Annotated in this window: 37 protein-coding genes and 1 pseudogene (1 of these 38 running past the window's edge); 6 read left to right on the forward strand and 32 right to left on the reverse strand. The window is 69.9% G+C overall.

Annotation, left to right across the window (positions count from 1 at the left end; genetic code table 11):
* The 11 genes from G4D85_RS40550 to G4D85_RS40600 form a co-directional block, all read right to left on the reverse strand.
* Window positions 1-12,907: non-ribosomal peptide synthetase (locus tag G4D85_RS40550; RefSeq protein ID WP_164019628.1), on the reverse strand; the 12,907-nt coding region annotated here is incomplete at its 3' end.
* A gap of 156 nt (window positions 12,908-13,063) precedes the next feature.
* Window positions 13,064-13,993, reverse strand: a complete 930-nt coding sequence (locus tag G4D85_RS40555; protein WP_205525919.1) for an alpha/beta hydrolase — start codon at window positions 13,991-13,993, stop codon at window positions 13,064-13,066.
* On the reverse strand, window positions 13,983-14,303 hold the full coding sequence (locus G4D85_RS40560; RefSeq protein ID WP_164019629.1) for a phosphopantetheine-binding protein: 321 nt from the start codon (window positions 14,301-14,303) through the stop codon (window positions 13,983-13,985). The genes G4D85_RS40555 and G4D85_RS40560 overlap by 11 nt, the downstream gene beginning before the upstream one ends.
* The gene (locus G4D85_RS40565; RefSeq protein WP_164019630.1) at window positions 14,300-15,799 is read right to left on the reverse strand and encodes a class I adenylate-forming enzyme family protein; all 1,500 of its coding nucleotides are present in this window, start codon (window positions 15,797-15,799) and stop codon (window positions 14,300-14,302) included. The genes G4D85_RS40560 and G4D85_RS40565 overlap by 4 nt, the downstream gene beginning before the upstream one ends.
* Window positions 15,796-16,893 (reverse strand): SidA/IucD/PvdA family monooxygenase, encoded by a 1,098-nt coding sequence (locus G4D85_RS40570; RefSeq protein WP_164019631.1) that lies wholly within the window; start codon window positions 16,891-16,893, stop codon window positions 15,796-15,798. The genes G4D85_RS40565 and G4D85_RS40570 overlap by 4 nt, the downstream gene beginning before the upstream one ends.
* Window positions 16,894-17,168: 275 nt before the next feature.
* Window positions 17,169-17,609, reverse strand: coding sequence for a GNAT family N-acetyltransferase (locus G4D85_RS40575; RefSeq protein ID WP_164019632.1), 441 nt, complete (start codon window positions 17,607-17,609; stop codon window positions 17,169-17,171).
* Window positions 17,606-18,355 (reverse strand): class I SAM-dependent methyltransferase, encoded by a 750-nt coding sequence (locus G4D85_RS40580; protein ID WP_164019633.1) that lies wholly within the window; start codon window positions 18,353-18,355, stop codon window positions 17,606-17,608. Before G4D85_RS40580 ends, G4D85_RS40575 begins: the two co-directional genes overlap by 4 nt.
* Window positions 18,352-19,425, reverse strand: coding sequence for an NAD(P)/FAD-dependent oxidoreductase (locus G4D85_RS40585; RefSeq protein WP_164019634.1), 1,074 nt, complete (start codon window positions 19,423-19,425; stop codon window positions 18,352-18,354). The genes G4D85_RS40580 and G4D85_RS40585 overlap by 4 nt, the downstream gene beginning before the upstream one ends.
* A complete protein-coding gene (locus G4D85_RS40590) occupies window positions 19,415-19,720 on the reverse strand; it encodes a cupin domain-containing protein (protein WP_164019635.1) in 306 nt (101 codons plus the stop codon). The genes G4D85_RS40585 and G4D85_RS40590 overlap by 11 nt, the downstream gene beginning before the upstream one ends.
* 29 nt (window positions 19,721-19,749) lie before the next feature.
* The gene (locus tag G4D85_RS40595) at window positions 19,750-21,399 is read right to left on the reverse strand and encodes a class I tRNA ligase family protein (protein ID WP_164019636.1); all 1,650 of its coding nucleotides are present in this window, start codon (window positions 21,397-21,399) and stop codon (window positions 19,750-19,752) included.
* Window positions 21,400-21,603: 204 nt separating this feature from the next.
* A complete protein-coding gene (locus tag G4D85_RS40600) occupies window positions 21,604-23,355 on the reverse strand; it encodes an alpha/beta fold hydrolase (RefSeq protein ID WP_164019637.1) in 1,752 nt (583 codons plus the stop codon).
* 441 nt (window positions 23,356-23,796) lie between these two features.
* Between G4D85_RS40600 and G4D85_RS40605 the strand changes: the two genes are divergently transcribed.
* Window positions 23,797-24,588 (forward strand): VOC family protein, encoded by a 792-nt coding sequence (locus G4D85_RS40605; RefSeq protein ID WP_164019638.1) that lies wholly within the window; start codon window positions 23,797-23,799, stop codon window positions 24,586-24,588.
* Here G4D85_RS40605 and G4D85_RS40610 read toward each other — a convergent pair.
* The 9 genes and pseudogenes from G4D85_RS40610 to G4D85_RS40650 form a co-directional block, all read right to left on the reverse strand.
* Entirely contained in the window at window positions 24,565-25,416 is an 852-nt protein-coding gene (locus tag G4D85_RS40610; RefSeq protein ID WP_164019639.1) for a class I SAM-dependent methyltransferase, read from the reverse strand. The two genes, G4D85_RS40605 and G4D85_RS40610, sit on opposite strands and share 24 nt — an antisense overlap.
* Before the next feature lie 818 nt (window positions 25,417-26,234).
* Window positions 26,235-26,616: pseudogene (locus G4D85_RS50915) on the reverse strand (pirin family protein).
* 181 nt (window positions 26,617-26,797) lie between these two features.
* On the reverse strand, window positions 26,798-27,133 hold the full coding sequence (locus G4D85_RS49055; protein WP_205525920.1) for a hypothetical protein: 336 nt from the start codon (window positions 27,131-27,133) through the stop codon (window positions 26,798-26,800).
* Window positions 27,134-27,205: 72 nt separating this feature from the next.
* The gene (gene mnhG, locus G4D85_RS40625) at window positions 27,206-27,598 is read right to left on the reverse strand and encodes a monovalent cation/H(+) antiporter subunit G (protein ID WP_164019640.1); all 393 of its coding nucleotides are present in this window, start codon (window positions 27,596-27,598) and stop codon (window positions 27,206-27,208) included.
* Window positions 27,595-27,873, reverse strand: coding sequence for a K+/H+ antiporter subunit F (locus G4D85_RS40630; RefSeq protein ID WP_164019641.1), 279 nt, complete (start codon window positions 27,871-27,873; stop codon window positions 27,595-27,597). Before G4D85_RS40630 ends, mnhG begins: the two co-directional genes overlap by 4 nt.
* Window positions 27,870-28,358, reverse strand: coding sequence for a Na+/H+ antiporter subunit E (locus G4D85_RS40635; RefSeq protein ID WP_164019642.1), 489 nt, complete (start codon window positions 28,356-28,358; stop codon window positions 27,870-27,872). The genes G4D85_RS40630 and G4D85_RS40635 overlap by 4 nt, the downstream gene beginning before the upstream one ends.
* Entirely contained in the window at window positions 28,355-29,995 is a 1,641-nt protein-coding gene (locus G4D85_RS40640) for a monovalent cation/H+ antiporter subunit D (protein ID WP_164019643.1), read from the reverse strand. Before G4D85_RS40640 ends, G4D85_RS40635 begins: the two co-directional genes overlap by 4 nt.
* The gene (locus tag G4D85_RS40645; RefSeq protein WP_164019644.1) at window positions 29,992-30,330 is read right to left on the reverse strand and encodes a Na+/H+ antiporter subunit C; all 339 of its coding nucleotides are present in this window, start codon (window positions 30,328-30,330) and stop codon (window positions 29,992-29,994) included. The genes G4D85_RS40640 and G4D85_RS40645 overlap by 4 nt, the downstream gene beginning before the upstream one ends.
* Window positions 30,330-33,221, reverse strand: coding sequence for a monovalent cation/H+ antiporter subunit A (locus G4D85_RS40650; RefSeq protein WP_164019645.1), 2,892 nt, complete (start codon window positions 33,219-33,221; stop codon window positions 30,330-30,332). Before G4D85_RS40650 ends, G4D85_RS40645 begins: the two co-directional genes overlap by 1 nt.
* A gap of 375 nt (window positions 33,222-33,596) precedes the next feature.
* Between G4D85_RS40650 and ygiD the strand changes: the two genes are divergently transcribed.
* Window positions 33,597-34,391, forward strand: a complete 795-nt coding sequence (ygiD, locus tag G4D85_RS40655) for a 4,5-DOPA-extradiol-dioxygenase (RefSeq protein ID WP_164019646.1) — start codon at window positions 33,597-33,599, stop codon at window positions 34,389-34,391.
* 30 nt (window positions 34,392-34,421) lie between these two features.
* Here the strand turns inward: ygiD and G4D85_RS40660 are convergent, their stop codons facing one another.
* Genes G4D85_RS40660 through G4D85_RS40670 form a run of 3 tightly spaced genes read right to left on the reverse strand, consistent with a single transcriptional unit; the run spans window position 34,422 to window position 36,445 of the window.
* Window positions 34,422-35,315, reverse strand: coding sequence for a LysR family transcriptional regulator (locus G4D85_RS40660; protein ID WP_164019647.1), 894 nt, complete (start codon window positions 35,313-35,315; stop codon window positions 34,422-34,424).
* 10 nt (window positions 35,316-35,325) lie between these two features.
* The gene (locus G4D85_RS50630) at window positions 35,326-35,805 is read right to left on the reverse strand and encodes a putative PEP-binding protein (RefSeq protein ID WP_338052942.1); all 480 of its coding nucleotides are present in this window, start codon (window positions 35,803-35,805) and stop codon (window positions 35,326-35,328) included.
* Window positions 35,744-36,445, reverse strand: coding sequence for an MBL fold metallo-hydrolase (locus G4D85_RS40670; RefSeq protein WP_164019648.1), 702 nt, complete (start codon window positions 36,443-36,445; stop codon window positions 35,744-35,746). The genes G4D85_RS50630 and G4D85_RS40670 overlap by 62 nt, the downstream gene beginning before the upstream one ends.
* Window positions 36,446-36,605: 160 nt before the next feature.
* On the opposite strand from G4D85_RS40670, the gene G4D85_RS40675 reads away from it, so the two are divergent.
* The 4 genes from G4D85_RS40675 to G4D85_RS40690 all read left to right on the forward strand — a co-directional run bounded on the left by G4D85_RS40675 (window position 36,606) and on the right by G4D85_RS40690 (window position 40,388).
* A complete protein-coding gene (locus G4D85_RS40675) occupies window positions 36,606-37,031 on the forward strand; it encodes a YeeE/YedE family protein (RefSeq protein ID WP_164019649.1) in 426 nt (141 codons plus the stop codon).
* Window positions 37,032-37,042: 11 nt separating this feature from the next.
* Entirely contained in the window at window positions 37,043-37,462 is a 420-nt protein-coding gene (locus tag G4D85_RS40680) for a DUF6691 family protein (protein ID WP_164019650.1), read from the forward strand.
* A gap of 60 nt (window positions 37,463-37,522) precedes the next feature.
* The gene (locus tag G4D85_RS40685; protein ID WP_164019651.1) at window positions 37,523-39,118 is read left to right on the forward strand and encodes an acyl-CoA carboxylase subunit beta; all 1,596 of its coding nucleotides are present in this window, start codon (window positions 37,523-37,525) and stop codon (window positions 39,116-39,118) included.
* Window positions 39,119-39,200: 82 nt separating this feature from the next.
* The gene (locus G4D85_RS40690; protein WP_205525921.1) at window positions 39,201-40,388 is read left to right on the forward strand and encodes a hypothetical protein; all 1,188 of its coding nucleotides are present in this window, start codon (window positions 39,201-39,203) and stop codon (window positions 40,386-40,388) included.
* Between the two features lie 48 nt (window positions 40,389-40,436).
* Here the strand turns inward: G4D85_RS40690 and G4D85_RS40695 are convergent, their stop codons facing one another.
* The 9 genes from G4D85_RS40695 to G4D85_RS40735 all read right to left on the reverse strand — a co-directional run.
* Complete coding sequence (locus tag G4D85_RS40695) at window positions 40,437-41,354, reverse strand: transporter (protein ID WP_164019653.1); 918 nt, start codon at window positions 41,352-41,354, stop codon at window positions 40,437-40,439.
* Window positions 41,355-41,397: 43 nt separating this feature from the next.
* Window positions 41,398-42,486, reverse strand: a complete 1,089-nt coding sequence (locus G4D85_RS40700) for a branched-chain amino acid ABC transporter permease (RefSeq protein WP_164019654.1) — start codon at window positions 42,484-42,486, stop codon at window positions 41,398-41,400.
* A 19-nt stretch (window positions 42,487-42,505) separates the two neighbouring features.
* A complete protein-coding gene (locus tag G4D85_RS40705) occupies window positions 42,506-43,399 on the reverse strand; it encodes a branched-chain amino acid ABC transporter permease (RefSeq protein ID WP_164019655.1) in 894 nt (297 codons plus the stop codon).
* Complete coding sequence (locus G4D85_RS40710) at window positions 43,396-45,216, reverse strand: AMP-dependent synthetase/ligase (protein WP_164019656.1); 1,821 nt, start codon at window positions 45,214-45,216, stop codon at window positions 43,396-43,398. The genes G4D85_RS40705 and G4D85_RS40710 overlap by 4 nt, the downstream gene beginning before the upstream one ends.
* Complete coding sequence (locus G4D85_RS40715; RefSeq protein WP_164019657.1) at window positions 45,213-45,983, reverse strand: ABC transporter ATP-binding protein; 771 nt, start codon at window positions 45,981-45,983, stop codon at window positions 45,213-45,215. Before G4D85_RS40715 ends, G4D85_RS40710 begins: the two co-directional genes overlap by 4 nt.
* Window positions 45,984-45,993: 10 nt before the next feature.
* Window positions 45,994-46,800, reverse strand: a complete 807-nt coding sequence (locus tag G4D85_RS40720; protein ID WP_164019658.1) for an ABC transporter ATP-binding protein — start codon at window positions 46,798-46,800, stop codon at window positions 45,994-45,996.
* Window positions 46,787-48,085: an ABC transporter substrate-binding protein gene (locus G4D85_RS40725; protein WP_164019659.1), complete on the reverse strand. Its 1,299-nt coding sequence runs from the start codon at window positions 48,083-48,085 to the stop codon at window positions 46,787-46,789. Before G4D85_RS40725 ends, G4D85_RS40720 begins: the two co-directional genes overlap by 14 nt.
* 348 nt (window positions 48,086-48,433) lie before the next feature.
* Window positions 48,434-55,249 carry a type I polyketide synthase gene (locus G4D85_RS40730; protein WP_164019660.1) on the reverse strand — a complete coding sequence of 2,272 codons (6,816 nt, stop codon included), beginning with the start codon at window positions 55,247-55,249 and terminating at the stop codon, window positions 48,434-48,436.
* Window positions 55,246-57,671: the 3' portion of a non-ribosomal peptide synthetase gene (locus G4D85_RS40735; RefSeq protein WP_164019661.1), read on the reverse strand. 796 nt of this gene lie beyond the right edge of the window; 2,426 of the gene's 3,222 nt are visible here — the last part of the coding sequence; its start codon lies beyond the right edge, outside the window — the gene reads right to left on this strand; its stop codon occupies window positions 55,246-55,248. Before G4D85_RS40735 ends, G4D85_RS40730 begins: the two co-directional genes overlap by 4 nt.

Consider the following 57,671-nt stretch of genomic DNA (forward strand, 5'->3'; position numbering starts at 1 on the left):
GGAAGTGGCCCAGCAGCCGGGCCGGGGTGTGCGCTTCGAACAGCTCGGTGCTGTACTCCAGCGTGCCGCTCAGTCCCTGGGGCGTCTCGGTGAAGATGACGCTCAGGTCGAACTTGGCCGTCTGGCCTTCGAATTCAAGGGGGGAGAGCGTCAGGTGGGGAAGCCGCAGCGGGCCCATGGGGACGTTCTGCAGGGCCAGGAGGGATTGGAAGAGGGGGGTGTGGCTGAGGCTGCGCCCGAGCTGCAGCGTCTCCACCAGCTTCTCGAAGGGGACCGCCTGGTACTCATACGCCTGCAGCACGGTGTCGCGCACCTGCCGCAGCAAGGCCCGGAAGCCCTCGTCGGCGTGGACGTGGGAGCGCAAGACGAGGGTGTTGACGAAGAAGCCGATGAGCGGCTCGGTCTCCGAGTGGGTGCGGCCGGCAATGGGCGAGCCGACGCTGACGTCGTTCTGGCCGGAGTAGCGCGCGAGCAGCGCCTGCCAGCCGGCCAGCAGCACCATGAAGAGCGAAGCGCCTTCCTGGTGGGCCAGCGTCTTGAGGCCGTCGAGGAGCGGGCGCGGGAAGGTGAAGCCGAGAGAAGCGCCCGCGCCGCCGCGCACGGCGGGGCGGGGCTTGTCGGTGGGCAGCTCGAGGGTGGGGGCGCCGTGGAGCTGCTGGCGCCAGTAGTCCAGCTGGGCCTGGAGGACGGGGCCTTGCAGCCACTGGCGCTGCCAGAGGGCGTAGTCGGCGTACTGCACCGGCAGCTCGGGCAGGGGAGAGGGCCGGCCCTGGGTGAAGGCCTCGTAGAGGGCCGCCACCTCGCGCACCAGCACGCCCATGGACCAGCCGTCCGAGACGACGTGGTGCATGCACACCAGCAGCACATGCTCGCTGTCGCCCAGCTTCAGCAGCTGGGTGCGCAGCAGCGGGCCGGTGCTCAGCGAGAAGGGCCGTTCCTGCTCTTCGAGGACCCGGCGGCGGGTCTCAGCCTCGCGGGACTCCGCTGGCAGGGCGGTCAGATCCACCCGGGACAGTGGCACCACGGGCTCCTCGGCAATGACCTGGAGTGGTGTCCCCTCCACTTCGACGAAGGTGGTCCGCAAGGCTTCATGCCGGCGGACCAGCTCGCCGAAGCTGCGCTCCAACGCCGCCACGTCGAGGAGCCCCGAGAGCCGGATGGCCGCGGGGATGGCGTAGGTGGCATCGTCCGGGGTGAGCTGGTCGAGGAACCACAGCCGCTGCTGCGCGAAGGAGACGGGCAGCGGGCCCGTGCGGGCGGTGCGTTGGATGGAGGGAACGAAAAGCCTGCTGTGAGCCTCACGCAGGGCATCGATTCGCCGGGCCAGTTCCTTCAGGGTGGGCGCCTCGAAGAGGTCCCGCACGGACAGCTCCACCTTGAACATCGAGCGGATCCGGGAGGCAGCCTGGGTGGCCAGCAGGGAGTGACCACCGGCCTCGAAGAAGTTGTCATCCAGGCCCACCCGCTCCAGGAGCAGCAGCCCGGACCAGAGGCCCGCGAGCGCCTGCTCGGTGGCGGTGCTCGGCGGGACATAGGCCCTCTCCAGCTCCAGCCCGCTCACGTCGGGCGCGGGCAGGGCCCTGCGGTCCACCTTGCCGCTGGGCGTCAGCGGCAGCTGCTGCAGCCGGACGAAGGCGGAGGGCACCATGTGCTCGGGCAGCTTCTGCTCGAGGAAGGCGCGCAGGCCGGCTCCCTTCAATTCCGGAGCCGCCACGAAGTAGCCCACCAGCCGGGGGCCGTTGCCATCATCGCGAGCCACCACTACCGCGTCCCGCACCTCGGGGTGGGCGCGCAGCGCCGACTCCACCTCCCCCAGCTCGATGCGGAAGCCGCGCACCTTCACCTGGTGGTCCACCCGGCCCAGGTACTCGAGGGTGCCGTCCGGAAGGTACCGCGCCAGGTCTCCCGTGCGGTACAGCCGGGCCCCCGGCTCCAGGCCGAAGGGGTTGGGCAGGAAGCGCTCCGCGGTCAGCGCCGGCCGGCCCAGGTAGCCGCGCGCCACGCTCGCTCCACCGAGGTAGAGCTCGCCCGGCACGCCCACGGGTACGGGCTCCAGCCACCCATCCAGCACGTACGCCTGCGTGTTGCCGATGGGCCGGCCAATCGGGACGGTGGCCCCCGCATCCTCCGGGCGGTACTGCCTGGAGGTGGCGTCGATGGTGACCTCCGTGGGCCCGTAGAGGTTGACCAGGACCACCGACGGCAGCAGCGAGCGCAGGCGCAGGCCCAGCTCGGGAGCCAGGGCTTCACCGCCGCAGAACAACCAGCGCAGGCTCGTCGCGCGGGCCAGCGCTCCGCCTTCCAGCATCACCCGCAGCTGCGACGGGACGAGCTGAAGCACCGTCGCCTGGTGCCGCACCACCGTGTCCACCAGCGCCGAGGGGTCCCGGTGGGCCTGGGGCTCCGCCACCGCCAGTCGCCCGCCGGTCATCAGCGGGGCCCAGCACTCCCAGACCGAGGCATCGAAGCTGAGCGGCGTCTTCTGCACCACGCGGTCTTCGGCGGTCAGCCCGAAGGCGGAGCTGAACCACGCCATGTGGTTGCTCAGGGCGCGGTGGGAGATCTGCACGCCCTTGGGTCCACCGGTGGAGCCCGAGGTGTAGATGACGTAGGCGAGGTTGTCCGTCGAGACAGGGGTGTGGAGCGGCGCGTCCGGCTCCCGGGAGATGGGCTCCCAACCCGAGTCCAGGCAGAGCATCCGGGCGCCGTGGGCGGGAAGGGCGGGCAGCAGCCGCTGCAGGGTGAGGAGCACCGCGGGTGCGGCGTCCTGGAACATGTAGGCCAGGCGCTCGGGCGGGTAGCCCGGATCCAGCGGGACATAGGCGCCGCCTGCCTTGAGGATGGCGAGCAGGCCCACCACCATCTCCAGGGAGCGCTCGAGGCACAGGGCCACCCGCACCTCGGGCCCGACGCCGAGCGCGCGCAGGTGACGGGCAAGCTGGTTGGACCGGAGATCGAGCTGGCGGTACGTCAGCCGTGCTCCCTCGAAGTCCACGGCGACCGCGTCCGGGGCGCGCCCGGCCTGGGCCTCGAACAGCTGATGGACGCACGCGTCATGGCGGACGTCCGCGCGGGTGTCGTTCCACTCGACCAGCAGCCGGTGCCGCTCCGCCTCGCCCAGCAGGGGGCTCCGCTCGTAGCGCGCTTCAGGCTGGAGGGCCATGAGCTCCAGGGCCCGGGTGTAGTACCGGCCAAGCTCCTCCACCCGCGCCGGGTCCACGCCCGAGGCGCGCAACACCAGGTGCAGCTCCGAGCTCCGCGGATCGACGCTGAAGGTCGCCGAGAGCGGTAGCTCCAGCCGCTCGATGACCTGGGGCTGCTCCACCAGCGCCAGCCCCTCGAGCTGGGACAGCGCACCGTAGACGTGGAAGTGGACGTAGTTGAACAGCGTCGTGAACAGCGGCGTCCCCCCGTGCTGCTGCTGCAGCCTGGCCAGCGGGTATCGCCGGTGCGGCACCAGCTCCTGCTCCCGGGAGAACGTGGCCTGGACCAGCTCGCTCCAGGTCCCACCGGAAAGCGGCAGACGGAAGGGAACCGTGTTCAGGAACAGGCCAAGGACCCGCTCTCCGTCGCGGACCTCGGGACGTCCGTTCGAGACCAGCCCCGTGACGACATCCGGGCTTCCCTCCATCCAGCCCATCACCCGCACGTGCGCGGCCAGCAGCACGCTCTTGAGGGGCACCGCCGTGGTCCGGGCCAGCCGCTTCAGCCCCTGGTGGATATGCTCGGGCAGGGCGAGCCACTGCTCATGGAAGGCGGGTGCCGCCTCACCCCCGGCGCGCCTGGACTCCAGCCACGAGGGCCGCGAGCGGGGCACCGCCTCCAGCAGCTGCTCGAAGTAGCGCGCGCTCTGTTCCGACCGCAGCGTCTGGCGTTCGAGCGCGATGAAGGCCTGGAAGGAGGAGGCGAGCGCCGGGGCCGCCGCTTCCGCTGGCGCCAGATACCGCTCGAACAGCTCGGTGAACAGCGAGGCCACGCTCCAGCCATCAAGGATGGCGTGATGGAAGATGGCCGAGAACTGGACTGTCTCGTCGGTGCGCCGATGCAGGGCCAGCTTCAGCAGGGGGGCACGGCCCCAATCGAAGGGCCGGCACCGTTGCTGCTCCAGCCACGCCGACAGGTACGTTCCCTGCGCGTCGGCGCTCAGGTGCCGGACGTCCTCTACCTGCAGTGGGACTTCCACCGTCCGGTGGACCCGCTGGAGCGGCTCGGCATGGTCGACCAGGTTGAACGACGTCCTCAATACCGGGTGGCGCGCCAGCAGCTGGCGCACCGCTTCCCGGAAGGACTCCACGTCCAGGTCGAGCCTCAGGTGGAAGCTGAACGCATCGTGATACAGCGCCGCTTCGGGGCTGTACTCACTGCGGAAGAGCATGCCCGCCTGGAGCATGGACGCCGGGTAGGCGTTCTCGACGTCTTCGGGCAGCCGCTCCCGCTCGCTCGGGGAGATGATCGAGAAGGGAAGCTCGCTGTCCGGCTCCAGCACGTCCGCCTGGCTGCCTCCGAGGCGCTGGGCCAGCTCCCGGATGGTCTGATGTGCGAGGAGCTCGCCGACGGACAGCTCGATTCCCCGTGCCCGGCACCTGGCGACGATCTGGATGCTGCGCAGCGAATCACCCCCCAGGGCGAAGAAGTTGTCGTCGCTGCCGACCGACTCCAGCCCCAGCACGTCCGCCCACACCGCGGCCAGGATTTCCTCGCGGGGCGTGCGTGGCTGCTCGAAAGCCACCGAGAGCTGGGGGCGCTCCGCGCTCACCTCGGGCAGCGCGCGCCGGTCTACCTTTCCATTCGGGGTGAGCGGCAGGGCCTCCAGGAGGACCAGGGCCGAGGGCACCATGAAGGCGGGCAGCTTCTCGCGCAGGAACAGGCGCACCTCGTCCATGTTCAGCGACGCGCCCTCGGAGGGCACCACGTAGGCCACCAGGGCCTTCTCGCCGGCGAGCTCCCGCACGACGACGGCCACCTCGCTGACCGACGGGTGCCGGCGCAGCGCGGACTCCACCTCTCCCGGCTCGATGCGGAAGCCGCGCAGCTTCACCTGCTGGTCCATCCGGCCGAGGAACTCGATGCTGCCATCGCGCCGGTACCGGCACAGGTCTCCCGTCCGGTACATCCGCGCGCCGGGCTGCGGGCTGAACGGATTGGGGATGAAGCGCTCCGCCGTGAGGTCCGGCTGGTTCAGGTAGCCGAGGGCAACTCCATCCCCCCCGGTGAACAGCTCCCCGGGAGCCCCGAGCGGGACGGGCTCCAGCGCCTCGTTCAGCAGGTAGACCTGGGTGGCCGAGATGGGGTGCCCGATGGGCACGGAGGTGCGCAGCGCGCTCCGCTCCCGCACCGGGTAGCAGCAGGTGAAGGTCGTGTTCTCGGTGGGGCCGTACCCGTTGATGACGGTGCACCCCGGATACCGCTCCATCAGCTTGAGCACCTGCGGCGCAGACAGGACATCGCCTCCGGCGAGCAGCTGCCGCACCGAGCCGAGCCCCTCGAGGCCCTCGTCAACGAGCTGATGGAACAGGCCGGCGGTGAGCCACAGGGTGCTCACCCGCTCTCGCTCGATGAGCTGCGTGAGCTCCTCCAGGGACGGCGCGCGGGGCGGGAAGACGGCCAGCCGGCCGCCATTGAGGAGCGCGCCCCATATCTCGAACGTGGACGCGTCGAAGGCCAGCGGCGCCAGCTGGAGGAGCGTGTCCGCCGCGCTCAGGCTGACGTAGTTCGGCTCGACGACGAGCCGCACGACACCGCGATGGGTGGCCGAAACGCCCTTGGGCCTGCCGGTGGAGCCCGAGGTGTAGAGGACGTAGAGCTCCGCGTCACCGCCAGCGCCGACTCCCAGGTTCTCGGTGGGGTTGCGCGCGAGGGCGCGCTCCTCGAGGTCCAGGCACACCACCTGCGCCCACTGCGCCGGCAGGGCATTCTCCAGGTGTGACTGGGTGAGGATGAGCGGGAGCCGGGCATCCTCGATGAGGTACGCCAGCCGCTCCGCGGGGTAGGTCGGGTCGAGCGGGATGTAGGACCCACCCGCCTTGAGGATGCTCAGCAGTCCGACCACCATCTCGGCGGAGCGCTCCACGCAGATGCCGACCCGCCCACCCGGGGAGAGCCCCAGCCGCCGCAGGTGGTGCGCGAGCTGGTTGGCCTGGCGGTTCAGCTCCGCGTAGGTCAGCTGCCGGCCCTCGAATGTCACCGCCACCGAGTCCGGTGTCCTCGCCGCCCAGGCCTCGAAGAGTGCCTGGACGCTCGTCTCCGGGGAGGGAGAGGCTGGCGTCGCATTCCAAGCCAGCAGCAGCCGCTGTTCCTCCTCCGTCAGCAGGGGTAGCTCGGAGATCCTCCGGCCCGGCTGATGGACCACGGCCCGCGCGAGGTTGACGAAGTGCGCCCACAGGCGCGAGGCGCCGGCCGTGTCGAAGAGGTCCGTGCTGTACTCGAGCGTGGCGGTCAGCCCCTCCTCGCTGGGCACCAGGATGAGCAGCAGGTCCCACCGGGCGGTCCCGTGCCCTTCGCTCTCCAGGGGCGTCAGGCGCAGCCCCGCGAGCTGCTGGGCTGGCAGCGGCGCGTTCTCCAGCACGAACTTCACCTGGAAGAGGGGCTGGCCCGCGCTGTCGCGCTCGGCCTTGAGCGCGCGCACCAGCTTCTCGAAGGGCAGGTCCTGGTGCTCGTAGGCTTCCATGGCCACCCGGCGTACCCGCCCGAGCAGCTCGCGGAAGGTGGGCGAGCCCGAGACGTCGGTCCGCATCACCAGCTGATTGGTGATGAGCCCGATGAGCGCTTCCACCTCTTCCCGGGTGCGGTTCGCGATGTCCGTGCCCACCGCCAGGTCGCTCTGGCCGGTGTAGCGGTGCAGCACGACATTGAAGGTCGCGAGCAGGGTCATGAACAGCGTGCCCCCCTCGCGCCGGCTCAGGGCTTCGAGCTCTCGGACCAGGTCCAGCGGAAGCACGCAGCGCTGCGTCTCTCCCCGCCGTTCACTGCTCGGGGCACGCGGAGCGTCGGCGCGAAGCTGGAGCCGCGGCAGCCCGTCGAGCTGCCGCGTCCAGTAGGACAGCTGCGCCTCCAGGACGCGGCCCTCCAGCCAGCGCTGCTGCCACAAGCTGTAGTCGGCGTACTGGAGGGGCAGCTCGCGCAGCGGGGACGGCTGGCCGCGGGAGAACGCCTCATAAAGCGCCGCCAGCTCGCGCACGAACACGCCGATGGACCAGCCGTCCGCGACGATGTGGTGCAGGGTGATGCAGAGGATGTGGTCGCCGGCGCCGAGCCGCAGCAGCCGCGCGCGCATGAGGGGACCCTGGCGCAGGTCGAAGGGCTGCGCCGCGTCCTGTCGGGCCAGCCGCCGGCCCTGCTCCTCGCGCTCGTGCTCCGCCAGTGCGCCGAGGTCCACCACCGGCAGCGGGCGGGACAGGGGCGGAAGGATCTGCTGGACCGGCTGCCCGCCGGCCTCCACGAATACCGTCCGCAGGGCCTCGTGGCGCCGCTCGAGTTCCTCCAGGCTGCGCGCGAGGGCACCCACGTCCAACAGCCCGTCCAGGCGGACCGCACAGGGCATGTTGTAGGCCGGAGAGCCCGGATGGAGCTGCTCGAAGAGCCAGAGCCGCTCCTGGGCGAAGGACAGGGGGAGGCGCTCCGGACGCGGAGCGGGGCGGAGCGCTGGCGTCCCTGGCCCTTGCTCCAGAAGGAGGGCGGCGGCGACCTTCCGCGCGAGCCCGGCCACCGTGAAGTCCTCGAAGAGGAGGCCCAGGGGCAGCTCCACCTGGAACGCGCTGCGAATGCGAGAGACGACCTGGGTGGCGAGCAGGGAGTGCCCACCCAGCTCGAAGAAGTCATCGTGGATGCCCACCCGCTCCACCCCGAGCAGCTCGCCCCATGACGCGGCGATGCGCTCCTCGGTGGGCGTCCGCGGCGCGACGAAGGGCCTGCCTTCCTCCATCCGACTGTCGCCGGGGGGCGGCAGCGCCTTGCGGTCCACCTTTCCGTTGGGCGTCAGCGGCAACGCCTCCAGCGGGACGAAGACGGACGGCACCATGTACCCGGGCAGCCGCTGCTGCGCGAAGGCTCGCAGGGCGCCCACATCCAGCGTCTGCCGCGGCCTGGGGACGGTGTACGCCACCAGCCGTTTGTCGCCACCGGCCTCCTCCCTCGCGACGACCACCACCTGCGCCAGGGCCGGGTGCTGGCCCAGCACCGCCTCGACTTCTCCCAGCTCGATGCGGAAGCCCCGCACCTTCACCTGGAAGTCGGCCCGGCCCAGGTACTCCACCGTGCCGTCCGCGCGCCAACACGCCACGTCTCCGGTCCGGTACAGCCGCGCCCCCGCCTCGCCGCCCAGCGCATCCGGGATGAAGCGCTCGGCGGTCAGTTCCGGCCGTCCCAGATAGCCGCGCACCACGCCCTCACCACCGATGTACAGCTCCCCGGCCACCCCCACGGGTACGGGCTCCAGCGACGCATTGAGGATGTAGAGCGTGGTGTTCGCGATGGGCCTGCCAATGGGGACCGGTCCCCCCGCCGCATCCACCCCGTGCGTGGTGGACCACACCGTGGTCTCCGTCGGGCCGTACATGTTCAGCACCGACGGCACGACTTGCGCCAGCTCCGCCGCCAGCGCGGGTGGCAGCGCCTCACCGCCCACCAGCAATTGCCTCAGCGTGGAGAGCGCCTGCCGCGCCGGGGGCTCCAGCATCAGGGCGCGTGCCAGCGACGGCGTGCACTGCAGGTGTGTCACCTGGTGCCGCACTATCTGCTCGGCCAGCCCGTCCACCTCGCCCGTGCCGGCCACCACCACCTGGAAGCCCCGGCTCAGCGTCCAGAGCAGCTCCAGCACGGAGATGTCGAAGGAGATGCTCGTCACCGCCAGCCAGACGCCCGCGGCTGGCGCGTCCAGTCGGGCGTCCATCGCCGCGAAGAAGTTGAGGACGTTGCGGTGCTGCACCACCACGCCCTTGGGCCGGCCGGTGGAGCCCGAGGTGTAGATGACATACGCGGCGTTGTCGGGCCGGGCACCGCCCTGGACGGCCACCCGCGCCTGCCCGGCGGGCTCTTCCAGCGCATCCACGCACAGCACCGCGCCCTCGTGCGGGAGGCCGCCGGCCAGCCGCCGCTGTGTCACCAGCACCGGCGCGCCCGAGTCCTCCAGCATGAGGGCCAGCCGCTCGCGCGGGTACGACGGGTCCAGCGGCACGTAGGCGCCGCCCGCCTTCAGCACGCCCAGCAGGCCCACCATCATGTCCAGCGAGCGCTCCACGCACAGGCCCACCCGCACCTCGGGCCCCACCCCCAGCGCCCTGAGCCGTGCCGCGAGCTGGTTGCCGCGCAGCTCCAGCTCGCCGTACGTGAGCGAGGCGTCCTGGTAACAGACCGCCACCGTGTCCGGAGCGCGCCTCGCCTGTTCCTGGATCAGCATCGGCACGCTGACCTCGCGGAGGAAGGCGGCCCGGGTCTGGTTCCAGTCCCTCAGCACCTGCTGCCGCTCGCCGGCCGTCAGCAGCGGCAGCTCCGAGAGGCGCCGGTCCGGTGCGGCGACGATGCCCTCCAGCAGCGTGCGCAGGTGGTCCACCAGCCGGTCCACGGTGGTGGCCTCGAACAGGCTGCTATTGTACTCCAGCGAGCCGGTGAAGCCCTCCGCGGTGTCGTTGAGCGACAGGCTCAGCTCGTACGCGGCCACGCCGGTATGCACCTCCACGAGCTGCGAGCCCAGCCCGGGAAGCCGCGGCGCGCGGGTGTCTCCCTGGAGGACGAACAGCACCTGGAACAACGGCGGGTGGCGCTGGCTGCGCTCCGGCCGCAGCACCTCCACCAGCTTCTCGAACGGTGTCTCCTGGTGGGCGTACGCCCCCAGCGCCAGCTCGCGCACCTGGCCCAGCAGCTCCCGGAAGGTGAGGGCCCCCGAGAGCCGCGTGCGCAGGACGACGAGGTTGAAGAACAGGCCGATGAGCTCGCGGAGCTCGGCGCGGGTGCGGCCGGCGATGGCCGTGCCCACGCTGATGTCCTCCTGTCCCGAGTGGCGATGCAGCAGCGTCTGGAAGCCCGCCAGCAGCAGCATGAAGGGCGTGACACCCTCGCGCTGGCAGAGGTCCTTGAGCGCCCTGGACAGCTCCCCGGACAACCGCACGGGCCGGGTGGCTCCACGGTACGTCTGCACGGCCGGGCGCGGGCGGTCCGTGGGCAGCTCCAGGGCCGGAGGCGCGCCCGCGAGCTGCTGGCGCCACCACGACACCTGCTGGTCGAGCACCTCGCCCTGGAGCCAGTCGCGCTGCCAGAGGGCGTAGTCCCCATACTGGAGGGGCAGCTCCGGCAGCGGCGAGGGTCGGCCCGCGCTGAAGGCGCCGTAGAGCACTCCCAGCTCCCGGAGGAGGACGCCCATGGACCCGCCATCCGAGATGATGTGGTGCATCGTCGCCACCAGCAGGTGCTCCTGCCCGCCCAGCCGGAGCAGCCTGGCGCGCAGCAGCGGGCCTCGGCTCAGGTCGAAAGGCCGGCGTGCCTCCTCGGACGCCAGCCGCAGGGCCTCCTGCGGCCTGGACGCGCCGGGCTCCGGCTCGAGCTCCACCACCTCGAGGGGGAGCCGCGCCGCCGGGGAGACGACCTGCACCGGCTGGCCGTCCCGGGACTCGAACGTGGTGCGCAGGACCTCGTGCCGCCGGACCAGCTCCTCGAAGCTGTGCTCCAGCGCCCGCACATCGAGGTGGCCCTCCAGCCGCAGCGCGCCCGGGATGTTGTAGAGAGGGCTGCCCGGCTCACGCTGCTCGAAGAACCACAGCCGCTGCTGCGCGGAGGTCAACGGCAGCTCCCGCCGCACCGGCGCGGCGCGCGGCGGGGCGGCGGGCGCCGGCGCCACCGGCTTCGTCATCGACTTCAGGGTGAACAGCTGCCACGCCAGCTGCGAAAGGCTCGGGCCCTGGAGGAGCAGCTCCATCTGCAGGGGCACGCCCAGGCCCTGCTCGATGTCGTGGGACAGCTCCACCGCGGCCAGTGAGTCCAGGCCATGGCGGGTGAGGGGGACGTGAGGATTGACATGCTCCCGCCCCACCTTCAGCCGCTCGGCGAGCCGGTCCACCAGCCAGGCCTCGATGCCCGCGGCCGTGCCCGGTGTCCGCAGCGCGTCCCGCATGGGCTCCTGCCTCGGCGGGGGCGCGGGGAGCGCCGGGGCCTTCGCCGGCGCATCCGAACGCTTCCACGCGTGCACGGCCCGGAGCTCCCCGGCGAGGAACGCCGCCCGGCAGGCATGCCGCTGAATCTTTCCGCTCGAGGTCTTCGCGATGCTCCCGGGCTCGAGCAGCGCCAGCGCATCCAACTGGACCTCGTGCACCTCCGACAGGCGCTGGCGGATGGCGCCCACGACCTCTCCGGGGTCGGCTTGCAGGCGCGAATCCAGCTCCTGGACCAGGATCAGCCGCTCCTCGCCGTCCACCTCGGCCGAGAAGGCAGCGCCGCACCCTGGCCTCAGCGCGGGATGGCTCTGCTCCACCGTCAGCTCGAGGTCCTGGGGGTAGTGGTTGCGTCCACGCAGGATGATGAGGTCCTTGAGGCGCCCGGTGATGAGCACCTCTCCGTCCCCGGCCAACGTGCCCAGGTCTCCGGTGCGCAGGTAGCGTGACGCGGTGCCCCCGAGAGCGGGGCGCGCATGGAAGGTATGCGCCGTCTCGGCCGGCTTGCCCCAGTAGCCGAGCGCCACGCTCGGCCCGCGGACCCAGAGCTCACCCACCCGGCCCGCCGCGCATGGCTCCAGCGTCTCGGGGTCGATGACGAGGACTTCCTGGTCCGGCAGCGTCCGTCCGCACCCGACGTAGGTGCGCGCCTCCGGAGCGTCCGGCCTGGCCGGCACCGCCTGGTTGCGGGCCAGCGCCCCGGCATCCAGCGTGTGGAGCACAGGCGCACACCGCGCTACGCCGCCGGTGACGATGAGGGTGCCCTCCGCCAGGCCGTAGCACGGATAGAGCGCCTCGCGGCGGAAGCCGTGGGGCGCGAAGGCCTGTGTGAAGCGCTCCATCGTCTCCGCGCGGATGGGCTCGGCGCCACAGAAGGCCACTTCCCAGGTGCTCAGGTCCAGGTGCTGGCGCTGCTCGGGGGTGCTCTTGCGCACGCACAGGTCGAAGGCGAAGTTGGGACCTCCGCTGATGGTGCCCCGGAAGCGAGAGACGGCCTCCAGCCAGCGCAGGGGGCGGCGAAGGAAGGACAGCGGCGACATCAGCGTGCAGGGGAAGCCCGCGTATAGCGGCTCCAGGATGCCGCCGATGAGGCCCATGTCGTGGTACGGCGGCAGCCAGATGACGCCCACGCTCTCACGCGGGCGCACCTGGAAGGCGTGCGAGATGAGCCCCAGGTTGTGCAGCAGGTTGCCATGCGTGAGCATGACCCCCTTGGGCGTACCCGTGGAGCCGGAGGTGTACTGGAGGAAGGCCAGCCGGTCTCCAGCGAGCCCCTCGGGCCGGGCCCAGCCGTCCTCCAGGCCCCCGGGCAGCTCGTCCGTCGCCATCCAGTGGAGCTCGCGGAAGTCCGGCGCCTGCTCGAAGATGAACTCCGCCATCGCCAGGATGCCGGACGTGGTGAGCACCACCGACGCTTGCGCATCCTGGATGATGGCGCGAAGCCGCGGCAGGGTGCGGTCCAGTCGCGCCGGGTCGGGCGGGTAGGCGGGCACGGCCACCACTCCGGCGTAGAGGCACCCGAAGAAGCCCGCGACGTACTCCAGCCCCGGCGGGTAGAGCAGCAGCACCCGCTCCCCGGCGGGCACCCGCGCCCGCAGTGCCATCGCGATGCGCCGCGCGCGCTGGTCCAACTCCGCGTAGCTCAGCGTCTGCTCTTCGCCTTCTTCATCACCGAGGAACGTGAAGAGCCGCCGGGACCCCTCCGAATCGGCACGGTGCAGCAGGAGGTCCACGAGCGAAGCCGGGGCGATTCTGGAAGAGGCGCTCATCGGATGGTTTCCAGACGGTATGAAGTCAAGAGGACTGTGTGTTGGCGGGAGCAGCCCGGCGCGGCGAGACGGGCACGCGGTGACGCTGGAAGCCTGACCTGGCGGCAGGCCCGAGGCGGCGGGGCGATTCCCGCTGGCCCCATTCCGGAGGGACCGCTACGGCAGCCCGAGCGCCCCGCGCAGGACTGCGTAGTGCTCAGCGCGCGAGCGGTGCGATACCGCGGCATTGGCCAGGGTGTCGAAGCCGTGGAACGTGCCGGGGTAGTGGTGGAGCTCGGTGGGAATACCGGCCTCGACCAGCCGCTGCGCGTACTGGATGCCTTCGTCCCGGAGTGCATCGATCTCCGCCGTCATGACGTACGCTGGCGGCAGGCCTCGGAGGTCGGTCGCCCGCATCGGCGCCGCATACGGCGACGGCACGTCGCGCCCCCGCTGGCTGCCCAGGTAGTGAGACCACATGTGCTCCGAATTCCTGCGGTTCCAGCCAGGCGTGTCGATGAACGTCGACATCGATGGAGTCACCATGCGGTCGTCGGTCACCGGGTAGAGCAGCAGCTGGAATGCAGGCCTCGGCCCTCCCCGATCTCTCGCCAGCAGGGTGACGGCCGCGGCGAGGGCACCCCCTGCGCTCGCCCCGGCGACGGCCACACGCGCCACATCGATTCCCAGCTCAGCGGCGACCTCGGTCGTCCACGTGAATGCCGCGTAACAGTCGTCCAGGCCGGCGGGAAACGGATTCTCGGGGGCCAGGCGGTAGTCCACGGAGATGACGACAGCGCCCGTCGACTTCGCCATCTCCAGACAGCGCGGGTGCTCGAAGTCGAGGTCCCCGATGGCGAACGCGCCCCCGTGGAAGTAGACGATTGCGGGCGAAGGCTCGCGCCGCTCCCGCGGGACATAGGTACGGACCGGGACACCGGCACTCGCCACGCGGTCTCTCACCGCGACCCCGGGCTCCTCCGGCCTCCAGAGGCCCGCGGAGGCCGAGAGCTTGATCCAGCGGTTCATCTTGCTGCGAACCGCTCGGGGATCGCCATAGTCGAGCGTCGGCAGCAGCGCCATGGCCCGTGTGATCTCAGGGCTCACGGTCAGTCCGCTCCAGGCTGTCGTGCGGCCCCCGCGAGTGCACGAGCGAGTAGGCCGTGCGGAGCGTGCGAATGGCGACCAGGTCCTCGGGCTTCGGCTCGGCCTCGTAGCCCCGCTGCTCCTCGACGAAGGCGAGGAACGCGAGGAGGAGAAGGGAGTCGAGGACCCTGGTGTCGACGAGGTTGGTGTCCGGGTCCAGCGCCGTCGGGTCCACACCCAGCCCCGTCAGGAAACGTTGCGCGCGCGCGATGAACTCACCTTCGGTGAGGGGCTCGGAAGCGGCGCCGTGGTTGGAGGTCATGTCGGTCATGCGACCCTCGCTGGGTCGCTGGGGGCCTGGTCCGCGAAGGCCCGCCACATCTCGAGCACGCGCCGGCGGTCCAGCTTCTCCTGCCCGGTGCGAGGCAGTGGATGGGTGATTTCGATGATGCGGCGCGGAGTCCGCACCGCTCCGAGCCGGGTCCGCAGGCCGCTGCTCAGCGCGGCCGGGTCGCTCGCGGTCCCGGGCAGCAGCCGCACGAGCAGGCCAAGGTCTTCGCTACCATCGGGAAGTTGGATGGGCACGGCCGCGGCCTCCTGGACTCCAGGCACGTCAAGCGCCGCTTCCTCGATCTCGATGAGGTAGACGGAGAAGCCGCCCTTCATCACGACGTCCTTCAGCCGCCCCATGACCCAATACCTGCCCCGCTCATCCCGCCTCATGGTGTCGCCGGTTCGGAACCACGAGCCCACGAACGCCGCCGCAGTGGCGCCAGGATTGCGGAAGTAGCCGTCGAAGAGGGTGGGGCCGGACAGCTCGAGCTCGCCTTCGCCGGGACCCTCGACGACCCTTCCCGAGGCGTCGCGCAGCCGGGCCTTCAGCAAGGCGGGCTGCCCGATGGAGTTCCGACCCATCCCGAGCTCGTCGTACTCGCCGAAGAAGGCGGCGCACATCGTCTCGGTGAGCCCGAAGGCGTTGAGCAGCCCGACGTTGAAGCGCCGCTGGAACCGGTCCTGGGTACGCTGCGAGAGCGGCGAGCTCCCGGTGATGCAGATCGGCGGCGCCCGCGTGCCCGGCCTCGGTGCCGCGGCATGGTTGAGCAGCTCGATGAGGTGTGGCACCAGGAACGTCTGGTCGATCTCGTTCTCTTCGACCCTGCGCCAGTAGTCACGCGCCGTCTTGAGCTCCAGCTCCGGGAGGACGACCACCGCCGCGTCGGCGCAGACGGCCCAGGTGTAGTGGAGGTTGAGGACCCCGGAGCCAGACAGACGCATGCTGCACGCGACGCGGGCGGGCGCCTCGCCGCGGTGCCGGACCACGGCCGCCGCCGCCGCGTACATCGTGGTCGACAGCCGGGTATGGGTCATGACGATTGCCTTGGGATCGCCCGTGCTGCCCGAGGTGTAGGACAGCAACGCCGCGTCTTCGGGCATGCCCTGGCGTGGCTCGTGCGTCCTGGCCCCGTTCAGCCGCGAAACGGACAGCTCCGGCTGCAGCGAGACAATCGCCTCCGGCTCACTGTGCCCGAGGACGGAGTCACGCAGGCGCTCACCCCATGCGCTGTCCACCAGGAGGGCGGCGGCCTTGAGGCGCCATACCGCCAGCAGGAGGGGGAGCATGTCCGGGTGGTCCGCCAGCACCACGGCCCAGAGCCTTCCTTCAGACAAGCCCGCCGCCGAGAGCCGTCTGCTCAGCTGCTCGCTGCGCTCCACGAGCTGGGACCACGTCCAGGATGCACCGACGTGAGGCTCTCGCTGGAAGATCAACGCTGGCCGCTCGGGCTGCTGCTCCGCCAGCTTCGCGTAGATGTCGAAGAGGTTCGTCATCGGATGGCCTGCGCTCCTTGTCGAGGAGGTTGGGGGAGGGAACGTCCCGTCGCGGTCCGGCCATCTTGGGCCAGCGGACAGGGCAGGTAGGCCGCCAGGATGTGATCGCTGAGGTTCCCCAGGCAGCTGAGGTTGGCCAGCCCAGGCCCATGGGCCAGTCCAGCGAGCGCCGGCAACTGGAGGCGCGGAACCAGGCCGCGCAGCGCGAGCGTGGAGTCCAGCTGGCGCATGACGGATGCCTCATCCGTCAGCGAGCACCCCACGCGGGCCTCCACGAGGTGGCGGCAGTCGCCGAGCAGCCGCACGAGCGCGCTGAGCGGGCACGCTCCCGTGCATATCGCCACGGCATCGAACTCCTGGCGCACCACCTCGTCCGGTTGCTCCACGACGACATTCGCCAGGCCGTTACGGCTGAGCTGGAGCTCGCGCACCCGGCCGACGATGAAGGAGAGCTTCCGGTGCCGCGCCAGCTGGGTCAGCGCTCCCGGCGACATGACGCCGCGGTCGGTCCGGCGCATGAACTCGTGTCGCTGGGACTCGGCGAGTTGTCCCCAGGCGACGAGCTGCGGGTCGGAATAGATCGAGTTCTCCAGGAACGACTCCGCCCGCGAGTACGGAAGAGACGGAGCCACGAACGTCAGCTCCAGGTCCTCTCCGTACTTGTGGATCAGCGACAGCGCGAGGGACACCGCGCTCTCGCCGCACCCGACGATGCACACCCTGCTGCCAGGCGCCAGGTAGATGGCAGCAAGCTCGGCCTGCGTCATGGTCGGGGTGATGACGCGGTGGGCGACGTCCTTCGTGTAGGGCAGCGACCTCGGCAGGCCCGGTCCCGTCAAGACGAGGCCCCGCTCGGCGAGCAGGGTGTCCCGCGCTCCCGCCGCCGTCTCGCACCGCAGCAGCCACCCGCGGATGTCCAGCCGGACGTCCGTGACGGTGGCCAGCCGCAGCTCCACCCCGTTGACCGCCCGTGAGAGGGCCCAGGCCATATACTTCGAGAACTCACGGTGCGTGGGGAAGGAGGCGCCCGTGTCGATCCACCGCCGATACTCGCCGATGTGCACCAGATAGCTCTGCCAGGAGAACCGCGTCATTGCCGCGTCGATCTCCTGGCCTCCGGCCCCCAGGCGGCTGGTGCTCTGATAGGGGAACCCGACGTCCTTCTCCGGCCGCGTGCCGAGTATCTCGTGTCCGCTCGTGAACCCGTGCCGCCCAGTCCAGGATGCCGCGACCTCCCGCCGCTCGACGAGCGTCACCCTCAAAGGCCCGTACCCGAGCTCATTGAGTACGTGCACCTTCGCGGCGATGGCGACGGCCTTCGGGCCGGCGCCGACCACCACAAGGTCCGTGCTGGACTGGCTCGGCGCTGTCACCGGGTGACGTCCCAGGCCAGGTGGTGGCAGTCGAGCCGGAAGCCATTGCGCAGGTAGGCCCGGTGGGCGAGGTGCCGCTGATAGCCGGTGTCGAGGTGGACGGCGTCGCACCCCAGCCGCCGCGCCTCCTCCTGGAGGTGCCGCAGGATGGCGGAGCCAAGCCCCGTACGGTGGCGCGAGGCCACGGCCACGAGATCGTCGATGTAGAGGATGTGGCCCCAGGCCATCGTGCGCAGGAAGCGATAGCCAGCCGCCGCCGGAACGGCGTCTCCGTCCTGGATGTACACGAGCCGGTAGCCTTCACCGGTCTGGGCGCGCCAGCGCTCGACGAAGTCCTCTTCCGACTTGAGGTGCGGCCTCAGCTCCTTGAACGCCTTGAAGCACTTGCGGACCTCCGCCTCATCGCGCGCAAGGCGCACATCGGTCGATACGCTCATCGGGGTTCCTCCTTCGGCCGGTGGGGCATGGCCACGACGCACGTGCCAAGCCGATTGGTCATCTGCCAGAGCAATTCCATGCCGCACTCCTCGAAGAGGTCGCTGAGCATGTCGGCGGTGAAGCCCTGCGAGAAGAAGTGCCTCCGGCCGGTGAAGGTCACTCCCCCTCGCGCTCCATGGGTGATCGTCAAGGGCTCGACACCGCAGGCGGCGTAGTAGCGCTGCCGGATGTAGGTCGAGTATTCGCTGGTATTGAAGACGGAGACGAGCAGCAGCGCGTTGGGCACGCTGCCGAGCTGCCGGAGCAGCTCGGCCGGGTCGCGGAACCCCCCCAGGAAGTTGAAGGGGAGGTGGATGAGCAGGCGCTCCCCGGGGACTTGATGCCGCCACTGCTGGAGGTCGAGTGCGTTGGCGGCCACCGCGTTGGCCCGTCCCTCGAGTCCCTCGGCGACGATCCTCGCCTGGAGATTGGAGATCGCCTCGGGGTCCAGATCCACGCCGAGGTACCGGACACTGGCCGAGCGCGAGACCTCGAGGGTGCGCCCGTCAAAGCACCCAAGCTCCACGAGGGCATCGCGGCGATAGCGCTGGATTGCGTTGAACGCGACCAGGGCCTCGAGCTGCAGGAGCGAGAACACCTCGTTGGGGAAGTTCGCGACACGCATCACCATGGCCGAGCCGTCCTCGGCGCCGTAGAAGTTGGTGTCGTGAGCCGCCTCTGCTTCGAATGGTTCTGGCCGCCTCATGCGACACCCCGTGTCTGTTCCAGGCTGGAGAGCACCGTGCGTGCCGTGAGCTCCGCGATGCCCGGAGCCAACCGGATTCCCGAGCCATGCGTTCCCGTCGCCAGGGTGACGCGGCCCCCAAGCGCCATGCAGGGCGCGATGACGGGCTCGAACTCGGGCGTATAGGTATCCACGAAGACCCGGTGCCCCGAGACGGACCAGTGCCCCTTGCCGAGCAGCGGGTCAAGGAAGCCGCTGGCGCGCTCGAGCACGATGTCGGCCATCGCATGAGGCGCGTCCGGGGCCACGTCCCACTCGTCGTGACGGAGGCTCAAGCGGTACCCGCCGCCGGCATGCGCCGGGTGGAAGTAGATGTCCGCGCCCGGCCAGCCCACCGCGGCATTGGCGCGCAGGCTCGCGTCGACTTCGATGTTCAAGCCGAAGACCCGCTTGGTCCGCAGGCCCCGGGCGGCGGACCATTCCCGGGTCCGCTCGCTCCAACCCGGGAACCACGGGCCCAGGGTCAGCACGACATGTCCGGCGGAATAGCTCCGGCCGTCCGCGCACGTCACCGTAGCCCCCCGAGGGCGCTCGTCGAGCGCGACAGCCGTCGTGTGCTCCACCACCTGCCCCCGGCCCGAGCGCGTCACTTCTTGCGCGAGCACATGGCACCACGCTTCGGGGTCGATGACGAAGGCGTCGCCGACGAGCTCGCGTACCCCGTCCGGTGAACGCCAGCCGGGCGGGGCTCCGGGGGCGCCGCGCGCCAGGGGTGTCGCGACGTGGGACTGCAGGTCGGCTCCGGGGTCGACATACCAGGTCATTGGAACCTGGCGGCGGTACGCGGTCGCCTGCGCGCCGCGGGCCTCGTGCCAGGCCCAGCTGGTCTCGACCAGCTGACGGTGGAGGGCGGTCCGGAAGTAGGGGATGTCGATCGCTCCAGAGTGCCTGGAAGCGCCCCGTCCGATCACGTCCCGCTCGAGGACCGTGACGGACGTGCCCGGGGCGCGCTCCAGCAGGGTCGCGGCCGTGGCCAGGCCGATGAGGCCGCCGCCAACCACGAGGACATCTGGGTTGAGGTCATCCACCATGGACCACCTCCCGCCACCAGAACGAGATGACCGTGAGGTCCCCGGTCGAGGTGTTCGTAATCGAGTGCAGCGCACCCGCCGGCACGGTGAGCCGGGTCCCGGGGATCAGCCCGATGTCCTGGCCGCTGACCATCGCCCTCCCGAGGCCCTCCTGGACCAGCCAGGTCTCCTCGCTCGCGTGCTGGTGCGGCGAGGTGGCGCCGCCCGGCTTCACGGTGAAGACCATCGCTCCGTAGCGGAGGCCTCGGGCTTCCGCCTCGACTTCACCGAACACTTCCGTGGGATCCGAGAACATGGGTCCGCCAGCATCGGGATGTTTCACACCTATCTCCTCAGCGATGCGGGAAGACACGCATTCAGCTCGGCACGGGTCAGGGTCCGGTAGGTCCCGGTGCTCGCGGTCTCGGGCTTCACGACGCCCCGCTCGGACTGCTCCAGCGAGGGGGTGCCTGGCAGGCCCAGTGCGTGCCACACCCGCTGCGCCGCCTTGGGCAGGATGGGGTAGGCGAGGAGGGCGAAGCCGTACAGCCAGGCGGAGGCCGCATCCGCGGTGATGTGGAGTGCCGGGGTCCGTTGCAGCCAGCGCTCGACGCACGAGAACGCACCGGCGAGGTCGAAGGTCGCGGGGGTCAGGAAGGAGGACTGGATGCCGAGCTCGGTCTCCAGGTAGCGCATGACACCTGCGTCCCAGGCTGTCGCGCCGACAGCCATGCGGAGGGCCTCGTTCGTGACCGCAGCCATGCGGGCGCCGAGCTCGTTGTGGAACTGGAGGAACTCGTCGGCCCGGAACGTGAGGCGTCCGAACTCGGGGTTGCGCAGGCAGAGGTAGGCTCGCACGAGGTCCACCTCGGCGCCGCCGAGGGTGACGATGTCACCCGCCCAGATGACATGGCCCCGGCTGGTGGAGAACTTGCTCCCGTCGAGGTCATAGAAGTAGTTGACCAGGAAGTGGTCCATCGGCTTGTACATCTCCTGGCCGAGAGCGCAGCCAACGGCGCCGACCAGGAACGGCACGGTGTTGTCGATTCCGAACGAGAGGACGCACGTCACGTCCGAGTCCCGGGCCAGCGGGTTGCGGTCCGAGCCCGTGAGCTGCCGGTACCGCTCTCCCGCGACGAAGTGACAGCCAATCAGCAGCGCCGAATACGAGAAGATGGCCTGGCCCTTCGAGACCTCGGGATGCTCGAACGGGATTCCCCAGGGGCTGGGGACCGTCAAGCGGATGGAGGGGCCGTTCGCGTCGAGATACCGCCTGGCGATTTCGATGAAGTCACGGCGGACATGCGCCTGCTCCAGGTGCTCGAGGATGGCCGGCGAGCCCTTCCGCAGGTCCAGGAAGAGCGAGGAGCGGTCCTCGAAGCGCAGGGTGCCGGGGAAGTAGGCCGTGCCCGGGCTCCGCATCTGCGACGGCGAGAAGTGGCCGCCGCACGACTCGCAGAAGAAGCCGACGAGCGGCTGCTCACAGTAGAGACAGCGGCCCTTGAGCCAGCCGCTCACGATCGGGTCACCGACCCCCGGCCGCCACGCCCCCTCCGATGCCGGCGCGCCGCCCGTCTCCGCGAGGATGGGCAGTGGCTCGGAGCGGACCGCCGCGTTGCCGGCCCGGATGATGCCGTTCAGGAAGTCGCGGTTGACCGTCTCGTAGACACCGGCCCACTCACGGTCCAGCGGGTTGATCAGGTCGTCGTATTCGATGCCGAGCGCCGCCAGGTCTTGCGTGATCTGCTCATGGAAGCGGTTGGCGACCGTGGCCGGAGTCGAGCTCTCCACATAGGCCTTGATGAGGACGTGGGCCTCGTGCACGTCCGAGAGGGAGATCATCTTGACGTCGGCGCCCGCGCGTTGCAGGTGCCGGCGCAGGACGTCCATCTTCAGCAGCGGACCCGCGACATGGCCCAGGTGTGCACGGCCGTTCGGCACCAGGCACACCGGCGTGAGAAAGAACTTCCGACCGCGCAAACCAAGCTTATGCATGCAGACGCTCCCGGGCGGGCGTCACCCGCGATAGTTCGAGCTCTTCGCTCCACCGTGACGAATTCGTGGCTGCTCGCGTCGAAGCCTGGCGAGGTCAGCGCGCAGGCTCCGGCCGCCATGGGTCAGGGGCGCGCCATCGAGCAGGTGGCGCGCCGCCCGTCACGTCCCGCGGTCTCAGGTGCCCCTCACGCTGTTCGGGGGCGCTCACGGCCGGGCTCCACAGGAGGCAGTCTTTGGGGCAGCGGGCGCGGGCCGGTCCGAGGTCTGCTCACCGATGAAGCGGCCGATGATGGAGGCGAGCTCTCCCGGCCGGTCGTGCATGCAGTAGTGGGTAGCGCCTGGAAGCTCGAGGAAGCGCGCGTTGGGGAGGGTGTTCGCGACCCTCAGCCCGTGCCTGGACGAGACTATCCGGTCGAGCTCCGCGCCGATCACGAGGACTGGGGCCCGGATCTCGCGTACATCCGTCTCGATGGAGCACTTCCAGAACTCACGGATCTGCTTCGCGTACTGGAGGGTCGACTCGTTGGTGGTGTACGGCGCCATGATGTATGGCATGAGGCTTGGATCAATGCGCCCGAGGACTTCCGCTCCGAAGTCCGACCGCTGATCCGACTGGGTGCGCCCGGCGTTCAAGGAGTCGAGGATCGTGGTTCGCACAAGCGGGGCCATGCTTGGCGACCGGCTCAGCAGCTGGAAGACCTTCTCCAGCGCGCGCTCGTAGGTAGTGTCGAGGCTTGAATCACCGAAGGGACGGTAGTTCCCCGCGAGGAAGACCATCGACGCGACGCTGTGCGGATGTTCGAGGTAGTACCGCGCACACAGCTTTGGCCCGGTGCACCACCCGATGAGGTGCACCGGCCCGTCCGTCGCCTCGTCGATGATGGCCGCGAGCTCCTGGACATGGTCGTCGAGCATCGCGGTCTGGCCATCTTCGCGGAGGGACCTCAGCTGCCAGATGACCACGCGATGGTCCCGAGCCAGCTGGTCGATGAAGCGCAGCCAGTAGCCTCGGTCTTGCGCAATGGCGTTGACGATGACGACGTACGGGCCCGTCTCGCCGAAGACTTGAAAGGTCGTGCTCCCTCCGCGCGACACGCCAAGATGCGGCACCCCTGGGAGGCCGGTGAGGCGTGCCCGCTCGGCGTCGTGCGCGCCGGAGTGGTGGCGATGCCAGGCGGAGACGAGGTCCGCGAGCTCAGCGGAGGTGGCGACGTCCGCGACCTGGACGTGCCCCGCGGCTGCCGCGCCGGCTCCGGATTGCGCCGCGACAAGGGCGTTCCGGGCCGCTTCCGTCCTGAGCTCGAAGAGGCCATCTACAGCCGAGAGGGCGGACGGCGCGGCCCCGAGACGCAGGTCAACACCGTAGGCGCCGCCAATCAGCTCGCCCAGGCTGGGGGGGCCGCTGTTCGCGGAAGCCGTGATGCGGTATCGGCCGGGGGGGGCGGAGCGCAGCGCGAGAATCGCGTTTGCCGCGCTCGATGCGCTCAGAAAGCGCACGGTTGCTGGAAGCGTGCTCTGAAGCGCACGCTGTCCGAAGTAACCCGGCTCCCGGGAACGTACCTCCTGGAGCGTTTCGTCCAGGGCCTGGAGAAGAATGGAGAACGCATTCGGTGCGAGCGCGTCGGGCCCTGCCGCCACGGGCTCCAGCTCGAAGTGCCTGTAGGTGACTCCGGCACCGCGGGCGTGCTCGACAAGGTCGTCCCTGTCGTTCATGCCCAGATACGTCACGTGCCAGATTTCATCGAGCGAAGACCCACCCGGACCGGCGCGCAGGGGCGCGAGGCCCTCGTGTTGGACCTGAAGACGCTCACCCGGGTCGTGGCCAAGCAGGGAGATGAGCGCCGCCCGCGCTTCGGCGACCCGTGCGCGCGGGGCGGAGAGGTACACGTCTGTCAAATTGACGAGCCGCGCGGCGATACGAATTCCGACCGGGCAGGCCGACCTGACCCAGATCATATACCACCGAAAGCCATGCGGTGGCGGGCAATGCCCCCTGGGCTCTCTGCGATGAGCGAGTGGCTTACCGGGTCGAAAGATCCGGTGTCGCCAGTCGCGAAGGCAACCTTCAGCTTCCGTACCTCCTCACTCATCTTCTTCTCATTCTCTCTTTAGAGAAGCCCAGTGTCGTGGAGCAGTGATGCTGGAAATGTGCAGAATCTACAGACGGCGCAGCACGGTGCGTCAAAAGCAGTCGGGTGCCGTTTGCGATTGAGCGCAGGGTGCTTGAGTCCGTGAAATCTGCGCTCTCAGAAAGTCGCGTCTTTCTAAAGTAACCTATCAGACGTGTCAATAGCCGCTGGTGCAGCCCGTTCGGAGCCGGGCACGGGGTTCCGTTCTGACCTATGCCATTCTGCCCCTCAGGTGGCGCACGCTTGCGGTGGGGCCGAGACTCATGTGATGGGTTTCGAGGTTGCCCGCCGCGTTGTAATCTCACTACAACGCACGATGATCTTTAGACTCCACCATATCGGCATCACGGTCGAATCGCTCGCGACGGCGCATGGGCAGTTGAACCTCACCTATCAAGAGACACACGTCCAGCGCGACATCCCAACATTGGCCTGCCTGGATGAAGTCTCGATCATTCGTCAGCCCACCTTCGCCATCTCTTTGCACGCCAGGAAAGAGAGCCTGGACATCGAACTCATCGAGTACCCGGTCGTTACGCCGAAGCGCGGAGCCTTGATTCCCTGGGAGTTTGCTCCCGAGCACAGCATTGAGGCAGTCAAAGCGACCCTTCGGGAGCTTTCTCCGAAAGCGCGTCAAGGATTCTCATTTGGCGAACTGGTTTCACTGACGAATGGCTACCGGGCGCTGAACGCCGTGGTCGTCCCCGTGGAGGACATTGCCGCAGAGCACGCTTTCTGGGGGCGTCTTGGCTTCAAGAGCGTCCATGCTGATGAAGCTCTGGTCGTGCTGCGTCACGACCCATGCGTGCCCCCCGCCGGACCGCGATACATTCTTCTCTACGCCGTCCCCTATGCCGTTCCTCACTTCACCGACATGGCGGGCATTTCTGAGATTGCCCTTCTGTGCAGCTCGTGCGCGTCTGCATACAAACGCTTCCCCGAGGCCACGTTCCGAACGAGCATCAGTGAGGTGCGGATTGCGGGGCGCAGACTGAACATCGGCTATGTCCGCTCCCCGGCAGGCGTTCTGGTCGAGCTATTCGCCTTGGTGCTTTCCTGAGGGCTTCTTGGCAACGAACAGCGCCCAGCCGACGTTTCCGCGCTGCGCCATGTCGACCCAGAATGCGAGGCCGTCGAGGGTCCGCTTGACGAGCTCATCTCCCACCTGCTCGGTGAGTTCATTCTGATTTGCGATCGTCTGGGCTCGCGCGGCTGCATAACTTGCCGCCACGTGCTCTGACCAGTCTTCGATGCGGTGTAGCGTGAAACCTGCGGCGATCAGCTCCTGGGCGTAGCGGTTTACGTCCCACATTTCGGGAGTCCGAACGCGTGCGTAGAGCCGCTCGCGCTGATCTGCCGACAGCCCATGGTTCGCAAGTATGTCGGTGAAGTCAAAGACTCCTCCGGGCTTGAGCACACGGTACGCTTCGCGCAGGATGCGTGGCTTATCTGCTCCATACATCAGTGAGTCCTGGCTCCAGACAATGTCGAAAGCTTCCGCATCGAACGGGAGTTCATGAAAGTCGCCATGCACGTAGCTGATGCGGTCCCGTGCCTTGGACGTCTGTGTCTGGCGCTCGGCCTCGGCAATTTCCACTCGGCTCAGGTTCACTCCAACGACGCGGCAGCCGGAGTGCTCCGCAAGCTGACGAGCGGGTCCGCCGTAGCCGCTGCCCAAGTCCAACACCGAGGTACTCGCGTCCAGGCGAACAGCTGCCGCCATTCGTTCGGTAGTATGGATCATGGCGCGTTGCTGCGAGTCACCTGCCGCGCGTGGCAACCCCAGGTGCAGGTTCTCACCCCAGGTCGTCTTGTAGATGGTGTCCGCCGGGCCATCGTAAAATTCGCGCACGCGGGCGGTCGCCGCGTCTCGTGTCAGCTTGTCCATCTCAATTCTCCCTGTTGAAAAATTGCTTAGAAGTCCTAACAAGACCGCCTCACCGGTATTCCGCACCCATGAGCCTGTCGGCCCTATACCGGTTTTGCAGGGCTTTATATCGGTTCACTGCGGGTGATTCAATGGCCGCGTCGGCAACACCGATGCGGTAGCCGCTTGCTTCCACGACGCGCTGCCCAAACTCGGCGACACCCGCTTTCTGACCTCCATTTTCGACTGTGCCCGTCGTGCGGCTCAGCATCGACGCGCGGCTCGCACCCTCCGAGCAACTCGCGCTGGGCCAATGACCGAGACGCGATCTGCGTTGAGGTGAGTGGCATCGACCGCGGCTCGCTGTCGATGCACTCCGTGCTCTTCGGCTGAGAGTGAGTCCGGGCAGGGGATGTACCGTGTACAGGCCCCAGAAGCCCCGGGTGCACACCGGGCCGTCGTCGAAGACGTCGGGCTCCGAGGCCGACCCCAAGAGCCGCGAGTCGGAGCCAGCGGACGATGAGGTCCTGCGGCTCAAGGACAGGCGGCCAGCACGCCGCGGATGGCCTGCAGCAGTGCCTCGTCCGTCAGCGCCATCTTGGGGCCTCGCCGGGCTGAAGCAGGGGCTGCAGTCCGCCGGCGGGTCCGGTGCCGGTACACCGTGGCGCGAGACACGTGCCAGGTGGCCGTCACGAGCGCCAGTCCGTACGGATTGCCGCAGGAAGGCGAGAATCAGCCCGCCCACCATGTTGCCTGCTTGGTCATTGGGCGGAGCGGTACGGCGCACTGCCAACGGATCGTCCCGTAACCTACGGGTAGCACACGGGAGTGGGCTTGGGTCAGGCGAGGTCGAACAGCAGGGCCTCGGTCGGCACGGAGGCGGAGAGTATCAGCAGCGACTCGTCTGAGATGGCCACTCCGTCCCCTGTCTTCAACGCCACGCCGTTCATTCGTTGCACCTCGCCCGCGCAGCACCTTGCGTCCGCCCGCGCTGTCGCGGTGGGCAATCGCGCCGCTCAGCGGGTAGGTGATGATTTCCATGTCGCGGTGCGAGTGAGTGTCGAAGCCCTTGCCGGGCACCACGCGGTCCTCGTTGCTGACGCGCAGGGCTCGGCCCCCTGTTTTCGGGGGCGGGGTAGATCGCGAACGAGAACGTGTGGTGGGGGCCAGCCAGCCGTGGTTCGCATGGCCGCGTGCTTCGGAGGGTCGAATGTTCATCATGGCGAGTCCTTTCGGCAGAGCGTGTTGGGAGTGGCTCGCCCGTGTCGATGCTCATGATGTGGCCGACCCCCTTTGTCTATTGGCCGGTGACAATGAGAAGCATCGTTCTACCCATGGGACGGCCCTGGACCTACGACTCGGCGGGCCATGGTTCGCGCAGGTGCTCCACGAAGGCCATCACCTATCGAGGAGCCTCAGCCAGCGCGAGGTGGAGGTTGATCCGCTGACTCAGCTGCTCGCTCCGCATGCGCAAGAGCAGGACGCGCACGGAATCCGCGAGCAGGTTCGGCTGGAGCAACATGCGCAGATCGAATTGCCCGACGCGGTAGCACACCGGGTGGAGCGACTGGGTGTAGATGGCGGCGTGTCCGCGCGCTCCCGCCGGCAGGACCTGGGTCCCCTCCGCCTCCTCGACCTTGAGCTTGACGGCGTAGCGCCCGGGAGGTGCGGCTTGTGCCCCAGTCTCGGGCTGCGGAGCGCTGACGGCGAGGGCCAGACACCGGGGCACGGCGAGCATCTACGAGTGTCCCACCGTCCGCTGCCCGCCTGATCCCCCGGCTGCGAGGGAGGCAGGCGAGACGACGCGGCTTCAGTGTCCCGGGTCGACTCCGGCGGGCCCCCGCGTGGCGTCATCTACCGACGGGGGGTCCCCGGGCATCGGAATCTCCACGCCTCGCATGCGCGCCCTGAACACCGCGGCGCGCATCAGGAAGATGGTGGTGACCGGCGCGGTGAGCGCGATGAACACCCCGATGAGCAGCGAGTGGACGTAGAGCTGTCCGTGCTCGAAGGAGAGCTGCGCCACCGTCGCGAGCGTGAGGCTCCAGACGCCCAGCGTGGTCACCAGGGTGGGCGCGTGGACGCGCTGGAAGAAGGTGCGCAGGCGCAGCACTCCGAAGGAGCCGATGAGTGCCGCCAGCGCGCCGAGGACCACGAGCAGCGCGGTCAGTGCATCCACCCATGGAGGCGTCGTCCCGCTCATTCGATGACCTCCCCGCGCAGCAGGAACTTGGCCATCGCCGTCGAGCCCACGAAGCCGAAGAGGGCAATCAGGAGCGCCGCCTCGAAGTAGGAGCTGCTGCGGTAGATGAGCCCCAGCGTCAGGACGACCAGCATCGTGTTCATGTACAGGCAGTCGAACGCCACGACGCGGTCCTCCGCCCTGGGACCGAGAATCATCCGTGCCAGCGACAGCGCCATGGCCAGGGCGAGACAGCCCAGCGCGAAGGCCAGCGCCCAGGAGAGCAGGGGGCTCATTCGAAGATCTCCTTGAGCGGACGCTCGAAGCGCTGCTGGATGAGCGCCACCAGGTCCGCCTCGCTCTGGATGGCGAGCACGTGCAACAACAGGACGCGATTGTCCGCCGACAGCTGCGCCCAGGCCGTGCCCGGAGTGAAGGTGACAATCATCGCCAGCACGGCCAGGCCGTTCGGGTCCTTCAGCTCGAGCGGCACGAGGACGAAGCCGGAGCGGATGTTGCTCGAGCGCTGCGTGAGAATGGCCCGCGCCACCTGGCCGTTCGACCGCAACATCTCGAGGATGACCCGGCCGAGCAGGCGCACCATGACGAGGGGCTTGCGCAACCGCACCTGCGCGGGCCGGAGTCTGGCGGTCACCGCGGGCCAGAACACCGCCAGCACGGCGCCGAGCACCAGCGTCCCCGCACTCACCGACTGCATGAGCAATATCCAGAGCAGCAGCAGCGCCACCGACAGCACGGGGGAGGGCAGGAGCCGCCTCATCGCCTCACCTCCGTCGCCGTGGCCGGCAGCCGCACCGGCGCGCCGAGGACCGCGTCGATGTACCCATGGCGGTCATACAGGGACTGCGCCGTCGCGAGCGCGTACTCCATCACCGGCCCGGCCGCGAGCGTCAGCGCTCCGCACGCGGCGAGGAGCGCTACCACGGGCAGCCCTTCCGCCGCCCGGACCCGAGGCGCCTCGCGCTGCATGCCAGACCAGAAGGTCCGGATGCCCGTCCGCGTGAGCGCGATGAGGGTGAGCAGGCCGGAGCCCAACAGCACCCCGACGAACAGCCACGCGCGTGTGGGCACCGCCCCGCTGCCTTCACGCACCGCGAGCGCCGCCGACAACATGCCGAGCTTGCCGATGAAGGTCGGCAGCGGCGGCAGGCCGGAGACGAGCAGCGCGCACGCGACGAACGCCAGGCCCAACAGGGCGGTGGAGGCGGGGAACGGCACCGCGACGAGCGGCGCCTCCTCGTCGTCCAGGTTGACGTCCTGGGCTTCGAGCGTCGCGCTCAGGAACGGGGCTTCGTCCACGACAGTGGCCCCCGCGCGCCAGCGCTCGACGAGGTCCACGAGGAGGAAGAACGCGCTGGCCGCGAGCGTGGAGCCCGCCAGGTAGAACACCGCGCCACCGAGGACGGTCTGCTCACCCAGGCCCAGCGCCGCCAGGAGTGTCCCGGCGGAGACCACCACCCCCGCCGCGGCCTGGTCCGCCAGCCGATGCGTGGCGAGCATTCCCAGGGCCGCGAGCAGCGTGGTGATGCTTCCAAACGCGAGCAGCGCGTTCGCACCGAAGCCCGCCAGCGGCCCCCCGGCGAACATCAGCGTCCAGAGCCGCACCATCGCGTAGATGCCGACCTTCGTGAGGATGGCGAACACCGCGGCAACGGGGGGCGTCGCCGACGCGTAGGCGGGGACGAGCCAGAAGTTGAGCGGCCAGGCCGCCGCCTTGGCCATGAACGCCACCGCGAGGATGGCCGCTCCCGCGTCGATGAGGTGCCGATTGGGCACGGCCTCCCCGGACAGGCGCGCGGAGAGCTCCGCCATGTTGAGCGTCCCCGTGACGCCATAAATCATCGACACGCCGATGAGGAAGAGCGACGAGGCGGCGAGGTTGACGGCCACGTAGTGCACTCCCGCGCGGACCCGTGGCTTTCCGGAGCCATGCAACAGCAGGCCATACGAGGCGGCGAGCAGGATTTCGAAGAAGACGAAGAGGTTGAAGACGTCCGCCGTGAGGAACGCGCCGGACAGCCCCATGAGCTGCAGCTGGAACATGGGGTGGAAGTGAACGCCCGCGCGGTGCCAGCGCGCCGAGGCGAAGGAGAGGGCACACGTCCCCAGCGTCCACGTCAGCACCAGCATCGCGGCCGAGAGGCGGTCCACCGCGAGGGCAATCCCGAAGGGCGCGCGCCAGTTGCCGGGCAGGTAGGCAACGACGCCGTTTTCCTCCACCCACACGAGCAAAATGACCGAGACGGCGAGTCCCAGGAGCGCGGAGACCATTCCCATCAGCAGCTTGGCGGGGCGCCGCCCCTCGCCCAGGAGGAGCTGCGCCGCCGCGGTCAGCATGGGCAGGAGGATGGGCGCCACCAGCAGGTGGGGCATCAGGCCTTGGATGAGCGCGCTCATGGCTCGGTACCGTCCACGTGGTCCGTCCCCGTCATCCCCCGCGAGGCGAGGATGATGACCAGGAGGAGCGCCGTCATCGCGAAGCTGATGACGATGGCCGTCAGCACGAGCGCCTGCGGCACCGGGTCGGTGTAGTGCTCGAGGTTCGGCGGGACGCCGTCGACGAGGATGGGCTCCTTGTCGATGGCCAGGCCGCCAATGCTGAAGATGAAGAGGTTGACCGCGTAGGCCAGGAGCGACAGGCCGATGACCAGCTGGAACGTGCGGGGCCGCAGCAGGAGCCAGACGCCGGAGCCCGTCAGGATGCCGATGGCGATAGCGAGCACCGTCTCCATCACTCACCTCCCGTGGCCCGGTGGGCGCGAATCGACTGGTGCGCGAGCGCCACGAGGATGAACAGCGTGGAGCCGAGCACGAGGCAGAACACTCCCAGGTCGAAGAACGTCGCGCTTCCGAGGTGGACTTCGCCCAGCACCGGCGCCTTCACATGGAAGGTGTGCGAGGTGAGCAGCGGGTAGCCCACCACGAAGGACCCCACGGCCGTGCCGAGCACCAACAGGAGGCCGACGGCGATCAGCGTGCGCGGCGCGAGCCGCAGTCGCTCCTCGACCCACTCGGTTCCGGACACGAGGTACTGCAGCAGGAAGCCCACCGACATCACCAGCCCCGCGACGAAGCCGCCGCCTGGCGCGTTGTGCCCACGCACGAAGAAGAACGCCGCCACGACTCCCGACACGGGCAGGAGCAGCCGGATCAGCACCGCGGGGACCATCAGGTACCCCACGGCGGTGTCTCGCGCCTGGCGCGGGTTCACCAGGTCCGTCTGAAGGTCCGCCGGGAGCACCTGCTGCTGCGGTGGAAGCGTCATCACCTCGGTCGCTGGCCGGAAGCGGCGCAGGAGCGCATAGACGGTGAGCGCGACGAGCGCCAGCACCACGCCTTCCCCGAAGGTGTCGAACCCGCGGAAGTCCACCAGCATCACGTTCACCACGTTCCGCCCGCCTCCGCCGCTCAGCGCGTGTTGGAGGAAGAAGGAGGTGCGCTCGGGGAAGTCTCGCGTCATCACCGCGTAGGCCAGAATCGCCATGCCTCCACCGGCGCCCACCGCCACGGCGAAGTCGCGGACGCGCCGGACCCTGGCTGTCCTCAAGGTGTGCTTGTCGTAGACGCCTCGGGCCGGCTCTCTCGGCGGCAGCCACCGGAGCCCGAGCAGGATGAGCAACGTCGTCACCACTTCAACGGTGAGCTGGGTGAGCGCGAGGTCCGGCGCGGAGAACCAGATGAACGTGACACAGCTCACCGCGCCCGCGGTCCCCGAGAGCATCAGCGCGGCGAGCCGGTGGAACTTGGCCTGCCAGGCAGCTCCCACCGCCGCGACGCCGCCGACCGCCCACAGCGCGACGAACGTCGGCGAGAGGGGCACCTGCGGACGCTCCCCGGTGCCGATGTTGCCCCACAGCGTCAGTCCGCCCACGAGCAGGGTGACCACCACCATCGCCAGCAGCTGCTGCTGGAGTCCCGCGGTGAGCAGCCAGTGGCGGGTCCACCCGCTCGCCGCGGTGAGCCGCGCCAGCAGGACCGTGAAGATCCTCGCCCCTCCGAACCTCTTCACCCGGCGTTCGCCGCGGCGCACCCGTCCTGCCTCCCGCCGCCGAAGCCCCAGGTACAGCAGGCCGCCGCCGCAGAGCGCCAGCGCGCTCATGAGGAGCGGAGGCGTGAACCCATGCCAAAGCTTGAGGCTGTACGACGGAAGCGGTCCGCCCACGACCTGCAGGGAGGCGGCCTCGAGGACGGGGCCGATGGACACGGCGGGTGCGATGCCCACCACGAGGCAGATGAGGACCAGCACCTCGACGGGGACGCGCATCCACTTGGGCGGCTCCTCCGGGACGCGCGGAGTGTCCCGGGCGCTCGCGGGCCCGAAGAACACCTTCGCAGAGAATCGGAGCGAGTAGGCGACGCTCCCCACGCCCGCCAGGGTCGCCGCGATTGGCAGGCCCCACTGGACGAGGGGAATGGCGTCGATGAAGACGGTCTCCGCGAAGAACATCTCCTTCGACAAGAAGCCATTGAGCAGCGGGACTCCCGCCATGGCCGCCGTGGCGACGACCGCGAGCGTCCCGGTGATGGGCATCAGGCGGAAGAGCCCGGACAGCCTCTGGATGTCTCGCGTCCCCGTCTCATGGTCGATGATGCCCACCGCCATGAACAGCGACGCCTTGAACGTCGCATGGTTCATGAGGTGGAACACCGCCGCCACCGCGGCGAGCGGGCTGTTGAGCCCGAGCAGCAGCACCACCAACCCCAGGTGCGAGATGGTGGAGTAGGCGAGCAGCCCCTTCAGGTCGCGCTGGAACAGCGCCGCCCACGCGCCGAACAGCAGCGTGACGAGCCCCGCGGACCCGACGAGCCAGAACCAGGTCTCCGTTCCCGACAGCGCCGGCCACAGCCGCGCCAGCAGGAACACGCCCAGCTTCACCATGGTCGCCGAGTGCAGATACGCCGACACCGGCGTCGGCGCCGCCATCGCGTTCGGGAGCCAGAAGTGGAAGGGGAACTGGGCGCTCTTGGTGAACGCGCCCATGAGGATGAGCACCAACGCCACCGGGTAGAGGGAGTGCTCCTTGAGCTCCCGCGCGCGCCCGAGGACGACGTCCAGCTCGTAGCTGCCCGCCATCTGGCCGAGCACGAGCAGCCCCGCGATGAGACACAGGCCGCCCATCCCGGTGACGGTGAGGGCCATCCGGGCCCCGCGCTGGGCGTCCTTGCGCTGGTTCCAATAGCCGATGAGCAGGAACGAGAAGAGGGAGGTCAGCTCCCAGAAGAAGGCCAGCTGCAGCAGGTTCCCCGAGAGGACCACGCCCAGCATCGAGCCCATGAAGGCCAGGAGGAAGGCGAAGAACCTCGGCGCGGAGTCCGACGCCGAGAGGTAGTACCGCGCGTACAGCATCACCAGCGCGCCGATGCCGAGCACGAGCACGCAGAAGGTCCACGAGAGGCCGTCGAGCCGCAGCACGAGGTCGAGCCCCAGGGAGGGCACCCACGCGACGCGTTCGACGAGCAGACCTCCCTCCCGGACCTCCGGGAAGTGGAGCGCCACCCCCACGAGCCCCGCCACGGCCGCGAGGCCCCCGAGCGCCGCCGCGCGGTTCCGGGCACTCGTGGGCAGCAGCGCCGCGATGGCACCGGCGACCAGGGGAATGACCAGCAAGGCAAGTAGCGGCATCGTTCGGAAGAGCACTCAGGAGAGAGGGAGGGAGAGAGGCCCTCGTCGCTCCCGGTCTTACGGGAACTGTCGGAGCCTCGGCCATGTCATGTCGTGCCGAATGAACGGCGACGGCAATAGGTGTTGAGTGTGCAGCACATGGCGTGGCGTGGCAACCGTTACGGCCCGCTGTTCCATGGGGGGAACAGTGATTTGCTCGGAGGGGCTCTAGTGGAACGACGGCCCGCCGCGCATGCTTTGTCCATGTCCTCGTATCGACCTGATCGACGCAGCGTGCTCAAGGCCGCCGCACTCGGCGTCGCTACGGCCTTGCCATTGCCGGGCTGCCGCGACGCGGCTCGTGCCGAGCGTCCGTCCCAGGAGGGAACGTCCCCCATGTCCCAGACTTCCGAACCCCGCCTGCCGGCGCTCTTCATCGGGCACGGCTCCCCGATGAACGCCATCGAGGACAACACCTGGACCCAGGGCTTCCATGCGCTCGCCAGCCAGCTTCCCAAGCCCAGGGCCATCCTCTCCATCTCCGCCCACTGGTTCCTTCCCGGCACCTTCCTCACCGGGAATGAGCGGCCGCCCACCATCCACGACTTCGGCGGCTTTCCTCGCCCGCTCTACGAGATGCAGTACCCGGCCCCCGGCAGCGTGGAGCTCGCGCAGCGGGTGGTGAAGCTCCTCGGGGCCTCTCGCGCGTCGGTCCAGAACGACTGGGGCCTGGACCACGGCACGTGGACCGTGCTCCACCACCTGCGTCCCAAGGCGGATGTGCCCGTCGTGCAGCTCAGCATCGACGCGCGCCTCGCACCCTCCGAGCACCTGGCGCTGGGGCGCGCGCTCGCGGGGCTGCGGGACGAGGGCGTGCTGGTCATGGGCAGCGGCAACGTGACGCACAACCTGCGGCACGCCTTCACGAGCATGCGCTCCGGTGATGTCACCACCCCGCCGTGGGCCGAGAGCTTCGACCAGGACGTGGCCAGGGCCTTCGAACAGCACGACGGCGCCTTCCTGGCGCGCGTCATCGAGACCGACGCCGGTCGGCTGTCGCACCCGAGCCTCGACCACTTCCTGCCGCTGCTGTACGTCGCGGGCGCCGCCAATGACCGCGATGCGGTGCGCTTCCCGGTGAGCGGCTTCGACCTCGGCTCGCTGTCGATGCGCTCCGTGCTCCTCGGCTGAGCTCCCGGCCGGAAATGGCACCGTCCCCGCTCAGCCTCCGGCGGGGGCGGCCGAGAGCGGCCGGCCCTTGATGAACTCCAGCAGGAAGTCGCGGAAGGCCGACACCTTTCTCGGGACGTGCTGGGTCCTCGGGTACAGCATCACGAGTGACGTCGACGCGTGCGCGAAGCGGGGCAGCACGCGGACGAGCTGCCCGGACGTCACCTCCGCCTGGGCCAGGAACATGGGGAGGATGGCGATTCCCGCGCCAGCCTTCACGGCCTCGCGAAGAAACAACATGTCGTCGGCGAGCACGCGCGCGTTCTTCTCCGCGAGGCCCAGCTCCTTGAGGTACTCGAGCCCCCGGAACGCGACGAGGTCATGGGAGGCCAGGTCCTCGGGCGCGCGAGGCGTCCCCCGGCGTGCGAGGTACGTCGGCGACGCGAAGAGCTGCACCTCCAGTGGACCGAGCTTCCGGACCCTCAGCGACGAATCCGCCAGCAGCTTTCTCGATGCGCGGAGCGCGAGGTCGAACCCCTCCGCCACCAGGTCCACGTTGCGGTTCGTGAGGCGGCAGTCGACGCGCACCGAGGGATAGCGCAGGGTGAAGCGCGCGATGACCTCGGGCAGGAACGTGGCCCCCATGTCATGCGGCGCGGTGAGGCGGAGCTCTCCCGAAGGCGCCTCCTCCTGCTCGGGCAGCGTGTCCACGGCTTCCTTCAGCGAGGCGAGCAGTGGCGCCGCCCGCTCGTATAGCGCCGCGCCGGCGGTGCTCAGGGCCACGTGGCGCGTCGTGCGGTGGAGCAGCTGGGCCCTCAACGAGGCCTCGAGGCTGGCCACGCCCCTGCTCACGGACGACTTGGGCATGCCGAGCCTGCGCGCCGCCTCCGAGAAGCTGCCGGTCTCCGCGACGGTCACGAAGAGTCCGAGGAGGTTCAAGTCCATGGTTCCAACACTATACCCGCGCGGCCTCCAGCAGCAGCCGTCGCTCCGCCGCCGCGATGACCCTCCGGGTCGCCCCCGCGGCCCCCGGGTCCACCGAGATGGAGGTGATGCCCGCGCGCACGAGGTGCTCGGCGAACTCGGGGTGGTTGGACGGCGCCTGGCCGCAGAAGGACGAGGTGATGCCGGCCTCACGGCTGGCGCGGATGATGTGGATGATGGCACCTCCGCCATCACCCAGCGCTCCAGCCCCGCTGGCGCCCCAGCGGGCTCCGGTCCATCGCCTCCAGGCATGCCTCCAGCTCCCACTTCGTGCGGAATCACCCCCGAGCGCGCCGAGTCCACCATCTCCTGCACCACCACGGCGAGGGAGGGCTCCTCCGAGAGCCCCTGGCTTTCGGTACGCCAGCGCCGCGCCATGAGGCCGGTGCTCAGCCTCTTTGCGGTGAGGGCGCCGTGTGCCCGCAAGCGCGGTTGGCCGGGACGGCGATATCCATCTTCTGGGGCTTCGGAAGGTGGAGGCTCTCCATGATGTGGATGAACTCCTCCCGGCTCTTGCCCGCCACGCGCGGGTTGTGTCGCTTCTCCTCGGAGATGCTCGTCACCGTGCGGCCCTGGTAGTCGTGGGTGGGGTAGACAAGCGTCTCGTCCGGCAGGCTGAAGAGGACGCGGGTGATGGAGTCGTGGAGCTGGCCCGCGTTCCCGTTCTGGAAGTCGGTGCGGCCGTTGCCTCGCACGAGCAGGGCATCCCCGGTGAAGACGCGGTCGCCGAGCAGGTAGCTGACGCTGTCGTCCGTGTGTCCCGGGGTGGCGAGCACCTGGAAGACGAGCTGCCCGACGCGCAGCTCGTCCCCGTGGCGCACGTGGACGTTGGCGCAGGCGGCACCGTCGACTCCTCCCACCACCTTGCACCCGGTGCGCTCACGCAACAGGCCCGACGCGGTGACGTGGTCGGCGTGTACGTGGGTGTCGAGGACATGGGTGAGGGTGAGGTCCAGCTCGCTCACCAGTTGAAGGTCGCGGTCGGCCTGCTCCAGCACGGGGTCGATGAGCACGGCCTGACGCGTGGCTTCATCACCGAGGAGATAGGTGTAGGTCGAGGACTCGGCATCGAAGAGCTGGCGGAAGATCATGTTGAGGCCTCCTGACCGTGAGAGCGGGGGAGCGGAAAGAAGGATTCAGGGCGGGTAGGGCAGCCAGGGGAGCAGGGGACCTGTTCTTCTTCCGGGAAGCAATCTGCCTCACTCGCGGCTACCGTGAATCCTTTTTCGCGGAGCCTGGCTCTAACTGGACATGACTTCCCCCATCCTATTTTCCCTTCTGGGTGGAGCGCTCATCGGACTGAGCGCTTCCCTCCTGCTGCTGGCCAATGGCCGGGTGGCCGGCATCAGCGGCGTCGTGGGCTCGCTGCTGGCTCCGGTGCGCGGTGACATCGCCTGGCGTGTCATCTTCCTTGGCGGGCTGCTCGCGGGCGGTCTGCTGCTGGCATGGCTGCTCCCAGGTTCCTTCGCGGCTCCTGCGTCACTGAGTGGGGGCGGAGTCGCGCTACTGGTGGCGGCCGGACTGCTGGTGGGATTCGGCTCTCGGCTGGGCAGCGGCTGCACCAGCGGGCATGGCATCTGCGGCATCAGCCGAGGCTCCACGCGCTCCATCGTGGCCACGCTTACCTTCGTGGCCACCGGCGTCCTCACCGTCTTCCTGGTCCGCCACATCTTCTAGGGAGAGTTCCCGTGCGTTCCCTCATCAGCGCGTTCCTCAGCGGTCTCATCTTCGCCCTCGGTCTGGGCATCAGCGGCATGACGGACCCCGCCAACGTCCTCGGCTTCCTCGACGTCGCGGGCGACTGGGACTTCCGCCTCCTGTTCGTGATGGTCGGCGCCATCGCCGTGCACGCGGCACTGCGACCTCTCATCCACAGGCGCGAGCGGCCCCTGTTCGCCGCGAAGTTCCCATCCTTCGCAGCCAGCCAGGTGGACTCGAAGCTCCTCGCGGGCGCGGCCCTCTTCGGCGTGGGCTGGGGGCTTGGCGGGTACTGCCCCGGTCCCGCGCTCACCGCGCTCTCCAGCGGCGCGCCGCAGGTGCTCGTGTTCGCGTCCGCGATGCTCGCCGGCATGTACCTGGCCCAGGTGCTGCCAGCTCGGAAACAGTGACTCAAGTCGAGAGGTCTTGGGTCGCCGTCCCTCGTCGACTTGACGTAAGAACTCAGGGACATGAGCGACAGCAATGACGACGGCCGGAGGTCCCCTCCGGGTGAGGTCCGCCCCGAGCTCGCGGAGCTCCGACAGCGCCTCGAGGCCACGACGGACGCGGGCCGTCCGGACGCGGTGGCCCGGCGGCGCAAGACGGGCCAGCGCACCACGCGGGAGAACATCGCGGACCTCGTCGACCCGGGGAGCTTCGCGGAGTACGGGGGGCTCGCGCTCGCGGCGCAGCGCTCGACGCGCTCCCTCGAGGACCTCGTCCGCGCCAGCCCCGCCGATGGCATCGTCTGCGGGCTGGGCACCGTCAACCGCGCGCTCTTCGACGACGAGCGCGCTCGCACCATGGTCCTGGCCTACGACTACACGGTCTTCGCCGGCACCCAGGGGCTCGTAGGACACCGGAAGCTCGACCGCATGCTCGGGCTCGCGGCGCAGTGGCGCGTGCCCGTCGTCTTCTTCGCGGAGGGGGGCGGCGGACGCCCGAACGACACGGACACGCACACCGTCTCGGGGCTGGACACGCCCAGCTTCCTCTCCTTCGCCGCGCTGTCGGGGCTGGTGCCGCGCGTCGGCATCGTCTCCGGGCGGTGCTTCGCCGGCAATGCGGCGCTGCTGGGGAGCTGCGACGTCATCATCGCGACGGACGACAGCAACATCGGCATGGGCGGACCGGCGATGATTCAAGGCGGCGGGCTCGGCACCTTCGCCCCGGAGGAGATTGGCCCCGCGGACGTGCAGACGCGCAACGGTGTCATCGACGTGCGCGTGCGCGACGAAGTGGAGGCCGTGGCCGTCGCGAAGAAGTACCTCTCCTACTTCCAGGGCCCCGTCGCGCCAGGGGCGTGTGTCGCGCAGGAGCCGCTGCGCGACGCCCTGCCCACGAATCGCCGCCGCGCCTACAAGGTCCGGCCCATCATCGAGACGCTGGCGGACACCGGGTCCGTGCTGGAGCTGCGCAAGGACTTCGGGCGCAGCCTGGTCACGGCGCTGGTGCGAATCGAGGGACAGCCGTTCGGGCTCATCGCGAACGACACCTTCCACCTGGGCGGCGCCATCGACTCGAACGCCGCGGACAAGGCCGCGCGCTTCTTCCAGCTCTGCGACGCGTTCGGGCTCCCGCTCGTCTCGCTGTGCGACACGCCCGGGTTCATGGTGGGGCCGCCGGCCGAGCAGACGGCCCTGGTGCGCCACGTGTCGCGCATGTTCGTGGGGGCCGCGAGCCTGTCCGTCCCGTACTTCACTGTCGTCCTGCGGCGGGGCTACGGGCTCGGCGCGCAGGCCATGGCCGGCGGGCACTTCCACGCGCCCGTGTTCAACGTGTCGTGGCCCACGGGCGAGTTCGGAGGGATGAACCTGGAGGGGGCCGTCCGCATCGGGATGCGCAAGCAGCTCGAGGCCGTCGAAGACCCGGTGGCCCGGGAGGAGCTGGCCCAGGCGATGATTGCCGAGGCGCACCAGCGCGGCACCGCCATCAACATGGCGTCGCTGCTGGAACTGGACGCGGTCATCGACCCCGCGGAGACGCGCTCCTGGATTCTCCGGGGCTTGCGGTCCGTGCCCAAGACTGCCCGTGAGGGACGGCGCAGGTTCATCGACACCTGGTAGGCGAGCGGCGCGGCGGGGCAGGGGCATCTGGACCGTGGGCGTGGCAAGCTCCGCCGGAATGCCGCGCCCCTATCGAATGGCCTTGTTCCTTGTCGTGCTCCTCGGTGCCTGCCAGCAACGGGGCACGGTTCCCGAGCGGCTGGATGGCCTGTATTTCGCGGACCGTGGCGTCTTCGATACGAATTCCGCGCCGAAGCTGCTGCTGCTGGAGCAGGGACTCTTCGAGCTGCTCCAGGGCACGGAGCTGTCGCTGCGCGGCACCTTTGAAGCGCGCGATGGCCTCTTGAGACTGAAGCCTGTCGGTGGCGGGACAGCAACGACACTCGAAACAACCTACGCGGTGGTGGACGGCCGCCTGCTCCTGGGCGTGTTGCGGCAGGTGGGTGACGCGCGGCACCGTTGGACCTCGGCCGCGCTCCCCTCGAAGCTCCTGGGCCACGAGCGGATGGTGCCAACCCAACCGGAGGCCTTCCGCATCGACTGGGACCTGCGCGAAGGGGAGTGGCGCTTCACCTCTGGTGCTCGCCAGGTGGTGCTGAACGGGGTGGCGCGCCTCGAACACCCGAAGCTTGGGGGCCGCTTGTTCGTCCCCGTCTTCCGCAGCCCGGCTCAACGTGGGGGAGGGGATGATCCCGCCAGGATGCTCGTGGATCATCAACGGGTTGTTGGCCATGCGCTGGGCACGCAGTCCCTCTTCGGATTGGAGCCAGCCTCCGCTGCGCCCCTGGTCTGGGACGGCGCGCAGGTTCGTTCACGGAATGGCGGCGCCGGCTCCGGGATGAAGCCGGCGGAGCTGGTGCTCCGCATCCTGTCCGAGAGTGCAGGGACCTCCTACGAGCGCCGGGGCGAGGTCGTGGTGACGCCGTGGACGGTGGACCTCGGGCCCGTGGGGCTGCTTCCCGTTCGCGCCGATCCTTCGAAGCTCGCGGGCACCTACGTGAATGGAGACAAGGAGTTCATCGTCTCAGCGCAGCCTCCGTCCCCAAGCCCCCAGGCGGAGATGTACGCCATGATCGGCCAATACCATCCTGAGCGGGAGGTGACGTGTCACTACGCACCCGATGCACGCGGCCTCGTGACCTGGACGCTGGGGGGCGATCACATGATGGGGCACTGGGACAAGGCAACGAGGATGTTCTGCTTCGTGCTCGCGGATGGCCGTGTCGTCCGCTACCGCTCCTCGGGAGGATGCGGCGGCATGGCGCCCCCGGCCCTGGACGTGTTCGAGCGCCGCACCAGCCCGCGGAAAGAAGAAGGCCGGCCACCGTGAGGCAGCCGGCCCTTCACCTGTGCTCGGGAGGAGACGTCCCGGCGCGGCCTAGAAGAACACGTGCGTGAAGCGGGCGCCGACGAACTGGCTCTTCGTCATGCCCTCCGACACGTCGATGTCGGGCTGGAACTGGAGCATGATCGTCGAGGCCTTCTCGAGGCGGATGCCCATCGACAGGCGCAGCGCCTGCACCGTCTGCCGGGGGGAGATTTCCAGCTCGCCCGCGGGCGACGCGAGGGTGCGCTTGCCGGCCGCGTCGATGTAGTAGCCCACGCTCGTGAAGAAGGTGGCGGACAGGTCCATGGCGCCGGTGAGGATGCCGCCGAAGGAGGGCGCCTGGCTCAGCGGCAGCTTCGCGAGCTCCGTCCCCACGGGCACCAGGAACTCATCGTTGTCCCCGTGGATGGCCACGTTCGCCATCGCCTCCAGCGTGAAGGCCTTCATGAAGCGCTGGCCGACGACGAGCTGCGGACGCACCGTCACGCGGTTGCTGCCGATGTTCAGGAAGCGGTCGCTGTCGTACTTGCCCGTCGGCAGGGTGACGTACGGCGTGAAGGCGAACCACGTGTGCGTGTGGGTCTCCGCGTTCTGGACCAGCCCGTAGCCAATCGTCGGGATGTAGGTGATGTCGCCCACGCCCGAGGCCCGGAGCGCCGTCTTGGGCGCGGCCGGGGACGCCGGGTTGGCCTGGAACACCGTGACGTCCACCACCGGCAGGCTCACGTCGAAGGGCACGACGACCAGGTCGCCGAACTTCAGGACGTACGTGGCGCGGAAGGCCGCTTGAAGCTGGGCGAAGTCCCGCTCGCCCGAAGCTGAGACGTGACGCAGGTAGGTGTTCGCGATGATTCCCCGGTGCGGAACGAAGAAGCCCGCCTCGTAGTCCCGGGCGTCGGCCTGCTGGGCCCGGGCATTGGAAGCCGACACGAGCGACACGAACAAGACTGCGAGCAACGCGCGATTCATGGTGACTCTCCTCTGCGGGGTAAACGTCGTCTGTTGCGTGGCCTCAGTAGCGGAAGGGCCACGCCTGGAAGTACCGCCTGACTCGAAGCCACACGCCGAACAGCCCCATCGGCTCGAGCACGAGCACGAGCACCACGATGACGGACAGGAGCACCGTCGACTGCTGCGCGGAGGTGAGCTGGTTGATGAGCGGAACGGAGTGCCCCACCGAATCGGCGAGGGGACTCAGGAAGGTGAAGGCAAGCGCGCCGCTGACGGCGCCAAAGACGGTGCCCACCCCGCCCAGGACAATCATGGCGATGAACTGGATGGACAGGTTCAGGTCGAAGGGCGGCTCGACGGTGATGTATTGCTGCTGGAACGCGAACATCGCCCCGGCGATGCCGGCCAGGAACGAGGACACCCCGAAGGCCTGGAGCTTGGCCTGCGTCGTGGCGACGCCGAGCACCTCCGCCGCGAGGTCCTGATCTCGCACCGCCATCATCGCCCGGCCGCTGTTGGAGCGCTGCACGTTCTTGGTCAGCCACACCGTGCCGGCCGCCAGCAGCAGGAAGATGAAGTACAGCTTCCGCTCGAAGCCGAGGACCACGGGCCCCAGCATCCACGTGTCGCCCACCGCCGCCGCCGGGCCCGCCTCACCGCGGAACCACCAGTACATGGGGACGGACGTGCCGCTCAGCCCGTTCGTCACGTCCGGGTACGCGAGCAGCACGTGCTGCGTCAGGAACACCAGCCCCAGCGTGACGATGGCCAGGTACAGGCCCTTGAGCCGGAGCGCGAAGGCGCCGATGACCACCCCCACGAAGGCGGAGACCCCGCCCGCCAGGGGAAGCGCGAGCCAGAAGGGCCACCCCAGCTTCGTGCCCAGCACGGCGACGGTGTACGCGCCCAGCGCGAGGAAGGCCGCGTGCCCCAGGCTCACCTGGCCCGCGAAGCCCGTGAGCACCATCAGCGCGGCGGCGCCGACGATGGCCACCAGTCCCAGGTTGCCGACACTGAGCCAGCGCGTGCTGGCGAGCCAGGGGTAGCTCAGGGCGATGGCCAGCGCCAGCACCGCGCCGGCCTTGTGCCACAGGCCGGGCAGCACCTTCAGGTCGTCCTCGTACCGAATCACCAATGGGCGGGTTGGCATGATGTCGTCTCGCGGGGGTTCAGACCCGACGCACCTCGTGCTCGCCCCAGAGGCCGCGCGGCCTCAACACGAGGAAGAGGATCATCGCCGCGTAGGGGAAGACGGCGTGGAAGTTGTGCCCGAAGGCGCCCAGGTGCGGGTTGACGTAGGCCTGGGACAGCACCTCCAGCAGCCCCAGCATGAACGCGGCCACCACCGCGCCCACCACCGACTCGAGCCCGCCGACGATGATGGCCGGGAAGGCGCGCAGCGCCACGTAGCCCAGGTTCGAGTCCACCGAGCGGGGGAACATCCCCAGGAAGATGCCGGCCACCGCGGCGGTGGCTCCGGCCAGGAACCAGGTGAAGGCCAGCACCCGGCCCACCGGGATGCCCAGCGCCAGCGAGACTTCCTGGCTCTCGCTCGCCGCGCGCATCGCCATGCCCAGCGGCGTGCGCTGCACCAGCGCGTGCAGCAGGACGAGCACGGCCGTCGTCGCGCCCAGCGACACCAGCGAGGACATGAGCACCGAGGCGCCGCCCAGCTGCACCTCCGCCATGGCGTCCCAGGGCGTGGGCATGCCGCGCGTGTCCGTGCCGAAGGCGATGACGATGGCCGCGCGCAAGAGCAGCCCGAGGAACAGCGTCAGGATGATGGTGGTGAAGACGGGGCGGCCCACCATGCGCCGCAGCACCGTCCGCTCCAGGAGCGCGGCCAGCCCCCCGGTGAGACAGGCGGCGGCGAGGAGCGCGAGCCACCAGGGCAGCACGTCCACCAGCGCCGTCATGAGGAATGCGCCGAGGCTCAGCAGCTCGCCATGCGCGAAGTTGAAGAGCCGCGAGGCCCGGTACACCACCGAGAAGCCCAGGGCGATGAGCGCGTAGCTCGCCCCCAGCGCCAGTCCGGAGATGCTCAGCTGGAGCAGCTGCGTCATTCGCGTGTCCTCGCGTACATCTCTTCGACCAGTTGGGAGTGCAGCTCGAGTACCGCCTTGCGCCGGACCTTCAGGGACGCCGTCACCTCGCCCGCGTCCTGCGTCATCTCCCGCGCCAGGAGCCGGAAGGTGCGCACCTGCTCCACGCGGGCGAGCCCGTCGTTGGCGCGGGCGACTTCTTCCTCGATGAGCTTCACGACCTCGCGCTGCGTGGTGAGGTCCGTGTACGAGGTGAAGGCAATCTTGCGGCGCAGGGCCCAGTCCGCCACCGTGTCCGGGTCTATCTGGATGAGCGCCGTGACGAACGCGCGCCGGTCGCCGATGGCCACCGCTTCCTTGATGTAGGGGCTGTTCTTCAGCGCGTTCTGGATGCGCTCGGGCGACAGGTTCTTCCCGCCGGAGGTGATGAGGATTTCGCGCTTGCGCCCGGTGATTCGCAGGTACCCGTCGGCGTCGATTTCACCGATGTCGCCGGTGTGCAGCCAGCCGTCCTCGCGGCGCACCTCGGCCGTGGCGTCCGGCCGGTTCAGGTAGCCGAGGAAGACGTTGGAGCCGCGCACCAGCACCTCGCCGTCCTCCGCGAGCTGGCACTCCACGCCCGGCACCGTGCGCCCGACGGTGCCCAGGCGGGTGGCGCCAGGGACGTTGAGGTGGCTGGTGCCGGCGCTCTCCGTCTGGCCGTAGCCCTCGAAGATGCGGACGCCCACGCTGTCGAACCAGGCGAGCAGCTCCGGGGAGATGGGCGCCGCGCCGGAGATGGGGAAGCGGCAGCGGCGCAGCCCCAGTCGCTCCTGGAGCGGCCGGTAGATGAGCAGGTCCCCGACGAACCACACCAGCCCGTCCCACCAGCGGCGCTGGCCGTTGCGCTCGCGCTCGCGAATCTGCCCGCCGAGCCTGGTGAAGGTGTTGAAGAGGGTGCGCTTGAGCCACGAGGCGTCGCGCATCTTCACCGTCACGCTCGCGTGCATCTTCTCCCAGATGCGCGGCACCCCGAGGAACACGGTGGGGGAGACCTCGGCGACGTCCGTCTGCACCGTCTCCAAGGCCTCGCCGAAGTGGACCTTCCCGCCCACGACGAGCGGCAGCAGCAGGCTGAACAGCTTCTCCGCCACGTGGCACAGGGGCAGGTACGAGACGACGCTGTCCTCGGGGCCCAGGCCGAGCTGCTCCACGAAGGTGGCCGAGCCCTGGAGCATGTTGCGGCTGGACACCAGCGCGCCCTTGGGCGAGCCGGTGGTGCCCGAGGTGTAGATGACCATCGCCGCGTCATCCGGGTTGCGCTGCGCGAGCTGCTCCCGGAGCCAGGACGGCTCGCGCTCGGCCAGCGCGCGCCCCTTCTCCATGAACTGCTCCCACGTGCGGAGCCGCGAGTCCTGGACGCCGCGCAGGCCGCGCGGCTCGATGACGAGGACGTGCTCGACGGAGGGCGTCTCGGAGGCCACCGTCGCGACCTTGTCGTACTGCTCCTGGTCCTCGCAGAGGACGACCTTGCAGCGGGCGTCGTTCAGGATGTACGCGACGTCCCCGGGCGGGTTCGTCTGGTAGATGCCGACCGTGCGCGCGCCCAGCACCTGCGTGCCCAGGTCCGCGAACAGCCACTCCGGCCGGTTGTCGCTGAGGATGGCGACCGAGTCTCCGGCGCGGACGCCCAGCTCCCACAGCATCCTCGCGACGTGGCTGACGCGCTCCAGGTACTCGCGGAAGGACAGCTCCCGCCAGATGCCCAGCCGCTTCTCGCGGATGGCGACGGCGTTGGGGCGCTCCTCCGCGTGCTTCCAGAGCTGGCCCGGCAGGCTCATGGGGAGGGCGGCGCTCATGCCGCCACCGTCCCGCCGACGTAGGCGCTCAGCACTCGGGTGTCATGGCGGAGCGTCGACGGCGGGCCGTTCGCGATGACGCGGCCGCGGTCCAGCACCGTCACCTGCGTGGCGAGGTCCATCACGAACCGGAGCTCGTGGCCGATGAGGACCTGCGTCACCCCGAGTTCGTGCCGGAGGTCGAGCAGGGCGTTGGCCATGTCCTCGGTCTCCTCCTGGTTGAGGCCGGCGGTGGGCTCGTCCAGCAGCAGCAGCTTGGGCTCCATGCAGAGCGCGCGGCCCAATTCCACCCGCTTGCGGATGCCGTAGGGCAGCACCGCGACGGGCATCCACCGGAAGTGCTCCAGGTTGAGGAAGTCGATGACCTCCTCGGCCTTCTCGCGGTGGCGGATCTCCTCGGCGCGCGCCTTGCGGGTCCAGAACAGGTTGGCCAGCAGCCCCGCCTGGTAGCGCTGGTGGCGGCCCAGGAGGAGGTTCTCCAGCACGGTGAGGTGCTCGAACAGCGCCAGGTTCTGGAACATGCGCGACACGCCGAGGCGGGCAATCTCCGTGGGCTCGACGCCCGCCAGGTCCTTGCCCTCCAGCCGCACCCGGCCCTCCATGTGCCGGTGGATGCCGCTGATGCAGTTGAAGAGGCTGCTCTTCCCGGCCCCGTTGGGGCCAATCACGGCATGCAGCGCGCCCGCTTCGATGGTGAAGGAGACACCATCCAGCGCGCGCACTCCGGAGAAGGAGAGGCCTACGTTGTCGAGCTCGAGCAGTGCCATGCCTCACCCTTCAAGACAGCCAGCGCCGCTTGCGGCGGTAGCGCTTCAGCTCGTGGTAGCCCCGCTGCCCCTCGCGCCCGAAGCCCAGGTAGAACTCCTGGACGTCGGGGTCCTCCCGGAGCTTGTCCGCGGGGCCGTCCAGCACGACCTTGCCCGTCTCCAGCACGTAGCCGTACCGGGCCAGCTTCAGCGCCACCATGGCGTTCTGCTCCACGAGGAGCACCGAGACGCCCTCGCTGCTGACGCGTTGGATGAGCTCCGAGACTTCGCCCACGGCCTTCGGGGACAGCCCCAGGAAGGGCTCGTCGAGCAGCAGCACCTTGGGACGCCGCATCAGCCCGCGGCAGATGGCCAGCAATTGCTGCTCGCCGCCGGACAGGTAGCCGGCCTTCTGGCGGCGCCGCTCGCGCAGCACCGGGAAGCGCGTGAAGGCGGACTCGACGAGCTCCGCGCGCGACTGGGCGCCCATGCCGAAGCCCCCCGCGATGAGGTTCTCCTCCACGGACAGCTCGTTGAGGATGCGGCGACCTTCGAGAATCTGGACGACGCCCGCGCGCACCCGCCCATCCGCCGGAAGGCGGAGGAGGCTCTGGCCGGAGAGCTCAATCTTCCCCTTGGTGATGGTGCCGTCGTGCAGGTCCAACAGCCCGCTGATGGCGCGCAGTGCGGTGGACTTGCCGGCGCCGTTGGGACCGAGGAGCGCCACCACTCCCTGCTGGGGCACCTCCAGGGAGATTCCCCGGAGGGCCCGCACCACGGAGTGGTAGACGACCTGCAGATTCTGCACCTGGAGGAGGGGCGGACTACTTGCTGTCATCGGTCGCCTTGGCGGGAGACGCGCCCAGGGCCTTCGGCTTCGCGTACTCGGCGACGACGCTCCAGCCGGCCTGGTCCAGGACGGGCTTGAGCACGCGGACGCTGACCGCCGTCTCATACGGGAACCGGGACAGGTCCACCGGCTCCGCCGTCATGCCGCCCGCGGTGGTGCCGGTGATGCCCTTGAGCGCCTGCAGGTAGCCCGCGCGGGTGACGTCCTTCGCCTCGATGGCCTTCTTGAGCGCCTCGATCTGGACGCGGCCCTGGACGTAGGACGCCAGCGTGTAGAAGTCCTTCGGCACGTCGGAGTGCAGGGCCTGGAGCGCGACGAAGTCCTTCATGCCGGGGACGCTGTCGCCCCAGTAGGTGAGCCCCGTGGCCCAGTAGAAGTGGGTGAAGACGGCGGCGGGGATGACCTTCGGGTCGAAGAAGCGGTCCACCCAGGCCGGCGTCTGACCCACCCAGTTGGGCATGTACTTGAGCTGCGCGGCCGTGCCGAGGATGGGCCCCGACGCGCTGGGGAGCACCGTGAGCAGCACGTAGTTGGCGCCCGACTGACGGAGCGCCGTCACCACGGCGGCGAAGTCCTTCTGGCCCGGGGCGACAGTCTGTTGCGAGACGACGGTGACGCCGTGGTGCTTGGCGGCCTCCGTCCAGCCCTCGATGCCGTCCTTCCCGTAGTCATCGCCCTGGTAGACGATGGCTGCCTTCACCTTGTCCGCGCCCCCCGCGTGCTCGACGGCCCAGTCCATGGCCCGCATGGCCTCCATCTTGTAGGAGGCGCCAATGGGCGGCGTGTGCTGGTTGCGCGCCATCTCCGAGGACTGCGAGGCGGGGAAGGCCACCATGCCGTCCGCCGCCAGCTTGTCGCGCAGGGGCAGGGTGTTGGGCGTGCCGAAGCTGGTGCCCAGGAAGAGCACCTGGTCGTGGATGTCGCTGTACGCCTGCACCGCGTTCTGCGGGTTGTAGGCGTGATCCCGCTCGACGAGCTCCAGCTTCCAGCCGTCGGGGAGCAGGCCGCTGTTGCCGGCGTTCACCTGACGGACCAGCAGCCGCTTGCCGGCGGCGAATGGCTTGCCAATGGCCGCCCCCGGCCCGCTCTCGTCGTTGAGCGCGCCGACGTAGACGACCTTCTTCTCCACGTCGACGCCTTTGTCTGCCTTGATGTCCGATACGGGTTGGGACTGTGATTGCGAGGCCTGGGACTTCGGTGCCGCGGAATCTTCCTTCTTGCAGGCCGTCAAACCGAGAGCCGCCGCCATGAGCCCGAGTACGAGCCGTCGCATCGCATCCTCCCCGTTGAGTTGGTGGCGGAACCTTTGCCACAGTCGAAAGGGCATGGAAAGACATCAGCAAAAAATGTCTTGACTGTGTTTCGCAGAGCGAAATGCAGACAGGCTTTTATTGGTTGTGTTTTGCAGGGCGGAACATCCGAGCCAATGACACACTGCGCAACCCAGTGGCGCGTTGCGCACGGCCACCGGGCGCGTCCAGCATGAATCAAGGGTTTTGATACACCTGTTCGAGAAGGTCTGGTCGCTGCCACGCCCGCGGGAGCGGGGGCACGTCCAGCAGACCTGCTCACCCCAGGCGCCCGCTTCCGGGGCGCCCAGGGTGAGGAACAGCTTCAGGCTTCAGCTTTCGGAGCCATCCGCTTCGTTGATGAGGGCCGCGAGCGCCCCCAGCTGCGAGTCGTCCAGTCCGGCCAGCGGGAAGTCCACGGAGGAGAGTGCCGCCCGGGTGTCCTGGCCTTCGCCGCACAGCGCGCGCAGCCCACCCAGGAGGTCTCCAGCCAGCCGTGACGCAGTGGCCTGCGTGTACGCTCCGTCGTCATAGGCGCAGCGCACGTGCAGGCGCCCGCCGGACAGGAACGTCTCCACCGCCAGGGCATAGCCGCCCGTCCCACGCCAGGCCCCCGGCGCCGAGTCCTCCACCGCGCCCAGGTGACGGAACACCACCTCCGCGCGAGGCAGGCGCCGCAGCCGCTCGGACAGCTCGCCGTGCGGTCCGTCGCGGAGCAGTCCGAAGCCAGTGCCCCGGCGCGGCACGCGGCGCATGCGCTCCTTCACCGCCTTGAGCACCTCCGCCGCGTCCTGCCCGCCCGTCACCTCCAGCAGCAGCGGCCAGGTGACGTCGAAGCAGCCCACCGTGCGCGAGCAGTCCATGCCGTCAAACGCCTCGCGCCCGTCGGACACCACGTCCACCCGCAGCCGGTTGCCACCCGTCCAGCTCGCCAGCGCCCGGCCGAGCGATGCCACCGCGCTCTCCGCCACGTCCGCGCGCCACGTGCCCGCGAGCCGCTCCGTGAGCTGCCGCGTCTCGTCCTCCGTCAGGGAGACTTCCACCACCCGTGCCGCGCCCGAGGCCTCGCCCGCGCGCTCCACCGGCAGCTTCACCGCGCCGTCCCAGGGGGCCTGCCACACCGGCTCCTCCTTGCGCAGCGACTCGGAGGTGGACTCTTCGGCCAGCCGCTCCGCCCAGCGCTTGAAGGAGGTCGTCTTCAGGCGGAGGCCCGGGCCGCCCTGCGCGTGCCGCAGCGCCGCGGACAGGTCCTCCACCAGCAGCCGCCAGGACGCTCCGTCCACGGCCAGCCCGTGCGCCGCCACCAGCAGGTGGCTGCCCGTGCCGCCCTCCAGCCGCACCAGCGCCGTGGCCACCAGCGGGCCCGCGCTCGCGTCGAGCTTCGCGCGGAGCTTCTCCTCCTCGCCATGGAGGGCCGCCTCGTGCTCGGAGGCGGGCAGCGCGCGCAGGTCCACCTCCGCGAAGGGCACCTCGGTGCCCGGCGGCGTGCCCGCCTGCTGCCAGCCCGAAACGCCCCGCGTGAAGCGCAGGCGGAGCGCGTCGTGATGCGCCAGCACCGTGCCCACGGCCTGCGACAGCGATGCGGCCTCCGCCGGCCCGCGCATCACCAGCCTCGCCACGCGGGAGGTCGCCGCAGCGGGCGTCTCCAGCAGACGGCGCTGCTCCGGGGTGAGCGGGGTGGGGCCCACCACCGGGCCCTGCTCGGCCTGCTTCGCCAGCACGCCGGAGATCATCTCCGCCAGCTCGGCGATGGTGGAGTACTGGAAGAACTGCTGCGGGCTGAGCTGCAGGCCCGACTGGCTGCCGCGAGCGATGATCTGGATGGCCTGCACGGAGTCGCCACCCAGCTCGAAGAAGTTGTCGTGCACGCCCACCTTGTCGATGCCGAGCACGGACTGCCAGGCCTCGGAGATGCGCTGCTCGACTTCGTTGCGTGGCGCCACGTACGGGGTCTTCAGCTCCGGCCGGGCCTGCTGCTCGCCCGAGGCACGCGTCTCGCCCACCGCCTGGAGCATGCGCTCGCGCACCACCTCGTCCGTGTGGGCGATGGTGGCGTGCAAGTCCCGCACGGACACCACCACCTGCGGGGCGATACCCGAGGAGAGGATGCGCTCCAGCGCCAGCACGCCCTCGCTCGGAGCGATTTCCTTCCGCTCGTCGGTGGGCAGCACCTTCGCCAGCGCGGACTCGCGGGCGGCGGCGGCCAGGGCGCGCAGCTCGGCGGCCGGGTCGTTGACGCGCTTCTGCGTCAGCCGCTCCACCTCCACCAGCACGCGGCCCTGCTCGTCCATCATCGTCAGGTCGAAGGCGAGCGTCTCACCGCCGTCCGTCGACTCGTTCGCCCGGAAGCGCGCGTGGCTGTACACGCGGCGCGGCAGGTCGCCGTGCAGGCGCAGCACCTTGTAGCCGAAGGGCAGGTAGTAGCCGTGCTCCGCCAGGAAGCTCTTGGCGATGCCTGACGTGCGGTCGATGAGCGACGGGTGGAAGAGGAGCTGCTCGAAGTCGCCGGAGAACTCCGGCATCAGCTCCAGCACCATCAGCAGCTCGTGCTGGCCCGGGAGGATGGACTGCACGCTGCGCCAGCGCGGCCCCAGCTCCTGCTCGTACTCGGCCTCCATCGACTGCGGGCGCGGCTTGTCGCAGCGCTTGCGCAGGGCGTCCAGGTCCTCGAAGCGCGGCACCCTCGGCCCGCCGAAGCGCACCCGGCCCGCCGAGTGGTCCGTGCCCTTGCCCACGCCGCCGGGCGGCAGGCTGCGCACCACCCAGCGCCAGCCGTCCCCGTCCTTCTCCAGGATGAGGCGCACCTCGCGCGTCTCGTTCTCCGGCACGCGCAGCGGCGCGAGGAAGTAGTTGTCCAGCAGCTCCACCGTGCGGCCGTTGGCCTCGTCCGCCATGGCGGCGCGCACCATCTCGAAGTACGCCACGCCGGGCACGGTGGGGTTGCCGAGGATGCGGTGCTCGTCCGTCACCCACTGCGAGCGCGGCTCGCCGAAGGTGCCGCCAAACACCTTGCGCTGCGGCGTGTCCACCAGGCAGCGGTGGACGAAGGGGTGCGCCATCGCGCGCCCCTCGCCGGCCTGGGCGGCGGGCCGGGCCGCCATGCCCACCTCGTCCCAGGCGCCCCAGTTGATGGTGACGGCGTACGTGCCGGTGCGCGCCTGGTACGCGCGGGTGAAGGCGTCCAGGAAGCTGTTGGCCGCCGTGTAGTCCACCTGTCCGAAGCGGCCCACCACGGAGACCAGCGACGAGCAGGCCACGAAGAAGTCCAGCCGCTCGCCCTCCAGCACCGCCGCCAGCACCCGCGAGCCCGTCACCTTGGGTGCGAGCACCGCCGACGCCGCCTCGCGCGTCTTGAGCTGGAGCAGGCCACCGCCCGGGACGCCCGCCGCGTGGATGACGCCGTGGAGGGCACCGAAGCGAGCGCGGGCCGCTTCCACCGCCGCCCGCATCTTCTCCAAGTCCGTCACATCCGCGCTCAGCGCCAGCACCTGCGCGCCCTTCGCCTCCAGCCGCTGCACGGCCTGGATGCGGCGGCGCGTGGCCTCGTCTCCGGACTCCAGCGCCTTCGCCCACTCCTCACGCGGAGGCACCGCCGCGCGGCCGGTGAGCACCAGCTTCGCGCGGCACTTCTCCGCCAGCGCCTCGGCGAAGGACAGGCCCATGCCGCCCAGGCCACCCGTGATGAGGTACACGCCGCCCTCGCGCAGGGACACCGCCGAGGTGGGGCCCTCGTCCAGGCGCACCTCCTCGAAGTCCTGCACCCAGCGGCGGCCGCTCCGGAGCGCCACCACCGGCTCCTCCGCGCCCGACGTCAGCTCCGCTGCCAATAGCTCCACCAGCCGCGTGGACTGGAAGCTGCCCGAGGGGGGGAGGGTGACGTCCACGCTGCGGCAGCGCACGTGGGGCATCTCGCGCGGGATGACCTGGCAGGGGCCCAGCGCCGTCGCCTGCTCCGGCGAGACGAGGTCTCCGCCCGTCACCTCCTGCATGCCGTTGGACACCACCGTCAGGTGCACCGGCTTGCCCGACGCGTGCCCGGCCAGCGCCTGCGCCAGGTGCAGCACGCTGAAGAAGGAGCGGTCGATGACGTCCTCCGCCGTCGCGCCCGAGCCCTCGGCGGTGACGCCGCCCAGGTGGACGATGCGCTCCGGCAGCCTTCCGTCCGCCGCCAGCTCCGATAGCAGCGTGGCCCAGTCCTCGCGGCGGGCGGGGTTCAGCTCGTAGCTGTCCGCGCCCGTGCGGCGGAACTCACGCGCCAGCGACACCTCCACCAGCGCCGTGCCCTGCTTGCGCAGGCGCGGGGCCAGCTTCGCGCCCAGGCCGGCGCGGTCCAGCAGCAGCAGCCAGGGCGCGGCCTTCGCGTCCACCACGGCTGCTCCGGCGACCTTCGGCGCGGACTCCTTCCACACCGGGAGCCAGAACCAGCTCGCCACGTCGGGGCGCTTGTCCAGCGTGCCGCGCCGGGAGCCCTGCGTGCCGGACGCGGGCCTCAAGTCCACCCAGTAGCGCTGCCTGTCGAACGGGTAGGTGGGCAGCGACTCCCGGCGGCGCGTCTGGCCGTCGAAGAGGTGCGGCGCCTCCAGGCCCAGCAGCCAGAGCTGGCCGAGGGTGCGCAGGAGGAACTCCGGCTCCGGAGTGGCCTCTCCCGGCGGCGGCAGCGTGGTGAGCATGAACTGGCCCTGCTTCTTGCGCGGGTGCCAGCGGGCGAGCGACTGGAGCGCCTTGCCCGGGCCCACCTCCAGCAGCACGGCCTCCGGCTCCTTCAGCAGCTCGTCCAGGCCGCTGGCGAAGCGCACCGGCTGGCGCAGGTGCTTCGCCCAGTAGTCCGGCGAGGTGGCCTGCTCGGGCGTCATCCACGTGCCCGTCACGTTGGAGATGAAGCGCAGCTTCGGCGCGGACGGCCGGGCCTTCGCCACCGCGTCGCGGAAGGCGGAGACGATGGGGTCCATCATCGCGGAGTGGAAGGCGTGCGACGTCCGCAGCCTGCGCGCCAGCACGTCCTTCGCGGTGAGCACCTTCTCCAGTGCTTCCACCGCGGCAAGCGGGCCCGCCACCACGCACGAGGCGGGCGCGTTGGTGGCGGCAATCTCCAGCTCCGGCGTCAGCAGGGGGCGCACGTCCGCCTCCGGAAGCTGCACGGAGAGCATGGCGCCCGGCGGGCAGGACTGCATCAGCCGGCCGCGCGTGGCCACCAGGTCCAGCGCGTCCTCCAGCGTGAAGACGCCAGCCAGGCACGCGGCCACGTACTCGCCCACGCTGTGGCCAATCATCGACGTGGGCTGCAGGCCCCACGACATGAGCAGCTTCGCCAGCGCGTACTCCACGACGAAGAGGGCCGGCTGGGTGAGGGCCGTCTGCTCCAGCTTCGCGGCGGCCTGCGCGTCCTGCGTGTCCGTGCCGAACAGCAGCGGCTTCAGGTCCACGTCATGCTTGCGGCGCAGCAGCTCCAGACACTTGTCCGCCTCCTGCCGGAAGGCGGCCTCGGTGCGGTAGAGGGCCGCGGCCATGCCCGGGTGCTGCGAGCCCTGGCCGGGGAACATGAACACCACGGGCCGGCGCACCGGCTCCTGCACGCGGGTGATGACGCGGTCCGGAGACAGCGTGCCCAGCGCCTGGGCGGCCTCGTCCACCGTGCGGCACACCACGTAGCGGCGGTGCTCGAAGCCCTTGCGGCCCGTCTGGAGCGTGTAGGCCACGTCCGCGAGGCTCAGCTCCGGGTGGGATTTCAGGTGGTCCGCCAGCCGGCTCGTCGCCGACTCCAGCGCGGCGGCGGAGCGGGCGGACAGCACCAGCAGCTGGTTCTCCCGCGAGGGCCCGGACGGCGCTCGCGCTGGCGCCTCTTCCAGGATGACGTGCGCGTTGGTGCCGCCCAGGCCGAACGAGCTGACGCCCGCGCGCCGGGGCCCCGACGCCTCCCAGGGCTTCAGCTTCGCGTTGACGTAGAAGGGGCTGCCCGCGAAGTCGATTTCGGGGTTGGGCTTCTCGAAGCCCAGGCTGGGCGGCAGCTCCCGGTGCTTCAGCGCGAGCGCCGTCTTGATGAGGCCCGCCATGCCCGCGGCGGTGTCCAGGTGGCCCACGTTGCTCTTCACCGAGCCCAGGCCGCAGAACCCGTTGCGCTCCGCACCTCCGGCGCGGAAGGCCTGGGTGAGGGCCTTCACCTCAATCGGGTCTCCCATTGGCGTGCCCGTGCCGTGGGCCTCCACGTATGTAATCGACTCCGGCTCCACGCCAGCCAGCGCGTGCGCCATGCCGATGACGTCCGCCTGCCCGCTGACGCTGGGCGCGGTGTAGCCCACCTTGTCGGTGCCGTCGTTGTTGAGGGCGCCGCCACGGATGACGGCGTGGATGACGTCCCCGTCGGCCACGGCGTCCGCCAGCCGCTTGAGGACCACCAGGCCCGCGCCGCTGCCGCCCACCGTGCCCTGGGCGTTGGCGTCGAAGGGGCGGCAGTGCCCGTCCTGCGAGCCGATGCCGCGCTCGGTGTAGAGGTAGCCCGTCTTCTGCGGCACGGTGATGGTGACGCCGCCAGCCAGCGCCAGGTCGCACTGGTGGCTCAGCAGGCTCTGGCACGCGTGGTAGACGGCCACGAGAGACGTGGAGCACGCCGTCTGCACCGTCACCGCCGGGCCCTTGAGGTCCAGCTTGTAGGCGACGCGCGTGGCCAGGTGGTCGTTCTTGTTGTGGATGACGGCCTGGAAGGCGTTGATGGTGCCCACCAGGTGCCCGGCCGAGGAGAGGTTGTAGAGCAGGTACCCGTTGGCGCCCGCGCCCGCGTACACGCCGATGGGGCCCGCCGCGCGGCCCGGGTCATGCCCTGCCGACTCCAGCGCCTCCCAGACACACTCCAGGAAGACGCGCTGCTGCGGGTCGGTGATTTCCGCCTCGCGCGGGGAGAAGTCGAAGAAGCGCGCGTCGAACTGGTCGATGCCGTCCAGCGTGGCGCGAGCCTTGACGTACTTCGGGTCCTTCAGCTCCTCGGGAGCGATGGCGGCCCGGTCCAGCTCCTCGTCCTTGAAGAAGGTGATGGACTCCACCCCTTCGCGGAGGTTCTTCCAGAACGCCTCGGGCGTGCCGGCCCCGGGGAAGCGGCATGCCATGCCGATGATTGCAATTCCCTCGAGCTGAGAGGTCTCCTGCTCGCCGCTCATCGCTTCCCCCTGCCGGCCTTCGCCTTGAGTGCTTGTTGCTGCATTGCCTGAAGTTGCTTCCGGGCCCGCTCGTCTCGCGCCTGCTGCTTCGCGCTGTCGCCAGCCGCGTCCGGCGTGGACTGCTGGGCGACGTACTTCGCCAGCGAGGCCACCGTCGGGTGCTGGAAGAGCTCGACCATGGAGAAGCGCCGGCCGAACGCGGCCGAGAGCTTCTCGTGGACCTGCACCATGAGGAGCGAGTGGCCCCCCAGGTCGAAGAAGTTTCCGTGGAGGCCCACCCGCTCCACCTTGAGCGCCTCCTGCCAGATGGCGGCGATGCGCTGCTCCAGGTCCGTGGTGGGCGCCTCGTAGGGAGCCGACTCCGCGTGGCCCTCGACGGGCTCCGGTAGCGCGCTCCGGTCCAGCTTGCCGTTGCGGTTGAGCGGCAGGCGCGCCAGCGGCATCAGCACGGACGGCAGCATGTACTCGGGCAGCATCTCGCGCAGGAAGCCGCGCAGTTGCAGCGCCAGCTCCGCGTCGCCGCCTCCCGTGCCGCGCCGGGGCACGAAGTACGCCACCAGTCGCGCCTCTCCGGGACGCGGCTCGCGCACCGTCACCACCGTGTCGCCCACTTCGGGGTGGGTGCGCATCAGCGCCTCGATTTCCCCCAGCTCGATGCGGTAGCCGCGCACCTTCACCTGGAAGTCCGCGCGACCGTGGAAGTCGATGCGGCCGTCCTCGCGGTACCGGCCCACGTCGCCGGTGCGATACATGCGCGCGCCGGGGACGGGGCTGAAGGGGTCCGGCACGAAGCGCTCGGCCGTCAGGTCCGGGCGGCCTTCGTAGCCCCGGGCCACGCCCGCGCCGCCGATGAAGAGCTCGCCCGGCACGCCCAGCGGCACCGGGTGAAGTCGCGCGTCCAGCACGTGCACGCGCACGTTGCCCAGCGGCCCGCCGATGCTCGGCTCCTTCGAGTCCACCACCGGGCACGTGGTGGCGTTCACCGTGCACTCGGTGGGGCCGTACATGTTGACGAAGCGCGTGCTCGGGCGCGAGGCCAGCTCCGCCCACGTGCGCGCGTCGATGGCCTCGCCGCCCACCAGGACGAGCGTGGGCGAGAAGTCCGGCTCGCGCCCCAGGCCCTGCGCCAGCATGGGCACCAGCAGCGAGGGCGTGCAGTCCAGCACGTCCACCGCGTGACGGCCCACCCAGGCGCGCATGCGCGCGGCGTCCGGACGCACCTCCTCCGGGACGAGGTGCAGCGAGTGGCCGTTGAGGAGCTGCAGCCACTGCTTCACCGACGCGTCGAAGACGAGCGGCGCGTTGACGCTGACCCGCAGGCCGGGGCCTCGGCCCTGATACACGGTGTCCCGCAGCGTGGCCGCCAGGTTGAGCGCCGAGCGGTGCGCAATCACCGCGCCCTTGGGCCGACCCGTGGAGCCCGAGGTGAAGATGACGTACGCGGCGCCTTCCGGTGCCAGCGTCACCTCGGGCGCGTGCGTGGGGGCGGCGGCGAGCGCCTCGGCTTCCTGGTCCAGACAGAGGAGGTCATACGTCCCCTCGGGCACCACCGTTCCGCGCAGGTGCGAGCGGGTGAGGGCCAGCGGCGCGCCCGACTGCTGGATGACGTAGGCCAGCCGCTCGCGCGGGTACGTCGGGTCCAGCGGGACGAAGACGCCGCCGGCCTTGAGGATGCCCAGCAGCGCCACGAGCTGCTCCACCGAGCGCTCCAGGCACACCGCCACGCGCACCTCGGGGCCCACGCCCTTCGAGCGCAGGTGCCAGGCGAGCCGGTTGGCGCGCTCGGCCAGCGCGGAGAACGTCAGCTGTTCATCCTCGAAGGACACCGCGAGCGCGTCCGGCGTCTCACGCGCCCACGCGTCGAAGCGGGCGGGAATGGTGCTGGCCGTGTCGTAGTCGCGGCCCGTGCGGTTGAAGCCGTCCAGCGCGCCCAGCTCCTGGGCGCCGAGCCACGGCAGGGACTCAAGCGGGCGCTCCGGCGCGGCGGCGGCTTCGGAGAGCAAGGTCCCCAGCCGCGCCAGCATCCGGGCGGCCTCGGTGGAGGCGTACGCGCTGTCGTCGTGCTCCAGCTCCAGCGTCAGGCTTCCGTCACCCGCACGCACCAGGGACAGGGCCAGCTCGGCGCGCTCGGCACGGGCTACCAGTTGGAGGACGGAGAGCTTGAGCCCACCGACCTCCACGGGCTCCGGCCGGAGGACCTCCTGGAAGGAGAACGCGAGCGGGGCGGGGGCCGCGTACACGGCGTCGAAGTAGTCCTGCCAGGCCTCGGCGTCGCGACGCTCCCGCGACACCTCACGCACGTGGTCCTCGAAGCGGGCCCGTGCGCTGGCGGAGGCTCGCAGCGGAAGCCAGCGCTCGAAGAGGCCGAGCGCCACGTCCAGGCCGTCGAAGGTGCGCCCGTCGAAGCGCACGGCCACGCAGG

This window comes from Pyxidicoccus trucidator (assembly GCF_010894435.1).
In the GTDB taxonomy this organism is placed as follows: Bacteria; Myxococcota; Myxococcia; order Myxococcales; family Myxococcaceae; genus Myxococcus; species Myxococcus trucidator.

Bases quoted from the DNA above. Each gene is read 5' to 3' on its own strand.
- G4D85_RS40610 (WP_164019639.1), bottom strand. From the start codon at position 25,416: ATGGACAAGCTGACACGAGACGCGGCGACCGCCCGCGTGCGCGAATTT.
- G4D85_RS40605 (WP_164019638.1), top strand. From the start codon at position 23,797: ATGGGTTTCGAGGTTGCCCGCCGCGTTGTAATCTCACTACAACGCACG.
- G4D85_RS40600 (WP_164019637.1), bottom strand. From the start codon at position 23,355: ATGATCTGGGTCAGGTCGGCCTGCCCGGTCGGAATTCGTATCGCCGCG.
- G4D85_RS40660 (WP_164019647.1), bottom strand. From the start codon at position 35,315: ATGGACTTGAACCTCCTCGGACTCTTCGTGACCGTCGCGGAGACCGGC.
- G4D85_RS40650 (WP_164019645.1), bottom strand. From the start codon at position 33,221: ATGCCGCTACTTGCCTTGCTGGTCATTCCCCTGGTCGCCGGTGCCATC.
- mnhG (WP_164019640.1), bottom strand. From the start codon at position 27,598: ATGAGCGGGACGACGCCTCCATGGGTGGATGCACTGACCGCGCTGCTC.
- ygiD (WP_164019646.1), top strand. From the start codon at position 33,597: ATGTCCCAGACTTCCGAACCCCGCCTGCCGGCGCTCTTCATCGGGCAC.
- G4D85_RS40645 (WP_164019644.1), bottom strand. From the start codon at position 30,330: ATGGAGACGGTGCTCGCTATCGCCATCGGCATCCTGACGGGCTCCGGC.
- G4D85_RS40670 (WP_164019648.1), bottom strand. From the start codon at position 36,445: ATGATCTTCCGCCAGCTCTTCGATGCCGAGTCCTCGACCTACACCTAT.
- G4D85_RS40635 (WP_164019642.1), bottom strand. From the start codon at position 28,358: ATGAGGCGGCTCCTGCCCTCCCCCGTGCTGTCGGTGGCGCTGCTGCTG.
- G4D85_RS40640 (WP_164019643.1), bottom strand. From the start codon at position 29,995: ATGAGCGCGCTCATCCAAGGCCTGATGCCCCACCTGCTGGTGGCGCCC.
- G4D85_RS40700 (WP_164019654.1), bottom strand. From the start codon at position 42,486: ATGCCAACCCGCCCATTGGTGATTCGGTACGAGGACGACCTGAAGGTG.
- G4D85_RS40710 (WP_164019656.1), bottom strand. From the start codon at position 45,216: ATGAGCGCCGCCCTCCCCATGAGCCTGCCGGGCCAGCTCTGGAAGCAC.
- G4D85_RS40590 (WP_164019635.1), bottom strand. From the start codon at position 19,720: ATGTTCTCGGATCCCACGGAAGTGTTCGGTGAAGTCGAGGCGGAAGCC.
- G4D85_RS40595 (WP_164019636.1), bottom strand. From the start codon at position 21,399: ATGCATAAGCTTGGTTTGCGCGGTCGGAAGTTCTTTCTCACGCCGGTG.
- G4D85_RS40585 (WP_164019634.1), bottom strand. From the start codon at position 19,425: ATGGTGGATGACCTCAACCCAGATGTCCTCGTGGTTGGCGGCGGCCTC.
- G4D85_RS40730 (WP_164019660.1), bottom strand. From the start codon at position 55,249: ATGAGCGGCGAGCAGGAGACCTCTCAGCTCGAGGGAATTGCAATCATC.
- G4D85_RS40715 (WP_164019657.1), bottom strand. From the start codon at position 45,983: ATGGCACTGCTCGAGCTCGACAACGTAGGCCTCTCCTTCTCCGGAGTG.
- G4D85_RS40630 (WP_164019641.1), bottom strand. From the start codon at position 27,873: ATGAGCCCCCTGCTCTCCTGGGCGCTGGCCTTCGCGCTGGGCTGTCTC.
- G4D85_RS40580 (WP_164019633.1), bottom strand. From the start codon at position 18,355: ATGAGGCGGCCAGAACCATTCGAAGCAGAGGCGGCTCACGACACCAAC.
- G4D85_RS40560 (WP_164019629.1), bottom strand. From the start codon at position 14,303: ATGACCGACATGACCTCCAACCACGGCGCCGCTTCCGAGCCCCTCACC.
- G4D85_RS40720 (WP_164019658.1), bottom strand. From the start codon at position 46,800: ATGACAGCAAGTAGTCCGCCCCTCCTCCAGGTGCAGAATCTGCAGGTC.
- G4D85_RS40685 (WP_164019651.1), top strand. From the start codon at position 37,523: ATGAGCGACAGCAATGACGACGGCCGGAGGTCCCCTCCGGGTGAGGTC.
- G4D85_RS40705 (WP_164019655.1), bottom strand. From the start codon at position 43,399: ATGACGCAGCTGCTCCAGCTGAGCATCTCCGGACTGGCGCTGGGGGCG.
- G4D85_RS40570 (WP_164019631.1), bottom strand. From the start codon at position 16,893: ATGACGCGGTTCTCCTGGCAGAGCTATCTGGTGCACATCGGCGAGTAT.
- G4D85_RS40695 (WP_164019653.1), bottom strand. From the start codon at position 41,354: ATGAATCGCGCGTTGCTCGCAGTCTTGTTCGTGTCGCTCGTGTCGGCT.
- G4D85_RS40725 (WP_164019659.1), bottom strand. From the start codon at position 48,085: ATGCGACGGCTCGTACTCGGGCTCATGGCGGCGGCTCTCGGTTTGACG.
- G4D85_RS40575 (WP_164019632.1), bottom strand. From the start codon at position 17,609: ATGAGCGTATCGACCGATGTGCGCCTTGCGCGCGATGAGGCGGAGGTC.
- G4D85_RS49055 (WP_205525920.1), bottom strand. From the start codon at position 27,133: ATGCTCGCCGTGCCCCGGTGTCTGGCCCTCGCCGTCAGCGCTCCGCAG.
- G4D85_RS40675 (WP_164019649.1), top strand. From the start codon at position 36,606: ATGACTTCCCCCATCCTATTTTCCCTTCTGGGTGGAGCGCTCATCGGA.
- G4D85_RS40565 (WP_164019630.1), bottom strand. From the start codon at position 15,799: ATGACGAACCTCTTCGACATCTACGCGAAGCTGGCGGAGCAGCAGCCC.